We start from the raw sequence: 57,671 nt of genomic DNA, 5'->3' as shown, positions 1-57,671 counted from the left end.
ATGCAGATGTGTTCCAGTCGAACGACCCGTGTTGCCCATAACGCCGATACTCTCGCCTTTTTCAACCACTTGTCCAACCTTAACGCCAATGCTGTTCAAATGCCCATACAGTGTTTCGTATCCGTTACGGTGGTTAATAATGATGACATTACCATAACCGCTTTTCTGTCCTGCAAACGTAATTACACCCTCATCAGACGCTTTCACATCGCGGTTACCTACCAGATCGACACCTTTGTGCTGGCGACCCCAACGTTGTCCAAAGCTGCTGCTCATCGTTGCATTTGATACCGGCCAAGCAAATTCACCTGTGCCCTCACCAACAACTTTTGTTCCGCTAAGGACCACTTCAGTTACAGCTGCTTTAATCACTTCCTGACCAAGCCACTCTTCCTGAACCACTTCACCATTTTCTTTCGTTATACGGTACTGCATGCTTTTTAAGCCACTTTGTCCTGGGCGCACGACTTTAGTTGTACCAGCTTTCAACTCGGCACTTTTGCGCACTTCCACTTGTGGTTTGATCTCAATCTGCTCTACAACCTGCTCAACAGATTTAACAGTTACCGCCGGTTTCGGAACGGTCAGGGTCAGTTCGTCTCCGATTTGAAGCGACGTTTCCTTGATGCCCGGATTATGCTGGCGAATCTCGCTTTGTGTAATTTCATACTTGGCGGCGATTGAAGAGATCGTATCTCCTTCACGAACCACATAAGTTACAGGCGCGTCTTTACCAACGGTTAAAGCTTTAACCGCCTCGGACACATCCCATATTTTGTTTGGATCAGCCTTCACCACATCCGTCGCAACATCTTCCTTGATACCTACCGACTTCAGGGTTGTGCTTGGTCCCTCGTCTTTCTTCGAGGAGTTAGCCGATACCGACTTCGTCTTAAGCGAACTTCGCACAGCCGATGCCGATATGTATTTGCTTTGCACTTGTTCCAGGATTGCATCAGCTGTTGCCTGATCCTTCACAATACCAATGACTTCACCGTCTACCTTGAGCTCCACACCTTTGGCGTAGGCTGTCAGCATGTCACCCAGTTTGTCCAGCGTCTCGTCACTGTTTACTTCAGGTTTGTACGCTCTTACCGTTTCGGTTGTGATGCCATCCGTGTTCAGCACCATCTCTGCATCCGGATATTTATGTTGATATTCCTCAGTTTTGTCTGTAAATAGTTGTTGTAATTGTGCCTCATCTGCAATGGTACCAATCTCGCTACCTTTAACCATTACTTTATAGTACGGTACGGTGTTTGCAGTAACATACTGTTTGCCTGCGAACCCGAGCGATGCTGCGATGAATACACCACATGCTGCTGTAATGATCCATTTGCGCGAGGCCAGAACGCGCTTCTTATTCACACTGAAGGTGGACATGCTCATGTTGTTTTTGTCTTCGGCCGTCCGGTGTTCCCCGGATTGTTCGTGTACCCGGTCTTTGCCCGGTTGGCGTATGCCTCTGAAACCTTTCATGATTCTCTCCTTTTCAGCACTTCTCAGTTCGCATTTCTGTCAAGACATCACCCATCGTGTCTGTCCCATGCTCGTTGATACTTGTATTGGGTGTCCGCAAAATCAGGACTTTAGCTGCGCTCGTAAAAGTGTCAAAATTTTAACCTTTTATCACACCCGTATACTTTAACACAGGTTTTACACTCATTTCAACTCTATACGTCACACCGCAAAGCCACGCCCCGCTTGGTTTCCCTGAATTATCCATAAGATAGTATGGCTGATCCATCACCCATTATGCCTCAACATCCGCTGTACTATGTACTTTTACTTGCAATTTAAGACTAGGTTCTAAGACCCAGTGAAATATGCTTTATTTTTCATAAAAATACAAATAAAAACCCCTCACCAGATCAACTCTGATAAGGGATTACGTAAACAACCTGATTGTGGTTTATCTTAAACTGGATTTCATCCCATGCCATAATAGAAATTAACTTTTATGTCTCTATTCTTTGACTGCAAGAATTACAAATCGCTTCTGCTGTACTTCCCAGAATCCATTTTGCTCCATCTCCGTATGAATATACATTAATGGCTCACGGAACTGTTCTACCTTGAAATCAGGTACTTGCCACGGGATGGTCTTTAGATAATATACCAGTGCCCCTATATCATAGAAACGCTGCGCGGGAGTTGCTTCCCGTTGCTCCAGAATACGGAATCCACACTGTTCCAGCTGAAGAACAGCACGATCCAGCTCCCATCCAGCGTAATCCACGGGCATAGGAATGCCGAGCAGATCATTGATCTCCCTGCAATCTGACCAACCTACCTGTTGAGTCAGAAACAGTCCACCTACCGATAGAATCCGCCTAACTTCCTGCTCATCATACGACTCATGCCGATTAAGAATCAGATCGAATTCCCCGTCTACAAAAGGAAGTTGCGAATCATCAGTCACCGGAAGCACCTTCACACCTAACGGCTGTAATCGTTCCTCTGCAATCGGTATATTCGGAAGATAACCTTCGGTCGCACATGTGTATGGAGGAAGTGGAAGGAGTCTGGACAGCATTTCTCCTCCACCAGTCCCCATGTCGAGCAATCGTTCTGTTTGATTCAACAATCGGCGCGCCATCGTTCCATAGGACCAAGGCAACATTCCGCTCTGAAGTCGTTCACTCCCTGTTACATAGCTAAAATCCCAGCCACTAAACGGCTGCTCCGCCTCTTGCAGGCCTTGCTCGTATCGCTCATTCGTCGCCTCGGTAAACTTTTTTACTGATGGTTCTGAATTAGAATGATATAAGTTCATGTTCAATAAAACCTCCAATTAGTGTATTCATAAACACAAGTCCATCGGATCTCTTGAATGCACACATGAACGGAGGTCCACGAATTGGACTGGAGGTTTCCGCAATATTACCTGAACGTTTTTATATGTTGTGCTCTTTACCTTTATATTTCATACACTGTACCCTCCTACAGGCATTTCCAGTATTTATTTAAATAAATTATATTCAATCACCATCGACAAGTCCATTACATTATGAATCAGGCGATACCCGTCTATGAGTACGCCTGCTTTACCTTCCAATCTTATTCTGTTTGCAGTACTTCCATCAGGTTGTCGTACTCTTCACTGGTCAGGTACTTCGAGATCACCTGTTCAATCTCACGCAGTTCCTGTTCCGTTAGGCCACCTTCCATGGCGCCTGAGATCTGCTGCATTTCTTTCTGCGGCAGCTTGTTCATGAGCAGGCTGAAGATTTTTTCTTTCTCCTCTGCTGGCAGCTTGTCCTTCGCTCCTGTAATGTCATCCGGTGATACAACAATGGCATCATTGCCTGAAGAAGCACCGCCGCTGGCCGCTCCGGTTCCATTACCTGAAGCTGAACCACTACCCTGATCTGTTCCTGAGTCATTACCCGTGCCCGTATCCACCCCATTGCCTGCACTTGTGCCTGAGTTTGATCCTACGGTTGTATCTGTACCTGAACCTTCCTCTGTGCCCTCGTTTGAGCCGCTCCCTTGAGACGCATTCTTGCCTGCATCTACGCCAGATTGACCGCCCTCCGTTCCATTCCCCATAACTGAAACAGCATCTTCCGGAACCTGCTCTTCGTCCGCTCCTGTCGGCTGATCTGTCGTCTCATTTCCCGATTTGTTCCCCTCGCTGGTTTTACCGCCCAAGGCACCTTGGAACATGGCAGTTAACCCCATGGGTTGACCTTCCCACTGAATATTGAAACTCGCGAGTAGCGACTTCGCATATGACTGTACAATTAATCCGGTCGTGAGCAGTGTCAGTGAACTGACCAGCAACACGGTTAGCACGATTTTGACAAACCACACAAGCAACTTCATTCCGTTCTCTCCCTCCGATTATCCCACCCGTCTGACATGCGCATGTCGGGGTCTGTGACTCTACTGTTAACCAGTATTGACGGAAATCTCGGGATTATATCCGATAAACATACAAAAAACCTCCAGTCATCGCTATAAAAGCAACAACTGGAGGCTTAACAAGCCTAAGTCTGCAGACAATTCTATTTTATAATTCAAGAAACAATCTCTCTATTTCTTCGATTACTCGTAGATTGGAAGAACTTGATTCGTTTGCTCACGGTTACGACCAACGGAGAAGATGGCAATTGGAATGCCTGTCAGTTCAGAAACACGTTTTACATAATTCTGTGTGTTCACTGGCAGGTCTTCGAGTTTCTTCGCTCCAGTGATATCTTCGCTCCAGCCTGGCATCTCTTCGTATACCGCTTCACATTCTGCCAGCATTTTGAGGCTTGCCGGATAGTGTGTGATGACCTCGCCGCGGAATTTGTATCCTGTGCAGATTTTTACGGTTTCCAGACCTGTCATTACGTCCAAAGAGTTCAAGGATAGACCTGTGATTCCACTGACACGGCGCGCGTGGCGAACAACAACACTATCGAACCAACCTACACGACGTGGACGTCCAGTTACCGTACCGTACTCATGTCCAGTCTCACGGATTTGGTCACCGATTGCATCATGCAATTCCGTAGGGAATGGGCCATCTCCTACACGGGTTGTGTAAGCTTTCGCTACCCCAATGACTTGCTGAATACGAGCCGGGCCTACGCCAGAACCGATACATACGCCACCTGCGGACGGATTGGATGATGTAACAAATGGATAAGTTCCTTGATCAAGGTCCAACATAACGCCTTGTGCGCCTTCAAACAATACTTTTTTGTCCTCATCAATATATTCGTTCAGAACAACCGATGTATCACGTACGTAAGGACGCAGAATTTCAGCATATCCGAGGTAATCTTGCAGAATCTCTTCAACATCAACAGGCTGACCGCCGTAGACTTGCTCGATGACACGGTTCTTTTCTTTGACCAAATGACGCAGTTTCAGTTCGAAATCTTCAGCATCCAGCAGGTCAACCATCCGAATACCAATACGAGCTGATTTGTCCATGTAACATGGGCCAATTCCTTTGCCAGTCGTACCGATTTTGTTCGGACCTTTGCTCTCTTCTTCCAGTGCATCCAATACCATGTGATATGGCAGGATGATATGTGCGCGCTCACTAATGGACAGGTTCTTGGTTGTGAAATCATTGTCATGAATATAGTTAATTTCTTCGATGAGTGCCTTCGGGTTGATAACCATTCCGTTACCAATAACACACGCTTTATCCGTGTAGAAAATCCCTGATGGAATCATCGTCAGTTTATATTTTTTGTTATCAATCAGAATTGTATGACCCGCATTGTTACCACCTTGATAACGAGCCACCACATCAGCGCTCTCCGCCAAATAATCCGTGATTTTACCTTTTCCTTCGTCTCCCCATTGCGTTCCCACTACAACTACCGTTGACATAGTTAACATTCCTCCGTGGGTGCCTTGCGCACCTTTGTATTGGTCTGTCCGTCCTCTATCCCGGCAGGCATGTTACGCAATAAACCGACTGAGAAGCGTGCTAACGGACAGTAAAAATGTCCTTCCGTTACATTCAAGGGAAGGTTTGCGCTGCTTTAACGCAGCAGTATTAGTGTACCAGTACCCTTTTTCAAAGTCAAATCAAATGGCGAACAATTAGATATAGTACAACTGTAATGTTCGGGATTTACCCACTATTTCAACATAAAAAACCGGAGACTACAGTCCAAGCTTGCTTGACTGCTATCACCGGTTCAAGGATACCCATTTCAATGTGAATCTATATCTGGTATTTATAAGACATGTTTGAGTTTAGTGGCTCTAATGGTTGATCTTCGGGACAGACGATTTTGCTTCATGACCAAAGCCGTCAGCACCTGCCCGTTACATCGCGAAGGCGTCATTGTGCGCCCTCTCGTAATTGACGAATTTATTAAAGTTTTTCAGGAAGACCAGTTCCACCGTACCTACCGGACCGTTACGCTGTTTAGCGATAATGATCTCGATAATATTTTTCTTCTCGGTCTCCTGGTTATAGTAGTCATCCCGGTACAGGAACGCTACGATGTCGGCATCTTGCTCGATCGAACCCGATTCCCGCAAGTCACTCATCATCGGACGTTTGTCCTGACGTTGCTCTACACCCCGGCTCAGCTGGGACAAGGCAATAACCGGAACTTCCAGTTCCCGGCCAATCTGTTTCAGTGTACGTGAAATCTCGGATACCTCTTGTTGACGGTTCTCCCCTGCTTTACCACGTCCACTAATCAGTTGAAGATAGTCGATCAGGATCATGCCAAGGCCTTTCTCTTTCTTCAGGCGACGGCATTTGGCACGAATATCCGCTACGGTAATCCCTGGCGTATCATCTATGAAGATGTTGGCTTCTGACAAAGCTGCAATACCCATCGTCAGCTTCTGCCAGTCTTCATCACCCTTGAAATCACCCATACGCATCACGCTGGCATCCAGGTTGGCTTCCGCACAGATCATACGTTGTACCAGCTGGGCAGCTGACATCTCCAGACTGAAGATGGCTACCGTCTCCTGTGCTCGAATGGCAACGTTCTGAGCGATATTCAGGGCAAAGGCCGTCTTACCTACGGAAGGACGGGCCGCTACAATGATCAAGTCACTGCGCTGGAATCCGGCAGTCATCTTGTCCAGATCAATAAATCCGGACGGAATACCTGTCGTTGTACCCTTATTCTGATGAAGTGTTTCCACACGATCGAATACTTCCATCAGTACGTCCTGAATGGCTATAAAACCACTACTGGAGCGACGGTTGGAGATCTCCAGAATGCGACGTTCAGCTTCTCCGAGCATCGCTGCAACATCTTCGCCGCCTGTATATCCTTCACTCACGATCTGTGTTGCCGTACGAATCAGGCGACGCAGCATCGATTTCTCTTCGATAATCTGAGCGTAATAGTCTACGTTCGCGGCTGTAGGTACACCATGGGCTAGCTTAGCCAGATAACTAACGCCCCCGATGTCCTCCAGCTCACCTTTATCCTTCAGAAGCGAAGTCAGTGTCACGAGGTCAATCGGTTGATTTCCCTCACCAAGCTGGATCATCGCTTCAAAGATTAATTGATGAGGCTTATCATAGAAATCCTCGGTTTGCACCCGTTCCATCGCTGTAATCAGGGCCTCGCCCTGCAACAGGATTGCACCCAGCACGGCCTGTTCGGCTTCCAGGTTCTGCGGGGGAATCCGGTCGAATAACATTTCTCCGCCCATCTTACTCTTCCGTTACCTGTACCTTCAAGGTTGCCTTCACTTCAGGGTGAACCTTGACAGTTACTTGTGTTACGCCGAGTGTACGAATAGGCTCGTCCAGCTCAATTTTACGTTTGTCTACTTTCAGACCCTTTTTAGACAAAGCTTCTGCGATCTGTTTGCTGGTAATGGCGCCAAACAGACGACCGCCTTCGCCGGACTTCGCTTTCAGTTCAGTCACTTCTGCTTCCAGCTTTTTCGCAAGTGCTTCCGCTTCCGCTTTCTCTTCCTGTTTGAGTCTTTCCTCAGCCGCCTTCTGGTTGTCCAGTGTCTTCATGTTGCCGTCCGTTGCCAGACGTGCGATTCCCCGTGGCAATAGGAAGTTCTGTGCGTAACCCTCAGATACTTCTTTCACTTGCCCTTTCTTGCCTTGACCCTTCATATCTTTTATAAAAATGACTTTCATTCGAACAGCCCCTCTTCCTTTTCGATTTCAGCCAGTACGTTCGTCAGCCGTTTTTCTGCCTCTCCAAGCGTTCCTTCAAGCTGCACGGCAGCATTCGTCAAATGTCCGCCACCGCCCAGTCGTTCCATGACAACCTGAACATTCATGCGCCCCAGCGATCTCGCGCTGATGCCAATCAGTCCATCCGGACGCTCACTAATCACAAATGAAGCGACCACGTCAGTCATGTTCAGCAATGTGTCCGCCACCTGGGCGATCATCATCTGTGAAATCTTGCTGCCAGGGTCTGTGACCGCCAGCGCAATGTTTCCATATACCATTTTAGCATGCTTTATGATTTCTGCCTTAGCAATATATTCTGACAGATCCTCTTTCATCAACCGCTGGATCATAATGGTGTCCGCACCGCTACGGCGCAAGAAGCCTGCCGCTTCGAACGTTCTGGACCCCGTGTGCAGTGCAAAATGCTTCGTATCCACCGTAATCCCGGCAAGTAGAGCCGTAGCTTCTAGCGGAGTGAATTGTACCTTGTCATGAATGTATTGCAAGAGTTCGGTTACCAATTCGGCAGCAGAAGACGCATAAGGTTCCAGATAGATCAACACTGCGTCATTGATGAACTCTTCGCCCCGGCGATGGTGATCCACAACTACGACACGGGTAGCAGACTGTACCAGTTTCGGTTCCATGGTCATGGAGGCCTTATGGGTATCCACTACCACCAGCAACGTGTGCTCGGTCATCATCTGGGTTGCCTGTTCCGGTGATACAAATGCTTTGGACAACTTCTCATCCTTGTTCACTTGCTCCATCATGCGTTCAATCGATGGATTAATTCCATCCAAAACAATCCGTGCTTCCACATTGTACAGACTGGCCGCTTTCCACACTCCGATGGATGCGCCGATCGCGTCCATATCCGGAATTTTGTGCCCCATGATGAGCACCCGATCGCTCTCCTGCATGAGATCACGCAGCGCGTGCGCAATAACGCGGGCTCTTACCCGTGTCCGTTTCTCCACTGCGTTAGACTTACCGCCATAGAAAGACAGGCGTTGTCCGGACTTCACGGCAGCCTGATCACCACCACGTCCAAGCGCCATGTCCAGACTGGACTGTGCCAGTTCTCCCATCTCGCTGATGCTATCCGATCCAAACGCCAGTCCGACACTGAGTGTCATTGGCACTTTGAGGTCAGCAGTCATCTCCCGAACTTCATCCAAAATGACAAATCGGCTCTGCTCCAGTTCCTGCAAAGACTTATGATTCAGCATCAACAGATAACGATCAGAAGACAGACGGCGCAGGTACACTTCGTACCGCTTGGCCCATGACGTAATCTCGCTAGTCACACGGGCAATCAGCGCTGTACGCTGTTGATCGTCCATGCCTTGGGCAGCCTCGTCCAGATTATCAAGAACGAGAATTCCCAATGCAAGGCGTTCATTTTCATATTTATCACGAAGAATGGCTAGCTCTGTAATCTCGTATACATATACATACCGCTCCTGCGGGTTATGAATAACTCCATAATGCCGATCATCCAACTGGAATTCGTCATGCAACTCCTTGGATGAATGTTCCTTCGTCCCATCCTTCTTCTCTTTAGGCTGAGGAAGTTTGGGAAACAAATTAAGTAGCGGATTACCCACCATTGTCTTCTCCTGGAACATCTCCGCGACAAAGCGGTTATGCCACTCTACCGTACGATCTTCGCTGTACAGCACAATTCCGAATGGAAGCATGCTGACCGCTTCCCCCTCCATCCGTTTGATCCGAATAGATAGGCCATTAATGTAGTCGTTAAGCTCACGGCGGAACGCGAGCTCCGCCTTAATCATGACGATTCCCAGCGCCGAAGCCAGTATCAGACTAATCAAACCAAGCGTCCAGTTATAAATGGTAACGAACATAACGAGCAACAGCAGCAGTATGAACGCCCATACGGTATAGTAGCCGTGCCAGCGTTTCTTCAGAAATTTAGGCATGACTCATCACCCTATCGTTTTGATTTCGATATTGCCTCACGAAGCGGGAACGCCAGATCGATAATTCCGATAATCCGAAGCGGACCAATGAAGAAGACCGCAGCCGCCAGGAAATATGGTATAACCGGATTCCATTTCTTTGTATGTGAGAGAAAGAAGAAGAAACCGATCGCTTGAATCATGAAGCCCAGATTAATTAACGGGGACAGATTCATAGCAATCATAGTCCAGTATGTTCCATCACTTTGTCTGGAGATCACTTCAATCAACAGTGCGAGGAAATAATACCAGATCAACGCACGCGGCATACGCCATTCTCTCGCTGGTGGAAGTTTCGATACCACCACACCCATCACGTTCAGAATCGGACGAGCAATGGCGTGTGTAATAAAGGCCATTACCATCGATGTAACAACGAGAGCAAACGGAATCATAAGCTGTGTTTGTTTGGCAACATCCTCGGTCATCTCAGGTGTCCATGCAAACCCGTTGATCATCTGATTCGATGTATTGGTTAACGGTTCAATGGTCAATTTGACCACATCTTCAATATAACTGGACAGGTCGAATTGGAAAATGACACTGCCGACCAAGAGCAACAACAAGTATTCTGCCAACATCATTCCACTTCCCGCCATCAGGGCGAACAGGGCCGATTTGCGTGTTTTATACGCGTGACCCATAACGATCGCAGGCAGGGTAAAGATGAGTAATAGTAACAGATAGATAGGGTGGAATACGACCAAAATAACGGCTACGGGCACGAGATGCCATATAAATGATTTTAAAGATAATGAAGCATACAAAATAACTCCCGGAATCATCATAAAAAATATGGCAAGTACCGATAAAGGAGTTAACAGCGAAAGTAGCAAGAGCAGATAAACTGCGCTCCAAACAGCTGATTTAAAGCTAAATTTCAACAAATTCACCTCTTACGCATATGATCTTCTAGCGAGGAAATATCCTGGTACCAGTCTTCAAGCTGGTGACCTTCCTGTTTATGCTTTTTCAACTTCTCAACTAGCAGTGCATCCAGATCCTTGAAAGGAATACCGAGCCTGCGGCCCAATATGTAACTACTCATAATCAAACTGGCAAGACTGTCCCCGATTCGAGTTGTACTGCCTTCCCATAACGCCTTGAATAATCGGGATACCTGATCAAGCACTTCGGTTTTCAGCCATTCAATCACTTTAGCGCGTTTGGCTACATCCAGTTCTTTAGGCATTTGGCGAAAGTCACTCTCCCCCGAAAAAGCTTTATTCTCGATTATAGCATAAAAAGAGGGCCCGCAAAATTACCCCAAAAAGCGGAGAAGTTCTCCGAAACTGATGTCAGGTACTTATGCGGAGTCCTCCGTACATCCTATCGACCTATATAAATGTAAAAAACTTCGAATGCGCCCTTGGTTCAGGACTTCTTAAGTTTAACATGATACCGGACGGCTGTGATTATCCCTAATGACACAATAATGTTTAAATTCGTAACATCCTTACTTAGCCTTGATCGATTCTTTGGCTACAATGCCCTCGCAGTACTCAATAATCTGACTCCGTCTGACAATACCAATGAACCGATCCATATCATCGACCACAGGAACAAAGTTCTGAACTTTAGCCAGATTAATCAGGTCCTCCATGTTGGCATCAATGGATACGGGTTTAATATCCAAGCGAAGGGGAACGTCCTTGAGCAAGAACTTTGAAGCGTTTTCAAATGAAATCTTTCCCTCGGCATTCTTCATATACCATAGTAAGTCGCCTTCGGTAACCGTACCAATATATTTGCCCTCTTTATTCAAAATGGGTACCGCTGTAAAACGATGATATTCCATCCGTTCCAACGTTTGCCGCAGCGTAGAATCCGACGTCACGCACGTAACCTCTTGTTTGGGTAGCAAAAAAAATGCGATGTTCATACCCTTGTGTATCCTCCTTGTGAATTTCTTCGTTCAACTTATCTCGCTCAACTTATATTATACGGATCAGAACGCAGGATGTTCCAAAAGGATAATAGTTCTCACTACAAAGAAAAAAAACAGCAGCCCGCGAATAAACGTACTGCTGATTGTGGTCTACAACACATCATTGGTATGGAATTGGTTATTCAATCTTTTGCCGGTCAGGGATCATTACTTCACCGGCTGGGGTCGATTGATCCATCCAGTTGTTAATCAGCTCTTTGGCATATTGGACATCTTTCTCGTCAGCCTGACCATAATAGATACCGTCTTTTTTCATCCCCTCACCCAGAATGGTGAAGCTTGAAATCTGCGGTTTCTCCTGAGTAAGCACTTGTTTAGCTAGATCAATAATGAAAGAAGCTCGCATATCCGTCTGGAAGCTGTCTCCCATGATCTGAATCAATTCCGGGATTTTGGCGATTTGATTCAAATTCAGCATCTCATTCGCCATCGCGTTCAAGAAAATCTGCTGCCGCTTGGTACGATTAAAATCGCTATCCTCACGATATCTTACATAATACAGTGCTTCCTGCCCGTCATAGATCGGCTTACCGCCTTCAATCGTGAATTGCACATGATCCGGGTTCTTGTTTACAATGTCCTCATCAATTGGCAGTTTTACACCACCAAGCGCATCAACCACTTTTTTGATTCCGTCGAAGTTGATCGTTGCATAGTAACCCACATCAGCATCAAGAAATTTCTCCACGGTATTGATGGACATATTCTCCCCACCAAAAGCATAGGCATGCGCCAGCTTATCATAATCATCTACGCCGTCCTTGTTAGCATCCCGTCCCACAATCTGCACATACGTATCACGTGGAATGGATACCAGAAGCACGCGGGATTCCTTGGGACGTACTACAGCATAGATAACCGTATCCGAACGTCCGCGCGTCTTCTCATAGGCTCGTTTGTCCGAACCCAGCAGTAACACGGAGAAAGGTTCCTTACGATATACCGTTGGATCAGGCGTATTGTTGCCTTCTTGCGGTACATAAGAACGGGATAACTGATCTTCTACCGAACCGGCGAGAAACAGATCAAATGCCGCTACAGCCAGTTGCTGACGGAACAAATAACCTCCGATTAACAAAACAACAAGTGAAACGAGCGTTATATATAGGCCTTTTCTTCTTTTCTTCTTCTTATCTTTAGTTCTGCTTTTCATCCATTGATTCCTTCTTCACTGTCAAAATGATACTGCCTACTATATAAGTTTCATCTAATATTTACACTAATAACGGAGAGGTCAGAAAAAACCTGAAGAAGCGTAGCGCTCGCCTTTATCACCGGATTTTTACCTTTGGAAAGGAAATCAAAAAATCTGGGGATAACAGCGATCGGAAGGTTATTCTGAACTCGCAGTGATGAAGTGTAACGATTCGTTCAACTTATATAATACCAATTAAACGTCTGGGATGCCTTGTGACTCGGTGTTCACTGAAGTTTTCTCTCTCTGGAATCAAGACACCGCTTACGCTCGTTCTATTGTAATCATTGCAGGAGCAAGAAAAGTTACAATCCGGTTAAATTGAAAAGAACAGCGACTCCTTTTTAGTTTCAAAAGGTACACTGTTCTCTTCATTTTCACATGCGATCCTATCCGTTCGTGGACACACTTTCCACATGTTGGCTCTTCTCTTTTTGACGCAGACGTCCCGTTATAAGCGCAGCTACCAGCGTAAGCACACTGAATACCACCGCAGACCAGAAAAGGCCATTATAACCCTGCCCTGTCGTTTGATGCACTGCCTGGAGCAACACATCACGGATACCTTCATCAGGAATCTGGGACAGGCCCTCTGTCAGACTGGAGACATCACTCCCTGAAGCTCCACCTGACGCATATTGCTCCAGCATCTCGGGCGGCACCTGAATTCCTTTGTCAGCGAATCCTGCCTGAATGTTGGACCCCAGATTAATGAAAGAACGTGCCAGGAATCCGGCAAAAATGGTAGGTGCAATAGCCATCGCCATCTGGCGGAATAACGAGCTGGTCGCTACCGCGATGCCTTTGTTGTTCTCCCCCGCCTGTTCTGTGACAAGTACGTTAACTGGCGCACCAAGCATCATACCGAATCCAATACCTACGAGTGTACTCGCGATGACAAATTGCCAGATATGCTCCACCCATAGCGGAAACAGCAGGAATCCAATGGCAGATAGCAGTCCCGCAACCGATAACGTCCAGATCGGCCCTTTGCGGTCAACCAGGTATCCACCTCCACCTGCCCCGATGCCGGATGCCAGTGCCAGTGGAGTAAACCAGTACCCGGAAGCTGTATTGGATACGCCGAGATATTGCTCAACAAATCCGGGAATAAAGATCACCGAGGCCAGAATGGCTCCGGAGAAAAAGGCAATCAACAGCGTCCAGCGAAAGGACGCAATGCCCAGAAGCTGTGTCGATACAACAGGTTCACGTTCAGATCCTTCCAGCCTTTTTTCCATGAAGTAAAAGAGCACCAGAATGATTACACCTGCCAAGAAAAAGCCGTAGAACATCGGTGACCCCAGGCTTTGAAGCATGTTCACACCGTCCAGATTGCTGAAGCTATACATTAAACTGAGTACACCCAACGTTAGGACAGCAATGCCGCTCCAGTCCACTGCTGCACGATTCAGTTCCTGCTCTTCCTGAATAAATCGAATACCTGCAAGGAATAGCAGAATGGCGATAGGTACATTGATCAGGAATAACCAATGCCAATTGCCAGTCAGATCCAGTATAAAAGCACCAACATTGGGACCCAAAATAGCGGCAACACCATTCATCCCTCCGAGCAGACCCAAGGCTGTACCTTGTCGCTCCGCCGGGAACTTGCTTAATACGTATGAGCTGGCAATGATAAAAATCCCACCACCGCCCAAAGCTTGAATGACACGAGCAATCAGGAAAAAGGTAAACGATGTGCTCAGCGCGACGAGCAGGGACCCGATCCCAAACAACGCCACTTCAATCAAAAATAGTTTCTTGCGTCCATAACGGTCCGACAGTTTGCCCGCAATAGGTACACTCACCGCAAGCCCAAGCGTGTAAAGCGTAATCGTCCAAGCTCCCCATGTTGGCGACACACCAAATGATGCATTTAAGGTGGTCAGTGAAGAAGTGATGATCCCGTTATCCAGCGCAGCCATAAATACCCCTATGGCAAACAGGATTAGCGGCCATTTCATTTGTTTTTGCATCACATGTTACCTCCCGATCAGATCGTAAATTCAGTATCGTACAGTTGGTTTGGTACATATATATTAAACCGAGTTGAATAATAATGACTCACTGGTCATTTTAAAACAAAAGAAAACCATATGTCAATTTAATAATATGGTTATATGGATCAATTTACCTCTGATTCGATAAAATAGAGTTGCCACATGTTCAATCGCACCTGCGGACAGCCCTCATATCTTATCTAATGTACTAACGCTTGCGTAATGCTTCAATAATCTGGTCTGACTCGGTTTGTTTGACAGTTGGATCATTGGCGTCCTGAAGGTCTCTTTGATGATGCCTATGTACGCCCTCTCATTTTGAGCCCGAAAACCCATAGTTGAACAACTTCCGAGTCTCCACAAAACGCCCTTCACGAGTATCTGTTCCAAATACAACTGATATCAGTCTTTTGCCATCACGTTCAGCTGTCCCCACAAAATGATATCCGGAATCTTCATCATACCCGGTCTTCAATCCGTCATTCCCATCGTAAGCATATGGCCCACCAATGGAGGACAACATCCAGTTCGTGTTGCTCATGTACATCCCTTTTTGGTGCATTGATACTTGCATTTGACTGGAAATTCTTAAAATCTCGGGATGGTTATTCAGCAGATATCGCGCAAGCTTGCATGCATCTATAGCCGTCATTAAGGTCTGCCCTTGTATATCCATCGGACGGTTAGGACCAAGCAGCTTTTCACTGAGGCCCGTTGAATTCGTGAATTGTGTATCCTCAGACAGCCCAATCTGAGTTGCTTTCTGATTCATCTGTTGCACAAACTTCTGCTCTGTACCACTGATATGTTCAGCCAGAGCAACTGTTGCATCATTGGCTGAATAGACAGCTACGATCTCGAACAACTCCTGAACTGTGAATTGCTCTCCCTGTTTCAGGGTCAATTGACTGCCCCCAACGGAGCTAGCATATAGACTCACATTCACAAGATCATTCCAGCTTATATCACCATTGATCACGGCCTCCATCACTAACAGTTCTGTCATCAACTTACTGACGCCTGCCGGAGCAATTTCTTCGGAGCCGTTAAAATCCATTAAGATCTGTTCAGAGTTCATATCCATTAATACTGCAGATTCAGCTTTAATTCCCGGTTTGCCTACCAGCATGTCCGGTTTCACACCCAAATATATAATGAGCAGCAGAGCCAGCAGCATACCTGCCCGTTTCCACCATTTTTTCATAAAATGATCACCTCTTACCTATATAGACGAAGTGAAGAGGCATTTTGTCTGCACTTTTTTGAAAAAAAGTTAAATTTTTTTTATTTTTTGGTTACAAAAAAAACATGAACTCCGTACACCCATGCCAGAGTGTACAGAATCCATGTTTTGAAAGACACTTTAGTTCAATCTCCCAGGAGAAATCTTCATTATAATCTAGCAACCGACTTCTTAAAGGACCCCAATCCTTACAGCTGCTAATTTAAGAATGTGTTACTCAGCTACAACCGCTTTGTCTGCATTAACTTGCAGGTCGCTCAGGTAAACGCCTGTTCCATCACCAATCGCATAGTTCATTACACGTTTGTTAACTGGTGCTACAACTGCACGATACAGTGTAGGGAATACAGGAACTTCATCTACCATGTATTGCTGCCATTGATTGTAGATTTCTTTACGCTTGTCTACATCAAATGCTTCAGCAGAGATACCTTGTGCCAGCAATTTGTCATTCTCTTCGCTGGAGAATCTGGAGAAGTTGTAGAGTGCATCACGGCCATACAGACCAGATGGATCTACGTCAATACCAACGCCCCATGCGGCTTGATACACATCAATGTTTGGATCGTCTTTACCTGTGTTACCTACACGGTCATAGAAGTTGTTGAATTCAACCATTTCCAGGTTTACTTTCAAACCAATAGCTGCCCATGATTGAACGTAATAACGTGCCAATGGTTCAGCTGTGTCGCCACCAGTCATGGATACAAAGTTGATTTCGAGTGGTGTTCCATCCGGATTGGTACGGAATTCACCATCCAGTTTGTAACCAGCTTCGTCGAGCAATGCTTTCGCTGCTTCTGGATCATACGTTACACCCGGATTGCTGGCATCATGGAATTCTGGATGAGACGGTGGAATCAGGGTTGTTGCGTTCCAACGCAGACCATTATAGAAACGTTTACCCACTTGATCGTTATCTACAGCCATCCACATTGCTTTACGCAAGTTTTTATCTCCCATTTTTGCTTCAGCATTGCTTTTAACTTTTCCGTTCTCTTCATCCCACGTACCCAGTTTGAAACCGATGTACGTATAAGCACGATCGATTGCACCAAGGAATTCTACGTTAGACAGGTTAGCATTGTCTTTATATTGATCTGTCGGGAATGCATCCACGAGATCTACCCCGCCAGATTTCAGTTCTTGAACAACCGTTGTCGGGTTGATAACTTTCAGAGTTACACCATCCAGTTTTGGAGCCCCACGCCAGTAGTCATCGTTTTTAACAAAAGTTACAGACTCACCTGGAGTGATAACATCCACTTTAAATGGACCAAAACCAATTGGTTTTTCACGTACTTCTTTGGAAGAAGACATTTTTGCTACATCCATATCTCCGAAGATATGTTTAGCCAGTGGATACGTCCATACGCCACCTGTCAGCAGGGACGGAGTAGATTCTTTATACGTAATGCTGATTTGTTTGTCGCTCAGCACTTTAATACCAGAGATTGTTTTTGCTTTTCCAGCATGATACTCGTCCATACCTACTACACTAGTGAAGTTGGAGTCGTAACGTGGACCATCATACGCTTTGTTACCAATAACTTCATAAGCAAACTGCAGATCTTCAGCCGTTACCGGCTTGCCATCATGCCAGTTTACATTGTCACGAATGGTCAGTGTGAACGTTTTGCCATCTTCGGAAGTCTCATATGTTGCAGCACCATCATTGGTGTATACATAGTCTTTATCCCAAGTCAGCAAGCCTTCATCGAACCATTGAAGAACCTGAGCATCCGGGTTACCGGAATAGAAGTTAAAGTTCAGTGTACCTTCAAAAGCAGTATCCGATACAAGTCCGAATGTAATCGATCCACCCTCGATCGCAGTACCCTCATTCGTTTTGACATTGTTGAAGTCTTCAATGGAGTAAACGCCCTCTTCATTAGCAGGTTTTTCCTCCGTTTTTCCCTCTTCTGTGTTGGAAGCTGGAGCTGGAGTGGCTGCTTCTTTCTCAGAGCACGCTGCGAGCACCAATACAAAGACCAACATCATCGTGAAAAATAGTCCCCGTGAAAATAATCCCTTTTTCATGAACCTTTCCTCCCTTTTTTTAACCTCTTCTTTGTCTTGCATCAGTCGCACGCTTTAGGGCTTGACCGACATTATTTATACTCAACATCAATACCAGAATCAGTACCGATGCGGGTAGCCATATCCACCATCTGGATTCCAGGGTTTGCGGATTACGTGCATAACTTACGAGTGTTCCAAGACTGGGTGTACTTTCCGGAAAACCAAATCCCAGAAAAGACAACCCGGATTCAAGGCCGATATTGGAAGCGAGATTCAATGTCATCGTTACGATAATGATTGAACTCAAGTTCGGAAGAACCTGCGAGACAACAATTTTAAAGTGGGAAGAACCGAGTGTTTTGGACGCTTTGACATACTCGAGTTCACTCTCTTGCAATGCCTTTGAGCGAATCAATCTGGCTATTCCCATCCATAAGAAGGCTGTCATGATCAATGAAAATGAAACAATGTTGTACTTAGGTACGGCTGTGACAAATGCGATAACCATCATCAGGAACGGAAGAATCATGAAAAAGTCTACGATCCGCATAAACAGGTTATCAATCATTCCACCGAAATAACCAGACAGAACCCCAACAAGGATACCGATAATTCCCGTCATAACAGTTACTAGGATACCAATGCTTAACGAGTTACGTGTCCCAATGACAAGTTGGCCAAATACATCCCGGCCACCGTAATCCGTGCCTAGCCAGTATTGTGCAGAAGGTGGTTCATATAAGGCAAACAAGTCTACCTTAACGATTTCATCCTGATCCAAGATTATGGAAGTTCCATATACAAGGAGGATAACAAGCCCCAAGAATATGAGGGAAACCAAGGCAACCTTGTCTCTAACCAGCTCTCTCCACAATATATTCAAGCTAGAGGGGCTTTTATCAACCTTCTGTGAAGTTACAACAACATCATTGGTCTTGCTCATCTTGTTTTCACCCCGAAATCTTCAAGTTCTTACTTAATGCGAATACGCGGATCGACTAATCCTAGAATAATATCAGACAGCAATGATCCCAGAATGGTAGCTATCCCGTATAAGAGTACAAGTGCGGTAACCACACTGAAATCCCTTAAAGAGATGGAATTCAGGAACAACTGACCCATACCCGGATAGCTGAATATACTCTCAATAAATATAGTACCGCCGATCAATCCGGTAATCTCATATCCGAAAAATGCAGCGATTGGCAACAAGGAGTTCCTAAGGATATGTCTGTTGTATATGCGGGACTCCGAAGCGCCTTTGGCTCTCGCGGTAAGAACGAATTCTTTATGCTTGATGTCGATAATCTCGCTACGCAGGTACTGTACCGTCGAAACGGTGGAAATCAACGCCATTGATAGTGCTGGCAGTAGCAAATGGTGTATCTTGCTTACGACATAATCGAATGTTCCAGGAGTAAGACCCGGTGCCACGCTTCCTCCTGTTGGGAACCATCCAAAATGGAATCCGAAGACCCAAACCATCACCAGTGCGAATATGAACAGCGGTGCTGCAAATCCCAAGTACGTGTATCCTGTAATCAGTCGGTCAGACCAAGTGTCGTTGTAACGACCACTGATAATTCCGAGTGGGATAGCAATGAGATACGTTAAGACGAGTGTGGCCAAAGCGAGCCAGAATGTATTGGCAATCCGCTGGCCAATCAGATCCGTAACCGGCATTTTGAAGCGGAAAGATTGTCCAAAATCTCCGACAGCTGCATTCCTAATCCAGTCCCAATATTGCACATACCATGGATTGTTTAGTCCGAGTCGCTCACGTTGTTCATCCAGTGCTTTCGGATCGATACTTGGATCAAGCAGTCCGGTAAGTGCATCCCCCGGCATAGCCTTGGCCATCAGAAAGACCAAGAGACTGAGCAAAAAAACCTGAGGAATCATTATGATAATTCTGCGTACTATTGTTTTCCACATATGACCTTCAACCTTTCTGAGGTAGAGCTACTCGGTGAGTATTGGAAATGGATTGGAGCGAGTAAGCAAGTCCTTCCTCATCAAAGAAATTACGGTATGAATGTTCATACTCGGACTTAATCTGCTGACGGAAAGCTATCATTTCCTCACGCTTGGTTGGGTCCATATCCGGTATGGCTGCAATAAGACGTTTGGTATAGATGTGTTGTGGATTTTCAAAAATATCATTCGTAGTGCCCTGTTCCACATATCGACCTTTATACATAATTCCAATCTCATCACACATATGGCGGATGATGCCCAGATCGTGACTGATGAACAGATACGTCAGATTCAGTTCTTTTTGAATTTCCTGCATGAAGTTGAGTACCTGGGCCTGTACGGATACATCCAGTGCAGATACAGGTTCATCAGCGATAATTAGCTTCGGCTTCAGTGCAATAGCCCGTGCAATGCCAATCCGTTGACGCTGCCCGCCTGAGAATTCATGCGGATATTTGTAGATGGATTCCGGACTCAGGCCAACCTTTTCCAGTAATTCTCTTACTTGTCTTTTCTCCTCGGTAGCTGTCAGACGCTCATAGTTACGGAACGGCTCAGCGATGATATCGATAACACGCTTCTTTGGATTCAGTGATGAGTATGGGTCTTGAAAAATCATTTGTACATCCCGCTGAAGCTGCCTGTTCTTACGTCGCTCCGTAGCCAGATTTTTGCCGTTAAACAGAATCTTTCCGTCAGTGACATGGTTTAGCCCAATAATGGCTCTGCCTGTTGTTGTTTTGCCTGACCCTGATTCGCCAACGAGACCATAGGTCTGTCCTTGTTCAATGGAGAAGCTAACATCATCAACAGCCTTTACACTGCCAATTTCCCGTTTAAGCAATCCACCGCGAATCGGAAAGTGTATCTTGAGCCCTTCTACTTCGAGTAATGCCATTATGTTATTCCTCCTCAGCTTTGGTCAGGGAAATGAAAGTGCTGGTAACAGGTACACCGTACAAAGTGACCTGGTGCAATTTCATGCATCTGTGGGTTCTCTTCATGAGCCGATTCACTAATCCATGGAATTCGGGCTTTGAATCTGCACCCTTTGCGAGGAAGATTTTTGAGTGATGGTACGATACCTTGTATTACATGTAATTTGGATCTTTCTTCAGACAGGGTGGGAATAGAGTTCAACAGTGAGCGGGTATATGGATGCTTCGCATCGTTCATCAATGTGAAGATATCTGCGATTTCAACAATTTCGCCTGCATACATAACTGCAACGCGATCAGCCATCTCAGCTACGACACCCAAATCATGTGTAATCAGAATAATACCTGCGTTAATTTCATTCTTCAGATCACGGATCAGTTCCAGAATCTGTAGTTGAATCGTAACGTCAAGAGCCGTCGTTGGTTCATCGGCTATGAGTAGTTCTGGTTTGTTGGCAATCGCAATGGCGATGACAATTCTCTGTCTCATACCACCAGATAATTCGTGGGGATACTGCTTATATATTTGTTCGGGACGTGGAATCCCTACCTGATTCAATAAGTGAATGACCTTCTCTCTCTTCTCTCTGGAAGACAGCTTAGACTGATGAAGTGTGAGGATCTCTTCAATCTGTTCACCAATAATCATTAGAGGATTTAACGCGGACAATGGATCCTGAAAAATCATGCCCATTTCTTTACCGCGTAGCTTGTTTAACTTGTTTGGGGAGATGTTGGCAATATCTTGTCCTTTATAGAGAATCTGGCCTTCGATTTTTGCTTTGTTATGCAAACCCATAAGAGAGAATGCAAAAGCACTTTTACCTGACCCGGATTCACCTACAATCGCCAACACTTCATTTTTCTTCACCTTAAGGTTAACGTGATCCACTGCTGCATAATAGTCATCTTCAATTCTGAATGATGTTGTTAGATTTCTGACTTCCAATAGCTCTGTATTCAAATCAATCACCCTAACCCCATAATTTCCGTAGATTGTATTCGTGTGTAGAGGAATGCATCCACTGTATATTTCCAAGTTCTTGAAGATAACGAACAATAGCTTATACAAAATACCAAATTGTTAGGAGAAACAAGTTTAAGAGACTTATATTTAGACCATTGGTCAATTAATGTTGATAATTCCTAGCGGAATTATACATCAAAATAATTAATGTAATCATACGTGTAATTTTAGCTAACGTCAATGCTTATTTTGAGATTTTTGGTATAAATGTTTTTTATACTACAGATTTGGATATTAGTAATACTATAAAGGCATATAGCAGGGATTTTGAGAGGTGTTATCTTGTTTTTAGCTGTGAGGTGTACATAGGCAATTAGTCAAAATAACATATACATAACATAGTAGTTACATCTAATGTATGTGTATGCTTTAATTTAAGTAGACATTCTTAATTTTGCGTGAGGTAAATGTTACATATATGAGTGGTGATTATATCTCGATCCATAGCTGAATTTTATTGAACCAGAGCCGTTATGCTTAACAATTGAAATAATATGTGCGATCAGAGTAAAAAATCTAGTTAATCTAGTATAGTTTTATTTATTTGCTAATGTAAAGACCAAATTGTCATCTTTTATCATTTATTTTACAAAAGAAAGAAAAAAGCCCTGCAAAATGCAGAGCTTATCTAATATTTATTCATTTAAATGTATATAAAGTACCCTTTACTGAGAATCAGGAGGTCTTTTACCACGTTTTAACTCATTGATACTCAAGCCAAAATCCATCTGCAAGTGAGGATAGTCCGGGAAGTTTGCCCAGTCTCCACCCCAAGTGAAACCTAACTCTTTGGCGAGATCCACAACTTCCATCCAGTCTGCCTTACCATTCCCGTTATCATCACGTTCCATATCCCACACCACATCACCCTCAGGCGTCCTCAATGCAAAATCAATTGCTAATCCGTAGTTATGATATGACTCACCACCACGCGCATTAGTAACGATATTGCCTGCACTTGAGCGTCCTTGGTTAAATAGTGCATCTTGCTCCTCGGAACTTCGGTAGCCGTGGGTGATAACAATCTCTATTCCACGTCTCGCTGCCTTACGTACCAATAATTTCTCATTCTCTGCTACCACAGGATGAAGGCCGGTGATTGGCAGAGCTTCTTGGATTGTTGTCCCGGGCCACATATTATCTATATCACCTTTTTGCTGTAACCATACATATATAATGGAAAGTAAAAGAGTAGCTATAATCCAGGTTTTCAGACTGCTCTTTTTTCTCTGTTTGCCTTTACGTTTTGATGTATTCATATCCACTCCTGGTGTTTATTCTGAAATAAACAGCTATTCCTGCTGCATGAACCTTTTCAGTAGGTTAGACTCTATTATAATTCATTTGAGCCTTGAATGCTTCTATCACCATCGTATTGAATTCTTCCATTTGTTAGAGTGGATCTGTTACTTCTATTGATATATACAAAAAAGCAGCCGGCTATAAGCCGACTGCTTCGTATGCAAGCTGAGTAAAAACTACTCAGTTGTGTATGGCAATAATGCGATTTGACGGGAGCGTTTGATTGCAATCGTCAGCATGCGTTGATATTTAGCGCTAGTACCTGTTACACGGCGTGGCAAAATTTTTCCACGTTCGCTGATAAATTTACGAAGCAAGTCCGTATCTTTATAATCGATGTGAGTAATTTTGTTAGCTGTGAAGAAGCACACTTTACGACGTTTATTACGGCCGCCACGACGTGCCGGTCTTTTATCGTTGTCTCCGCCTTCTCTTTGCTTGAAGCCCATGCTTTTCAGTCCTTTCCTATCATGTAACCCATATCTCCTAAGAGTATCAGCTCATGTTAAAATGGCAAATCATCATCCGATATATCAATCGGTTTTCCGTCATCGGAAAAAGGATCCTGATTGTTGCTACGCGAATTATTGTTATTGTTCGCGCGTCCGCCGCCTCCATAAGAAGGCTCTTCACGCATTGGTTGCCCACCGCCGCCACCGCTATTATCACGGTTAGCTGACTCCAAGAAACGGACATTATCGGCAATAACTTCGGTCACGTATACACGTTTTCCTTCGTTATTCTCGTAGTTCCGTACTTGAATGCGTCCTTCGACTGCAGCCAGGCGTCCTTTGCGCAAGTAGTTTGCACAGGTCTCGGCAAGCTGTCTCCAGGTTACGACCGGAATGAAATCGGCTTCCTTTTCTCCCCCTTGGCTTGTAAACGGTCTGTCCACTGCCAAAGTAAATTGCGTAACTGCTACTCCTGCTGGAGTGTAACGCAACTCAGGATCCCGGGTTAACCGTCCGATCAGAATGACACGGTTCAACAATGTAATCCCCTCCTTCAGAGCGTATTGGTGCGTTAATCACGAGTTGTCTTAAGCAGACTTAACGTCGTTGGTAATGAGATAACGAATTACTTCGTCAGAAATCTTCATGAGACGCTCAAGTTCAGTTACAACTGCTGGTTCAGCAGTGAAATGTACCAGAACATAAAAACCATCACGGAATTTCTTGATCTCATACGCAAGACGGCGTTTACCCATAACGTCGTGAGCTGTAACTTCACCACCGCCGTTGGAGATGATGCCTTGGAATTTATCGACTGTAGCTTGAACAACTTCTTGCTCAATGTCAGGACGAATAATGTACATCACTTCATATTTGCGCATAATTTTCACCTCCTTATGGACTCTGGCCCTCAATCTAGGTTGAGAGCAAGGAACGAGCACAAACTCGAACTATATTAATATAACAAATACCGAGTCAAAGTGCAAGCAAACGTTCCCTGTACATATTGGCACATGATCAGCCCGGCTATGGAGCACACTACAGAAGCAACAAAGTAACATAATCTGCAGAGGAGGTTTTATCATGGGTGAAAAAACCGAGTTTGAACCAGGAGACAAAGCCCCAAACGATGGAGAGTACACGGAAGTTGGGGAAAAAAGCTTTGTCACGGAAATTCAGAACCCAAAGCGGGTAACGCTGCAAAAAGGTGAAGCTTTTCCCGAAACAAGTAATCATAATCGTAAGTGGAAGAAGCTGACCAAAGCCCGCGTCCATTAATCGCAATTCTTTTTTACGATCCATGTATATAAAACGGAATAAAGCACATAATACAATCAGGCGGTGCACGAGAGAGGTGTGGTTCCGTTGGACAACGAAGCCGATCATTCGCTGTTGGAGATTCATCACGTAATTTAAGAAGCAAGTGGTTATGTGTAATAAGGCCCTTCGTCTGAAGCACGCGTATTGCTATGTGCAGTACACCAAGTGTCTGATTGTTACGACCGATTGTTTCCTAACAAACAAATGCACCGCCGGATAAAGAGCCCTTCGGGGCTCTTTATTTTTCGTTTTAGTCATTAATGATGCATCTGATATGGATACGTGTTCAATACATTTTCAATAAAACGTTATACAAAAAAAGACTTTCCTAATGGAAAGTCTTCTTATCGATCTTTTTATTAAACTCAATGTGTATTGAGTAAATTACAATTGAAGTGGCGGAAAGGGTGGGATTCGAACCCACGCACGCTGTGACACGCCTAACTGATTTCGAGTCAGCCCCCTTGGGCCTCTTGGGTACCTTTCCGCAGCAATATTGATTATAGCATGATCATTTGCAGAACGCAACACTCCTACGGAGCCTAAATGTAAACGTTATTACGCGTACTGCATCCCGAATCACTGCATGATCATGATTCAGTGGAATCTTCGGCTGAACGCAATACTTTCTTCATGTTTTTCTCGAATTTTGCTCTAGGAATCAATACACTATGCTTACATCCGACACACTTGATCCGAATATCCATACCCATTCGAATGATCTCCATCTCATTGCTGCCACAGGGATGCTGCTTCTTCATCTGCACGATATCCCCAAGCTGGAAACTTTTACGCTCCACCTGTGCCATCCCCCTCATCTTTCTCCAAAGCTGCTGCCTGTTCCAATGCTGCTTGATGACTCATCTCATGATACTCCAGCGTTTTTTTCACATCGCCCTGAATCTGACGTTCCACCGAAGCACGAGAGTTAGGCATACATTCAGCCACAATTCGCACCACATACTCAGATGTAGACATCGACTGAATACCGAGCACATCCGGCACCTTCACAATATTTAGGTCACGCTCTTCAATCCCAACCAAAGACTTCTTCACCAGATGTACCGACTCATCGAGACTTAAGTCTGCCTTCATCGGAATATCCACTACAGCCAGCGAATTCGACATGGAGTAGTTCGTTACACTTGCAATCGCCCCGTTTGGGATAATGTGCACCTCACCCTGCCAGCTGACCAGTTTGGTAGTTCTAAGTCCGATCACTTCAACCGTTCCCTTGTAGGTTCCCGTCTGAATAACATCCCCCACAGCGAACTGGTCCTCCAATATAATGAAGAAACCGGTAATAACATCCTTGACCAGACCCTGTGCACCAAAACCAATGGCAAGCCCAAGCACACCTGCACTCGCGAGTAGCGGTCCAACTTGGATATTGATCTCAGATAACAGTAGCAGAATCATAATAAAATTACATGTTATGGAGGTCGCATTTTTCAACAGTTCCCCTACGGTTACGAATCTGCGCGGATTCACGCGAATCTTGCCTTCCTGCTTGCGTTCCATGGAACGATCTATAATTCGATATACCACCTTAATGACAATACGGGTGATGATAAAAATAATGATGATCCGGATTGAGCTGAACATAATGTTAAGCCACATATCGGGATCTGCAATTTTGTTCCAGACTTTATCCGTCCAACGCAAGGCTTCACCGACGGCGGTTGCGGTACCATTAGCTATATTCCCTTGAGCAAATTGAAATGACAACATTCATCATGCCTCCTCTACATCGGTATGTTATCATAGCTGTCTTCTGTTTTGAAATAGAGGCCTCGGATCTCTACAAACTCGTTACGAATGATCTTTTGCACTCGCTCCAGATCCTCTTTTGGAAACTGGATACATAGCGCACACCCTGCTGTAATTTCTTTTGGCGTTGGGAACAAATCAATCTCTATCTCGGCAAACTCCAGCAGCATTTCAGCACGCAGTGCCTGCTGGGTTGAATCAAATGCAATCAGCATCCAATCGTTAATCCATTCGTCCATGTTCGGCTCCTTTCGCCATAAGTCCAACCCTAGAGAAAAAGCTTGTCCTCGTGAAGTATAAAACGCTCTACCTTTCCATATACTGTTACTACTATTCCAAGGGAAAGGATAGATCCTATGAATCCTACTTCGCGTTCCTTTTCATCACAAGACATGACCAGTTTGAAAATCCCCCATACCGATCCAGGTATTCACTCGGCCATTACCCATCGTTTAATGTTCCATCTCTATAAAGCCCATTCTCTGCAAAATGTAGTGATTGTCTGCATCGGCACAGATCGCTCAACAGGCGACTGCCTTGGTCCTCTGGTCGGATCAGCCCTTTCCAAGTGGGACAGCCCTTTATTCCATCTATATGGTACCTTGGATGAACCAGTCCATGCGATGAACCTGCAAGATACACTCCACAACATACAGAAAACACACCATAACCCTTATGTGATTGGCATTGACGCCTGTCTCGGACAATCATCCAGTGTGGGATGCATTCAAGTTGTGAATGGTCCACTCAAGCCGGGTGCGGGGGTAAATAAAGAATTACCGCCGGTCGGCGATATCCATCTGACAGGTATCGTTAACGTCGGCGGCTTTATGGAATACTTTGTTCTACAGAACACACGGCTCAGTCTTGTTATGCGCATGTCCGAGATTATATCCAATAGTCTGTACTCGGCCATTCGTGAATGGCATACACGTTCTACTCTGCTTGCTGTGCCAGAGTAATAGCTTCCTTTTCCTCTGGGGACAGAGTATACGTGGACTCTCCCCCTTTAAGAGGTTTGGCATATACGTAAGAACCGTCACGGTTATATATCCCCGTAAGGATCATGCCATCCTGGCTATCATTAATCATGGCCATTGAGAAGCTCAGATCACTGCCACGCTCTCCATAAGCATTGTATCTTTTCACGCCAACTTTACCTTGAATGCGGGTCAGCTTTTGCATGACAACTTGCAGCTGATTCGTTTGCAGTTTGTGTTCATCCTCAATGCTGTCCATCTGAATTTTCAGATTAATCAGCAACGATTCCAGGTCCTCTACTCCACTGCCAGCCATCATGGCTTCATATTTACGTTTAAACTTTCGTAACTTTGCCCCTTGAACAATACTCACAATCAGCAAGATCATCGTAAGTAATGCCATTCCGCCAATAATCCATAACAGCTGTTCCAGAATCAGCTCGTTTAATTCAGCCATGTAATTGCAACTACCCCTCTATATTTTTGATCAGATTAACGTCTGTCCTGTAATATTATCATTCATTATAAATCAACCCGATATCCATAAGCTTAATCAAGCAATCCTGTATCAAATGAGTTCATCATTTCAACTCTAATCTAGTCTGCCCCAGTCAATTCCAACACTGCCTTAACGAGTGCTTCCACATGTACTCTAGTTGAATTGTATCCCACACTGGCCCTTACTGCTCCGGTAGCGGTTGTACCAGCAGATTCGTGTGCAAGCGGTGTACAATGAAAACCAGAGCGTACCGCAATCCCATAATTCCGATCTAATCGGAAGGCGAGTTGCGCCGAATCATACCCATCTACAGTAAAAGATACTAATCCGGTACGAGGCTGTCCAATCTCTGGACCAAGCATTCGAATGCCTTTAACGGATGACAGCCCATCCATTATGTGTTGGGTCAGTTCCCACTCATGTTGGTAGATGAACGCGGGTGTCATCTCAAGTACATGTTTCACACCCGCATTCAGCCCTGCGATCCCGACTGTATTCGGCGTCCCCGCTTCATACCGATCAGGACGCACCTTTGGCTGCTCCAGAGCTTCTGACTGACTTCCTGTTCCTCCATGAAGTAAAGGCTCTATATCGAGCTCTGGCGCAATGTACAAGCCCCCTGTACCCTGAGGACCAAGCAGCCCCTTATGCCCTGGAAAAGCCAACATATCTATGCCCAATTGTTGTACATTCACAGGCATAACCCCAGCACTCTGGGCTGCATCTACCAATAAGATCGCCTGATGTTTACGACATAGGAGCGAAATTTCTCCAATAGGAAGAATACTGCCAAGCAGATTCGAACTATGTGTACATACCACCAATCTGGTATTCGAACGAAACATACGTTCCATTTGCATCAGATCAATGGCTCCCGCAGCATTAACAGGTACATAATCAATCTCTACATTTCGGAGTCTTCGCATGTACTCCAGTGGTCGTCTGACTGAGTTATGTTCAGCCATGGTGGCAATCACATGGTCGCCCTCTCTAAGCGAGCCTTGAATAGCTAGATTTAGCGCTTCTGTCGTATTTGATCCGAATGCAATATCATTCGCATTTTTGATTCCAAAAATATCGGATAAGGATTTTCTCGCCTCGAACAATACACGACTTGCCTGAACAGCCATGCGGTGACTTCCTCTGCCAGGATTGGCTCCGGCAATCTCCAATGCACTCAACATCGCATCACCGACAGCAGGTGGTTTGGGCCAAGATGTTGCTGCATGATCTAGATAGATAACTCCCTCCACTTCACAACCACCTCTGTCCCATAAATTAATAATTCGCCTGCACATATCGCACATATAACCCTATAAACAAAGAATGACATATCGTTTCTCCATGGTACAGAGGCGATATGTCATGACATGAGTAAGCCCCGCATGTTGTTAATGAATCATAGACCCGACTGTTATTGTAACAATTCTAATAGCCGTTCCAGATCCTGTTGACTGTAGTAGTTGAGCTCAATTTTACCTTTATCTTTATTGTGCTTGATTTTCACTGTTGTTTTGAAACGTTCACGAAGAGATTCTTCCAATGTATCAATGAATGGATCTTTCTTTTTTAACTTCGATTTGGCTTTAGCCTCACCTGTTTTGGATCGATCCAATTGTTGAACAGCTTCCTCCAACTCACGTACACTCCATTGCTGATCAATGGTTTGTTTTGCAAGTTGCTTTACCATAACCTCGTCCTTCACACCCACGATGGCACGTGCATGTCCCATAGATAATGTTCCACGTGAAACATGGTCTTTAACTTCATCTGGCAATGATAACAGACGCAAGAAGTTAGCAATGTGAGAACGTGATTTACCTACTTTTACAGACAACTCTTCCTGAGTCAACGCGAATTGATCCATTAACCCCTGATAAGCAACTGCAACTTCCATGGCGTTCAGATTCTCCCGCTGCAGGTTCTCAATCAACGCAATCTCCATTACCTGCTGATCACTGAAGTTACGGACTACAGCCGGTACGGTGGCATTACCACAATATTGCGAAGCTCTAAACCGTCGTTCTCCGGCAATAATCTCATAACCTCGTAACACCGGACGAACAATAATGGGTTGTATGACGCCATGCTGACGAATAGACTCAGCCAGTTCATGTATTGCGCCCTCATCAAATACTTTACGTGGTTGATAGGGGTTAGCCCGCAGTTGACTAATCGGGATTTCTACGACTTTATCATCGTCATTAATTGAAAGCGAAGGAATGAGGGCATCAAGACCTTTTCCAAGCCGCTTACTCATAAGAAATCACTTCCTTTGCGAGCTCTAAATACACTTCCGCCCCTCTTGAACGAGGGTCATACGTGATAATGGATTGACCATGAGATGGTGCTTCACTAAGCCGTACATTACGCGGAATAATTGTTTGATATACTTTTTGTTGAAAATACTTTTTCACTTCTTCAATAACCTGAATTCCCAGATTGGTCCGCGCATCAAACATCGTCAGCAATACCCCTTCAATCTGCAGGGATGTATTCAGATGTTTCTGTACCAGACGAACCGTATTAAGCAACTGGCTTAATCCTTCAAGTGCATAATACTCACACTGAATCGGAATGATCACCGAATCGGAAGCAGTCAACGAATTAATCGTTAACATACCAAGGGATGGTGGACAATCGATCAGTATGTAATCATAGTTTTTTTTCACCATGGCGAGTGATTTTTTCAAGCGAACTTCCCGTGATATCGTGGACACCAATTCGATCTCGGCTCCGGCAAGCTGAATCGTTGCAGGTATGATATGAAGGCCTTCAATCTGAGTCTCCACAATCGCTTCTTGAGGAGGAACCTCATTAATAATGACATCATATATACAATTAGCCACATCTGCTTTATTGATTCCGACTCCGCTGGTTGTATTCCCCTGAGGGTCAATATCGACAAGCAATACTCTTTTCCCGAGTGAAGCCAGTCCTGCACCCAAGTTAACAGATGTCGTCGTTTTCCCCACACCGCCCTTTTGATTTGCTACGGCCATAATCTTAGACAATTACTTCACCTCAAATAAAATAGGAGTCTTTTCTTGTAGGTTGTGAGATATTGTTAACAAAAAGCAGGCGGCTATCGTCCACACAAACAACAACTACCGTTCCATCAATATACCGACTGTTCTTTAAAAATGTCAGACCTAACTTGCTTTATAGACATAAAAAGCGGCCCATTGCCGCCATAAGCTTCAATTATTTGCGTTTTGGAATATGGATAACGATCTCATAATGATCCTCATGGTCTGCTTCTTTTGTTTTGATGTCCAGACCTGAGCCAGTTACCATATCAATGGATTGGCGAATCGTATTAAGTGCAAGTCTTACATCCTTGGTAAAGGAAACACGTTTGGATTTTTTGATTTTGGAAGATTCCTTGTAAAAGGCAACACGCGCCTCTGTCTGTTTCACATTCAATTCTTTTTCGATAATCTCACCGAGCAACTTCATCTGCAGTTCTTCCGTATCGAGAGAAAGTAATGCTCTTGCATGCCGTTCAGAAATTTTTCGTTCCATCAATGCGGCCTTAATACCTTCTGGAAGCTGTAACAATCGAATTTTGTTCGCGATGGTTGACTGGCTTTTGCCCAGTCGTTGTGCCAGACTTTCCTGTGTCAATTGATGCAAGTCGATCAGCTTCTGATAAGCGACAGCTTCTTCAATTGAAGTCAATCCTTCACGCTGCAAGTTCTCAATCAGTGCAATGGATGCGGCCTGAGAATCGTTGAATTCACGCACAATAGCCGGAATCGTATCCAAACCCAGTTTTCGAACTGCACGCCAGCGACGTTCCCCGGCAATAATCTCATATGATCCATTTCGCACGCGAACGACAATAGGCTGAATTACGCCATGTGTTTTGATCGTCTGCAACAACTCATCAATTTTATCATCATCAAAAATAGTACGGGGTTGATATGGGCTGCTCACAATTTCATTAACCGGAATCTGTTTGATCTCATCTCCGTTATTGCGCTCCGCCAAACCAAACAACTTCGAAAATTGTTCTTTCATTCCGCAGATTACCACCTAGTTTCGTAATAGCTCCCACAGTCTTTGCAGGTGCTTCTTATTCAATAAGCGACCTTTCACATGCATCGTTCTTGGAATAAGTTTTGCCTTTCATAACGCTTTCTGTCATGCAACATCGAATGCATATCCATCTATCTGTACATATAATCTATGATCGCTGTGACCCAGGATCGGATACTTCTATTCTATCATCTTTTCTATCATAATCCTATGCTTACCTATTCTTTAAACTCTGCTAATTTTCCTGCTTTTTCTTTGTGAATATTGGAAATATGACGACTTGCACACATTCAATTAATGAAATTGTCCATGAGCTACTGTGCGTGAAATTCATCATTACAGGTTCTTTAAGAAATATGTAATACGGAGTATCTGTAATGTTGATCCAGTCCTCCATTTCAGAAAACAAAAAAAAGAGAATGTTTCACGTGAAACATCCTCTTTATCTATGTCTAAAATACTATTTTGTTTTGACTGACTTCAAAACCATCATGCAACTATATCAGTGGAGTTTTCATCGGAGTGCCTGGTTTGCGTGGATACTTATATGGTGTCTTATCAAATTTCTGAATCAGGATGATATGACGCTCTGATTCTTCAACCGGCAGCTGGAAAGGATGAACGGCCTTAACCCGTCCTTTCAGCTGATTGAAGCTGAACTCCGCTTCCTTCATTTCTTCACGCGGGTCTCCGCCCTTCATGGCAGCGAATATTCCACTTTTACGAACAAAAGGAAGACAGAATTCATTCAGCACAGCCAGCTTGGCTACTGCACGCGCCGTAACGAGATCGTAGCTGTCACGATACCCTTCTTTGCGTCCAATCTCTTCAGCACGACCATGAACCAACTCGACATCTGTCAGCCCAAGAATATCTACCACATGCTGTAGAAAGCCAATACGTTTATTTAATGAATCAATGATCGTAAGCTTAATATGCGGGAAACAGATCTTCAGTGGCAATCCCGGAAAACCCGCTCCTGATCCAATGTCAGCAAGCTTATTCACTTTGGTCATGTCAGTATAAAAAGCCAGTGATACCGAATCATAGAAATGTTTTGTATACACTTGCTCCCGATCCGTTATGCCCGTCAGATTCATCTTTTCATTCCAGGATACCAACTCCTGATAATACAGTTCGAATTGCTCCAATTGGAGTTCTCCCAGCTCTAATCCATGTTTCTTTAAGCGCCGCTGCAGTTGCTGTTGAATATCGTCCATTATTGTCCCCTTGCTGCGGTTACACGGTTATAATGCTCCAAGTAGACCAGCAGAATGGAGATGTCGGCAGGAGTAACTCCAGCAATACGAGAAGCCTGACCAATCGAGATTGGACGAATCGTAGCGAGCTTCTGTTTGGCTTCCATAGCCAGACCATGAATCTCATCATATACGATGGTGTCCGGAATTTTCTTTTTCTCCATCTTTTGCAAACGTTCCACGTGGATCAATTGTTTCTCAATATAACCCGCATATTTAATTTGTATTTCCACTTGTTCTTTCATATCTGCTGTCAGTTCTACCTCAGATGGTGAAAGCTGTTCAATCAGTTCATACCCCAGCTCCGGGCGACGTAGCAAGGTAAGCAACGTACTGCCATCCTGAATAGGTGTAGATCCGTACTCTTCCAGCTTGGCATTCACTTCAACCGGGCGAGCTTTAGCCACTTTCAGACGTGCAACTTCCTGCTCGACTTTCGCCTTTTTATCCAGGAATTTCGCATAACGCTCTTCAGGGATCAGGCCAATGTCATGTCCGATTTCCGTCAAACGCATATCTGCATTATCATGGCGAAGCAACAGACGATATTCAGCGCGTGAAGTCAACAGACGATACGGTTCATTTGTACCCTTCGTTACCAGATCATCAATCAGCACGCCAATATAACCTTGGGAACGATCAAGCACAATCGGCTCTTTGTCTTGTACTTTACGTGCTGCATTAATGCCGGCCATAACGCCTTGTCCAGCCGCTTCTTCATAACCAGAAGTACCATTAATCTGACCTGCTGTGAACAGACCTGGTAGACGTTTGGTTTCAAGTGATGGCCACAATTGTGTAGGCACCATCGCATCGTATTCAATCGCATAACCATTACGCATCATTTCCACTTTTTCCATACCTGGAATGGAGCGCAGAACCGCAAGTTGAACATCTTCTGGCAGACTTGTAGATAGTCCCTGCACATAATACTCGGATGTATTTTTGCCTTCCGGCTCCAGGAAAATCTGATGTTTCGGTTTGTCGCTAAACCGGACAATTTTATCCTCAATGGATGGACAATAACGCGGTCCAGTCCCTTCAATTACACCGGAAAACATCGGTGCACGATGCAGATTATCATTAATAATCTGATGTGTTTCCACGGATGTATACGTCAACCAGCAAGGCAGCTGCTCATTATCAGAAGATTCTGTTTCATAGGAAAAGAACTTCGGCTCATCATCGCCAGGCTGAATTTCAGTTTTGCTAAAATCAATCGTATCCTTGTGCACACGTGGTGGTGTACCTGTTTTGAAACGAACCAGATCAAAGCCAAGTTCACGCAGATGCTCTGACAATTTAAGAGATGGTTGTTGATTGTTTGGTCCACTCTCATACATCAACTCACCCATGATCACTTTACCGCGCAAGTATGTGCCTGTTGTCAGAACAACCGCTTTGGCCCGATACTCTGTTCCGGTCTGAGTCACAACGCCTACACATTTTCCGTCTTCAACGATCAGGCGATCAACCATACCCTGACGCATCGTCAGATTACGTTCATTCTCCATCGTTTCCTTCATTTTGTGCTGGTAGGAGAATTTATCTGCCTGAGCACGAAGCGCGTGAACAGCAGGGCCTTTACCTGTGTTGAGCATCCGCATCTGAATAAAGGTTTTATCGATATTCCGTCCCATTTCTCCACCAAGAGCATCAATCTCACGAACAACATGTCCTTTGGCCGGTCCCCCAATAGATGGGTTACAAGGCATAAAGGCCACCATATCCAGATTGATCGTAATCATTAGTGTTTTGGACCCCATACGAGCTGCGGCCAGCGCCGATTCCACACCAGCATGTCCTGCACCAACGACGATTACATCATAACTGCCGCCATCAAAAGCCATTCCCGTTTACCTCCTTATTCCGCTGCATTTGGTGTAACTCACACAGACGGATCATGTTCTACAATAATGAAACTACTTCTAACCGTTCATCGGAACTTGCATTCCTATCTATATGAAACCAACACGTAATGGCTACAACATCATTCCATCCTTTGACAACAGGCAGAAATTGTACCTTTCCATCATACACTACGATTCAAGTCAATCCGCAGTATATTTTTTTTACTTTCCTAGACAGAACTGGGAGAAAATCTGATCAATTAATGCATCATGTGCCGTATCTCCAACAATTTCGCCCAAATGCTCCCACGCCAAACGAACATCAATCTGAATCATATCGATCGGAATGAACTGCTCTGCTGCTTCATAGGCATCCACGAGGGACTGCTTCGCTTTTTTGAGCAAAGCAATATGACGCACATTGCTGACATAGGTCAGATCTGCGGACTCCAGTTTACCACTGAAGAATAGCGTAGAGATGGCATCTTCCAGTCGATCCACACCCAGATCATCTTTCACCGACATCGGTACAAGTCGTTCTTCCGGAATGTAACGAAGCAGCACGTCACGTTCTACCTGTGGCGTTAAGTCCATTTTATTCATAATGATTATTGATTGTCTACCGCGGATTTGTTCCAATAATTCAATCTCATCGGGATGAAGTGGCTCCGCAGCATTCACAACCATTAAGATCAGATCGGCTTCACTTACCGCAGAGCGAGAGCGTTCTACCCCGATCTTCTCTACAACGTCCATTGTTTCCCGGATTCCTGCCGTATCCAGCAATTTCAGCGGGATATTATTGATCGTAATGAACTCCTCAATCACATCACGAGTTGTTCCTGGAATGTCCGTGACGATGGCCCGGTTGTCTTGCGCAAGTGTATTCATCAATGAGGATTTGCCTACGTTAGGTCGTCCAACAATAGCCGTCGTGATACCTTCTCGCAGGATCTTACCTTGCTCTGCTGTAGTCAGCAATTTATCAATTTCAGTCATAACCTGACTGGACTTTTCTTTAATAAAATCAGACGTTAACGACTCCACATCATGCTCCGGGTAATCGATATTTACTTCAATATGAGCCAGTGTTTCCACCAGTGTATATCGTAGATCACGCAATTTGGAGGACAGCTTGCCTTCAACCTGTTTCAATGCAACCGAGAAAGCTCTGTCCGATTTGGAACGAATAAGATCCATGACACCTTCAGCCTGAGACAGGTCAATCCGCCCATTAAGGAAAGCACGCTTCGTGAATTCACCGGGTTCAGCTAGACGAATATCAAGCTGTAACAGCAGGTCCATGACCCGTTTTACAGACACCACACCGCCGTGCGCACTGATCTCCACGACATCTTCTGTTGTGAACGAGCGTGGTGCTCGCATTACCGTAACCAGTACTTCCTCAATCTTTTCCCCATTAACGGGATCTACGATATGACCATAATGAACCGTGTGAGATGCTGCCTGAGTTAAAGGGGTTTTACTGCGAAAAATCTTTTCCGTCTCCGACACTGCATCCGGGCCGCTGACCCGGATCACGGCGATACCCGCCTCTCCGACAGCCGTTGATATCGCTGTGATCGTATCACTGATCATGGTTATCTCTCCTTGCTCTATTTTAAAATTGCCGCCCCTCAGGGGGACGCCATATCCATTTTCAAATCTATTAATGATATAACATATGACATGCCACTTATCGTATTAAGTTCACTCTTTATTTGTTCTACGCACCTTATCAAATTGCTTCTGTACGAAAAAAGCAATGGCTTCTGCACCGGGCAGGAAGCCATTGCGTCTTCAATTTCGTGTTATTTCGTCGTAATAACCACACGCCGATTAGGCTCTTCACCCTTACTTAACGTCTTAATCTGCGGGTGGTTTTGCAGTTTTGCATGAATGACTTTTCGTTCGAGCGGAGGCATTGGTTCCAGTACAACTTCCTTGCCGGTACGGATTGCTTGTCCAGCCAACCTTTCAGCCAAGTCCTCCAGCGTCTTCCGCCGACGTTGACGGAAATTCTCCGCGTCGAGCACAATTCGAACGAAGCTTTCCGAATATCGGTTCGCTACAATGTTCGTTAGATACTGAAGCGCATCCAGCGTCTGTCCACGTCTGCCAATAATCATGCCCAGATCTTCGCCGGCAATATTGAAGATATGTCCATCCCGCTGTTTTTTGATATGCACTTCAACATCCAGTCCCATACCTGCTGCGACCTCTTTCAAGAAAGCAGCCGCTTCTTCATAGGGATTTTTAGCTGCAACATCCTCAAGTAATGCATCTACTTCAGGTTTGTATGCAGCTGGCTTGATCGGCTGTGGAACAACTTCCGGCACAGGCAATAATTTCACTTCAACTTTGGCCGCCCTCACCCCGAACAAACCCAGGAATCCTTTTGACGGCTGCTCTAACACTTGTATCTCGACCTTGTCCCGACTTACGCCAAGCTCGGTCAATCCTTGGTTTACAGCATCTTCAACGGTTTTTCCTGACGTAATGACTTTGGTCATTTCGATTTTTTGGCCCCTTTCGACCCTTTTCCAGAGACGGTCGCTTTGCCACCGTTTTTGCGTTTAGCTCCATTTTTGGAAGAGCTATTCTGCTTCACGTTGACCTCAGCCACGATTTTATCATTATTCCGGTAAAGGAAATAGTTTTGCACGATCGTGTAGATGTTACTGTAGAACCAGTACAGCGGAAGTGCTGACGGGAACTGGTAAGACATCACAAAGATCAAAATTGGGTATACCCACAGCATAAACTGCATCGGACCAACTTGCTGTGCAGGATTCATACGCATCATCATCCATGTTTGAATGAATGTTGTGATGGCAGCCAGCACTGGCAAAATAAACAGGTGATCCGGTTCCCCGAGCTGAAGCCACAAGAAATCATGTGTTCTCAGACTGGAGTTTCCGTAAATTGAGTTATAAAGTGCGATGTAAATCGGCATCTGAATCAGAAGTGGCAGACAACCCGCCATCGGATTAACTTTGTTCTCCTGAAACAACTTCATTGTTTCTTGCTGAACTTTCTCAGGTGTATCTTTAAACTTGGCTTGAATCTCCTTCAGCTGCGGCTGAATGGCCTGCATAGCTTTGGAGCTACGGACTTGTTTCATTGTTAATGGTAAAATCAATGTCCGTACAATAAGCACCATCACGAGGACGGCCAGTCCATATTCACCTTTGAACCAGTTGGCGAATGTATCCAGCGCCAGTGAGAACCAGTACACAACATTGGCTTGCCAAAAAGAATCACTATTCTTTAGATCTTCCGTAGTAACCCCGGCTCCTTGTGGAGTACATCCGGCGAGTACAGTGACCATTGCAATGACTGCAATGAGGAGAATCCACTTCCCCTTTGATGTCTTCAATCGCGACACTTCATAACCCCTCTCTTAACCATTCCATTCCACCGTAAATCATACCATAATTAGGAGGACAAATAAACCGAAGCTTACCGCTTGCTCGACTTCAAAAGAGAGCCCTTTCGCATCGCATGTAGCAGGCTTTTTTCCATTTCCTTATAGGGCATGTCCAGTGCACCTTTTCTGACGATAAAAATCAGATCCATCTGCGTGACGATCTCATGCTCATGATGACGAACAATTTCCTTGATCATGCGTCTCATCCGGTTGCGTACGACAGCGTTTCCGATTTTCTTGCTGCATGATACGCCGACCCGAAATTGTTCCGTATCTTTACGGCGACAGCCATACACCACGAATTGATGATTGGCAAACGATTTCCCATACCGGTATACGCGGCTAAAGTCCGCCCGGTTTCGTAGACGCAGTCTTTTATACACGGCGCTTCTCCTTGCTGTTCTCCATCATTGTTATTGACGGAGGCCTCATTACTGATTTAGTATAGGCTTTCTTGAATGACGGTAAACCGTCTTGGCGACAACTTCATTTGGGATGATTGTTAACCAGCTACTTGAACTGATCAGCATTCATCCGGGATGATTGTTGATTGGCCATTTAACCAAGCAAACATTCATCATTATATAAGGTAAGTTTTCGAAAAATGGAAAACTCACTCAACATACTTCCTCAACATACTTCGTGTGTGTTCAGCACTTTTTCGCAGACCATTCAGACCTGATCTGTAGCAGCATCCAGTCTGATTTGAGCTAATTAAGAAAAAAAAGACCACCTCGGTGGTCTTCAATGCATTAAGCACTCAGGTTTTTACGGCCTTTAAGGCGACGTGCGGCCAAAATTTTACGGCCGTTGCTCGTGCTCATTCTTTTCCGGAAACCATGAACTTTTTTACGTTTGCTAACGTTCGGTTTGAATGTAGGTCTCAATGTATTGCACCTCCTCACAAGGAAATACTTATGTGATGAATCACTTTCATCTTCACAGAAAACACCTTTATATATTTAACCATGATCACCTGGAAAAGTCAACTGCAAGGCGCAAGGCTTCTCCCTCTTTTATATACACTCTCCATCCCACTCAAAGTAATGACCACAGTCCGTTAACTTTAATACCATTACCAAGCCCCGAAGAGAGTTCTGAAAGTTATCCCCAGACCCTGATCAGATCGCCATATTTCAGCATTTATAGTTATCCACAACCTCCAATGCCTGTTATCTCCTTCATTACATCCTGTTTAAAGTTATTCACATGTGGATAATGATTATAGGCTATAAATATCGTCGAATTCTAATCAGGTTGTATCCGCTTCAATTAAGGTTTACAAGCTTTTGAGAAAGGTGTAGGATAAAAATCACATCTTGTATACAAGTATATGGATGAAGCTGATTTACTTACCCGCCTTTAGTAGTCCTTTGAAAAAAACATTAGCCGTTAGCTTGTAGCTACAGACTATGGATTGAACTGAATGTCCAGTCCGCAAAATAGTTATGCTATGATCAGTAATGAACTGATTACTTATTAATAGGAGCGTTAGCCATATGTTATTTCCTTCTTCCTGGCTTCAAGGGGCTTCTCGTGGTGAAGCCATTGCCTGCGAATTAAGGCTGCGGATCATCAGCGGTACCCTTCGACCTGGAGAGATTTTGTCGGAAAATCGAATTGCGGCTGATTTTGACAGCAGTCGTTCACCTGTCCGTGAAGCGTTACGAACTTTGTCCAATGAAGGACTTATTCGACTTGAACGTATGGGTGTCGTTGTCATTGGACTACGAATCAAGGATGTCGAGGAATTGTATGATGTCCGTTTCCTGATTGAAAGTTTTGTGCAGCAGCGACTCGCTGGTGATGTCCCAGAATCATTAATCACCCAGCTGCGTAACGTGATCGACAAAATGCAACTTGCTGGACGGCATCAGGACGCCGTCGAATTCGCCTATCAGGATCTCGTTTTCCACGAGACCATCATTGAAGCTGCTCAGCATTCCCGTATTTCACATCTATGGAAGAGTATTCGATATGTTGTGATGACCGTTATGCTGCTCACAACGCGCAGAGTATTCGTTCAAGGCGTGCAGAAAGTAAGCGCTGTAATTGAGAAACACCGTTTGCTTGTTGAAGCACTGGAGTCTGGTGACAAAATGCTCATTCAGGCTGGAGTCCGCACGTATTTTCAAGATTCTGGTAAAACCCTGCACGAAAGCTTTGATTCCTAAAAGGAGCAAGGCGTTTGCAATCATATCCGCTGTGAGTGATTGCCGCTCAACTTGTCGACAAGTATACAAAACGCGATTTTGTTTTCATTTTGGGCATGATAAAACTATATTTCTCGCCAACACCTTTTCTATTTGGTACCGGCACGAAAAATTGTTGACGATAATTTCACTTGTAAGCGTTCTATATCAGAAATAAAGGAGCACATCACATCATGAGCACTCTTTTTGGACTATCCCACAACGCAACATTATTGGTTTGGACGTTAATTGCGATCGTTTTTCTGATCGTCTTGATTTCCAAGTATAAATGGAATCCCTTCATCACCCTGCTGTTGTCCGCATTAATGCTCGGTTTGCTTACAGGCATGAAACCTGCCGATGTAATCTCTTCCATTACCGGGGGACTTGGCGGCACACTTGGAACCATTGCAATTGTTATTGCTCTCGGTACGATGCTTGGTAAGATGATGGCCGAATCTGGCGGTGCCGAGCGCATTGCAACTACATTGGTTGATCGGTTTGGTGTGAAACGTGTGCACTGGGCCATGATGATTGTTGGATTTATCGTTGGTATTCCCGTTTTCTTCGAAGTCGGCGTGATTTTGATGATTCCCATCATTTTCACCGTTGCACGTAAAACCAATATGTCTCTGCTGCAGATTGGTATTCCCATTTTGGCAGGTCTGTCGACTGTACACGGTTTGGTTCCACCCCACCCAGCGCCAATGATAGCGATTGAAGCCTACAGCGCGGATTTGGGTAAAACCATTTTGTACTCCCTTATTGTTGGTATTCCTACAGCGATTATTGCAGGTCCTTTGTTTGGTAAATTTATTGGAAAAAGAATACACACCGAACCGCCAGCTGAACTGGCTGAACAATTCGCAACCAAAACAAACAGCAACATGCCTGGGTTTGGTATTACCCTGTTTACCATATTGCTGCCGGTAATTCTGATGTTGATTGGTTCCATAGCAAGCATCATTGACCCAAATGCAACAAGCGGCTTCACCGTTTTCAGTGAATTTATCGGTCATGAGATCATTGCTCTGCTGATTTCAGTTGTATTTGCCCTCTTTTCACTCGGCTTTGCACGTGGATTCACCAAACACGATATTTCTCGCTTCACCAGTGAATGTCTGGCGCCTACGGCGACCATCATTCTCATTATTGGCGGAGGCGGTGCCTTCAAACAGGTATTGATCAATAGTGGTGTGGGCAACGCCATTGCTGATGTCGCTACCCACGCTAACATCAACGTGATCCTGTTTGCCTGGCTTGTCGCTGCGCTCATTCGTGTAGCTACCGGTTCAGCAACCGTAGCTATGACAACTGCTGCCGGCATTGTCGCTCCAGTGCTTGCACTCACACCAGGTGTCAATATTGAGCTGGTTGTACTCGCCACAGGTGCAGGGTCACTCATCTTGTCCCATGTGAACGATGCAGGATTCTGGATGATCAAAGAATTCTTTAATATGAGCGTTTCCCAGACATTGAAAACGTGGACCGTTATGGAAACACTATTATCCGTGGTGGGACTGATCTTTATTTTGCTCCTGAGCACAGTGGTATAAATGGACTCTATATAGTAGAAAGAAATTAAAATCTCATCGCTTTCTGGAGAAAGAAGGATTAAATATATGAACAACTACATGATTGGGATCGATATTGGTACCACCAGTACCAAATCCGTATTATTTACCGAGCAAGGCTCCGTCGTCAGTACCTCAACGCAGGAATACCCTTTGTATACCCCTGCACCCGATGTTGCCGAGCAGGACCCTGAAGAGATTGTGCAAGCAGCCCTCCGCTCTGTCCGAGGAGTCATGGATCAGAGCGGCGTTGCTACCGAGCAGATCCTGTTTGTATCCTGCAGCTCAGCTATGCATAGTGTCATTGCCATGGGACAGGATAACACACCCTTAACCCGTTGCATCACCTGGGCGGATAATCGTAGTGCGGCTTTTTCTGCCCAGTTGCAAGAGAATGGATTGGGCCATCGCATCTATCTGCGCACAGGTACACCGATCCATCCCATGTCACCGCTGACCAAATTAATGTGGCTGCGCCACGATGAACCTAAACTTTTTGAGCGTACCGCCAAATTTATTTCGATTAAAGAATATCTGTTCTTCCGTCTATTCGGACAATATGTCGTCGACCATTCCATCGCTTCCTGCACGGGCTTGCTCAATCTGGAACAACTGGACTGGGACGCAGAAGCCCTTGAGATTGCAGGCATTACACCCGACCATCTCTCGAAGCTCGTACCTACAACACATATATTAGAAGGAATGAATCACGAATCGGCTGAAAAAATGGCTCTCTCCCCCTCTACGCCCTTTGTTATTGGCGCAAGTGACGGGGTTTTATCCAATCTCGGCGTAAACGCCATTGAACCTGGTGTTGTCGCAGCAACCATCGGAACCAGCGGGGCCATTCGTACAGTCGTGGACCGTCCGGTTACCGATCCCAAAGGTCGTACGTTCTGTTACGCCCTTACAGAGAATCTTTGGGTTATTGGTGGGCCTGTGAATAACGGTGGCATGCTGTTTCGCTGGGTGCGGGATGAATTCGCCGCGTCTGAAGTCGAGACAGCGAAACGACTTGGCATCAATTCCTATGATGTTCTAACCAAAATTGCCGAACGTGTCCGCCCGGGATCGGAAGGACTTCTGTTTCATCCGTACCTTTCGGGCGAACGTGCCCCATTGTGGAATCCGGATGCCCGTGGTTCCTTTTTTGGCTTAACACTCCATCACCAGAAAGAGCATATGATCCGAGCTGTTCTGGAAGGGGTTATTTTCAACCTATATACGGTACTGCTCGCCATGGAAGAACAGATTGGGCAACCTACCTCCATTCAAGCCACAGGTGGGTTTGCGCGATCTCCTCTCTGGCGCCAGATGATGTCCGATATCTTCAATCAGGAAGTGGTTGTACCCGAGAGCTTCGAAAGTTCCTGTCTGGGTGCCGTCGTGCTTGGTTTGTACGCTACAGGGCGAATCCAATCGCTTCATGCCGTTTCTTCCATGGTGGGTACAACGCATCGGCATACCCCTGTCAAAGAGAATGCTGTTCTCTACCAAGAGCTGCTGCCCATCTTTATTCGGATCTCTCGCAAACTGGAAGAGGAATACGCAGATATCGCTGAATTCCAGCGTAAAATGTCCCTTCCCCGTCTCTAAATCATAATAGTTCGTCTCTGCACCAAAAAAAGAGGGTGTCGCCCAAAACCAGAAATCGGTTTTGGGCGCCACCCTCTTTTGCTATACACGCATAATCTATCCTTTGAATTCATATTATAAAATCATATACTTCAACCTCCATATTTGATTATCACCTTACCTCTTAATTCCGGATAATTCACATTACATATGTCTTAAAATGAAGTCCTCTTGGTCCATTATTCTTATACATTGCCATCACAGAATTACCATCTGCCCAGAAAATACACCACTGATCTTGTTCAATTAAAGGCATGAGTTTACTCCCCTCTCCGTCTCTCATCCTGACACTGAATTTGTCGCTTTCATCATCGCCCCATTGGCAAGAAAAACACGAGAGTGAGAGGTCGCTCTTTTTCCGATCTTGATCATGCTCTATTTTCACTTCACGGTTATCCACAGACAGGTTATTCACAAACGAAGAATACTTTTACACACAATTTGGCATCATTTGACGGATAACCTGTGTATAAAACATTTTTGCTTTTTGGGTCATTCTGTCGAAAATTAAACAGTTTATAAACAATATATTGTGTTGTGACTAAAAATTATACACAAGTTATTGAATTTGTGGATAAAATCACGCGATACGTTGAAATGCGGGGTTTCTTTTGCTATGATTGTATTACTTTTGGATGTGAATATGTGATCTGACCCATAATATTATCAACAGCCTGTGGATAAAGTTGTGAACAATTTTCCGTTGTTCATACTTTTTTTGTTTTCGACCTGCGGGGGTTTGGGGATAAATTCAACAATATATCTCGTATTTCGACACTGCATCATGGCTTAAGCCACACTTGGAACATGTAAAAGGAGTGACAGTCTGTGGACAGCCATACTTCTGATTTATGGCAGCAAATTTTATCAATCATACAAAACAAACTCAGCAAACCCAGCTTTGACACCTGGTTCAAAGCAACCAAAGCCACCAAGCTAAATGACCGTTCAATCGTCATTTCCGCACCAACCACGTTTGCCGTCGAATGGCTGGAGAGCCGTTACACCAAATTGGTTGGCTCGACGGTATACGAGCTGCTTGGCAAGCAAGTCGATGTGAAATTTGTCATTGAAGAGAACAAGCCTGCTGAACCGGACCCGCAATTGCCGGCACCAACGCCTACAGTTGTACAGGAAGAAGCAGTACTCAGCATGCTGAATCCGAAATATACGTTCGATACATTTGTCATCGGGCCGGGCAACCGTTTTGCCCATGCCGCATCGCTGGCGGTCGCTGAAGCGCCCGCCAAAGCTTACAACCCGCTCTTTCTGTATGGAGGGGTAGGTCTCGGTAAAACTCACTTGATGCATGCGATCGGACATTATGTTCTGGAGCATGATCCGGGCAGCAAAGTCGTTTATTTGTCGTCTGAGAAATTCACGAACGAATTCATTAACTCGATCCGTGACAACCGCGGGGAGAGCTTCCGTAACAAATACCGGAGCGTCGACATTTTGCTCATTGATGATATTCAGTTCTTGGCGGGAAAAGAATCAACACAAGAGGAATTTTTCCATACGTTTAATGCGCTGCATGAGGAACGGAAGCAGATCATCATCTCCAGCGACAGACCACCGAAGGAAATTCCGACACTGGAAGAACGACTTCGTTCTCGTTTTGAATGGGGGTTAATCACGGATATCCAGCCTCCAGATTTGGAGACAAGGATCGCAATTTTGCGGAAAAAGGCACGTGCGGAAAACTTGGATATTCCGAATGAAGCGATGATGTACATTGCCAACCAGATTGACACCAACATACGTGAACTGGAGGGCGCCCTGATTCGGGTCGTTGCTTATTCTTCACTGACTAATCAAGATGTAACCACTCATCTGGCAGCTGAAGCACTCAAGGATATTATTCCTTCCAGTCGTCCCAAAATGATCACTATTCATGACATCCAACAAAAGGTCGGCGAGTATTATAGCCTTAAGCTTGAAGATTTCAAAGCACGGAAACGGACCAAGGCAGTTGCTTTCCCAAGACAGATTGCCATGTATCTCTCTCGTGAACTGACAGACTTTTCTCTGCCCAAAATCGGGGAAGCATTCGGAGGACGAGATCACACCACTGTCATACATGCTCACGAAAAAATCTCCCAAGCGATTAAAAACGATCAGGATCTCTATAAAGTTATCAACAACTTAACCGAAAAAATTAAGAATCCAACCTGAACAAGTCCCAAGCCTATGCACAACGTATACACATGTGGATAGGCTTGGGTGTACGGGTTTATACCCACTTATCCACATATTCAGTGCCCCTATTACTATTATTACTAAAAAGATCTTAAAGATATCATCTCCAAAATAGCCATTTCGGAGCTTAGCCTTCGGCCTTTGAAAAACACCTTTTAACACCCCAACACCCAAAAAATCAGCTAGGAGTGAAACCATGAAAATCAGCATAATGAAAAACTACTTAAACGATTCCATACAGCAAGTATCCAAAGCGATCTCGAGCCGTACAACAATTCCGATTCTGAGCGGTATCAAATTCGACGTGAATCATCAAGGTGTAACATTGACAGCAAGTGACACCGATATATCCATTCAATCCTTCATCCCGCTTGAAGATGGAGATAAAAGCGTAGTTCAGGTAGATCAACCCGGCAGTGTAGTTTTGCCAGCCAAGTTTTTTGTGGAGATCATCAAGAAGCTGCCTTCACAGGAAGTGCACATGGAAGTCAAAGAGAATTTCAACACCTTTATCTCCGCAGGTGCTACCGAAATTCAACTGGTAGGTCTTGATCCGGAAGAATTCCCGGTACTGCCAAGCATCGAAGAAAACCAAACCGTCTCCATTCCAGGAGATTTGCTGAAAAATATGATCAAACAAACTGTCTTCTCCATTTCCACACATGAGACTACTCCAATCCTGACAGGTGTACTCTGGAGTTTGGGTGACAACGAATTGAAATTTGTGGCAACAGACCGTCACCGTCTTGCTACTCGATCAGCAATGCTGGATAATGCAGAAGGTATCCGCTTCAACAACGTGGTTATTTCCGGTAAAACGCTGAACGAGCTCAGCAAAATTGTTCCGGATCAAAATACCCTTGTGGATATCGTTGTTGCAGATAACCAGGTCCTGTTCAAAATCGACCGTGTATTGTTCTACTCCCGTATTTTGGACGGAACATATCCGGATACTTCTAGAATTATTCCAACGTCATACAAAACAGAACTTGTTTTAGATACAAAAAAATTAAGTGAATCCATTGACCGGGCTTATTTGCTGTCGCGTGAAGAGAAAACAAACATCGTGCGTATGCAAACGATGGATTCGGGATCCGTTGAAATTTCTTCAAGCTCTTCCGAGCTAGGTAAAGTAAGAGAAGAAATCGAACCTGCCGAGTTTACAGGAGATCCGTTAAAAATCTCGTTCAACTCCAAATACATGCTGGATGTGCTGAAAGTTGTTGAAAGTGAACAGCTGATGATCGCTTTTACAGGAGTCATGAGTCCAATCATCTTGAAACCGCTGGATGACAGTCACAGCCTTTACGTCATATTGCCATACCGGACGACCAACTAACGAAAGGAAGATCACCGTGAACCAAGTTACGATTCGAACGGAATATATCAAGCTTGATCAATTTTTGAAACTGGCGGATTGCATCCCAACCGGAGGTATGGCCAAAGCTTTGCTTCAGGAAGGGCTTGTACGTGTGAATAAAGAGCCTGAGGAACGCCGGGGACGTAAGTTATACCCTGGAGATATCGTTGAAGTGGACGGAGAAGGCACATTCGAAGTTGCTGCAGAATAACAAGACCAGTTCGATCCTGCTGCCTCCTGACGGACGGGATAAAAGGGAGGTTACCGCGTGTTTGTGAACAGCATTGATCTGCAGAATTTCCGCAATTATGAACATCTCAGACTGGACTCTTTTGGTCCCGTAAACTTGTTGATCGGGCAAAATGCCCAAGGCAAGACAAATCTTGCAGAGGCGATTTTTGTACTTGCACTCACCAAGAGCCACCGTACATCCCGTGACAAGGAGTTAATCCGTTTCGGTGAGGAACGTGCCAGACTTGCAGCAGAGGTCGACAAAAAGTACGGGGCTGTCAAGCTTGAACTATCTTTGTCGCAACAAGGCAAAAAAGCAAAGATTAATGGCCTGGAGCAGCGCAAGTTAAGTGATTTTGTCGGAGCGCTCAATGTTGTGATGTTTGCACCGGAGGATCTGGAGATTGTAAAAGGCACACCGGGGGTCCGCCGCCGGTTTCTTGACATGGAGATCGGACAGGTTGCACCAGGTTACCTGTATCACCTGCAGCAATACCAGAAAGTGCTCGTCCAACGAAACAATTTGCTTAAGCAGTTATGGGGACAAGGGGCATCAGCCCAGACCATGCTTGAGGTGTGGAACGAACAACTGGTTGAGCATGGTGTTAAAATCGTCAAAAAAAGGAAACAATTCATAAAGAAACTGCAAAAGTGGGCAGAAACGATTCATCAGGGGATCACCGGAGGAGGAGAAGTCTTGCGGCTGGCCTACCTTCCTTCCTTCAGCGAAGCCGCTGAGGAAGATGAAGCTGTCTTAATGGACCAATTTATGATAAAATTATCACAAATGAAAGAGCAGGAGATTCGCCGAGGCACAACCCTTAGTGGGCCGCATCGGGATGACCTGTCCTTTTTCATTAACGATCGGGAAGTACAAACATATGGCTCGCAGGGGCAGCAGCGCACAACGGCGTTGTCCCTTAAACTTGCGGAAATTGAACTGATTCATGAAGAAATCGGAGAATATCCAGTTCTGTTGCTGGATGATGTTCTGTCCGAGCTGGACCCTTTTCGCCAGACGCAGCTGATCGAAACGTTCCAGAGCAAGGTGCAAACCTTTATTACGGCTACGGGGATTGAGAGCCTGAACGTTGACAAGCTCAAAGATGCCAGTATTTATCACGTTCATGCCGGACAGGTTGAACGCTAAGGAGTGAGGGCTTATGTACATTCATCTGGGCGGTGAGAAGATCATCCGTTCTTCCGAATTGGTCGCTATTTTTGATATATCGATTGAAAAATCCTCAAAGATCTCCAAGCAGTATGTCACGCATGCCGAGCAGGAAAAAACAGTGGAACACATCGGCGAAGAGGAAGCCAAGTCCATTGTGGTGACCAAAAACATTGTGTACTACTCGCCTATTTCCTCAGCCACGCTGAAGAAGCGGGCTCACATTTTTCCGGATCTCTAGCGTTGTGTGGCATAAAAGATGTATCTTTTGCTGCTTGTCTTTAAATTTGGATAGCTGGCTGAAATGAAGGACTTTGCCTATTTCAGCAAACATTATTAGTTAACGCATATTTACGATATTGAATCTATAGAAGTAGGTGAAAGGCATGTCTATGAATCAACCGTCATATGATGCGAATGAAATTCAGGTCCTTGAAGGATTGGAAGCCGTACGGAAGCGTCCGGGGATGTATATCGGTTCCACCAGTTCCAAGGGCCTGCATCATCTGGTCTGGGAAGTAGTGGACAACAGTATTGACGAAGCGCTTGCAGGTTACTGCGACCACATTGAGGTCAGTATCCATGAAGACAATAGCGTGACTGTAGTCGATAACGGACGGGGTATTCCTGTCGGCGAACATACCAAAATGAAACGTCCTGCACTTGAGGTAGTTATGACTGTCCTCCATGCAGGGGGAAAATTTGGTGGCGGCGGATATAAAGTATCCGGTGGTTTGCATGGTGTTGGTGTATCCGTTGTGAATGCACTCTCTGAAAAAGTGGTTGTAACGGTTAAACGTGAGGGACATATCTATCAACAGGAATATCGCCGTGGAGCTCCACAGTATGACCTGAAAGTAATCGGTACAACCGACGAAACAGGAACAACGGTTAGATTCCATCCGGACCCTGAAATTTTCACGGAAACAAGAGTTTATGAATATGACATCTTGCTGGCCCGTATTCGTGAGCTGGCGTTCTTGAACAAGGGTATTGGTCTTACACTGACGGATGAGCGTACAGGTGCAACCAACTCATTCCTGTATGAAGGCGGCATTATCGAATACGTCTCCTTCCTAAACCAGAAGCGTGAAGTATTGCATGAGAATCCAATTTACGTTGAAGGTTCCAGAGATAACATCCAGGTGGAAGTTGCCCTGCAATACAATGACAACTACACCGAGAATATCTATTCCTTCGCGAACAATATCAACACGCATGAGGGCGGAACGCATGAATCAGGTTTCAAGAGTGCCCTTACGCGGATTATCAATGACTACGCCCGTAAGGCGGGGGTAATCAAGGACAGCACGGGTAACCTTTCCGGGGATGACGTGCGTGAAGGCTTGACAGCTATTATTTCGGTCAAGATTCCGGAACCGCAATTTGAAGGACAGACAAAGACCAAGCTGGGCAACAGCGAAGTGCGTGGGATTGTCGAATCCTTGTTTGCCGAGAAGCTGCAGGAGTTCCTGGAAGAGAATCCTTCCGTATCCCGTCGCATTTTGGAAAAAGGTCTGCAAGCAGCACGTGCGCGTGAAGCTGCCCGTAAAGCCCGTGAACTGACACGTCGTAAAGGTGCACTCGAAGTAAGCTCACTTCCAGGTAAACTGGCAGACTGTTCATCCAAGGATGCTTCAATCAGTGAATTGTACATCGTCGAAGGTGACTCTGCAGGCGGTTCAGCGAAGCAAGGCCGGGATCGTCATTTCCAAGCGATTTTGCCGTTGCGTGGTAAGATTCTGAACGTGGAAAAAGCTCGTCTCGACCGGATCTTGGGTAATGCGGAGATTAGAGCAATTATTACGGCAATGGGTACAGGTATTGGTGATGACTTCGATATTGCTAAAGCCCGCTATCACAAAATCATTTTGATGACCGATGCCGACGTCGATGGTGCTCATATCCGAACACTATTGCTGACATTCCTGTATCGGTACATGCGCAAAATCATTGAGGCAGGTTATGTATATATTGCACAACCGCCATTGTTCAAGATTGAGCGTAACAAAGTGATTCGTTATGCCGGTTCCGAGAAAGAGCGTGATGAAATTATTGCAACGCTCGGCGAAAATGCAAAATTCAACGTTCAGCGTTACAAAGGTCTTGGCGAGATGAATGCCGGACAATTGTGGGAAACAACGATGGATCCGGAGAGTCGGACCATGATGCAAGTATCGATTAATGATGCCATCCTTGCTGATGCAATGTTTGACACCCTGATGGGGGATAACGTTGAGCCGCGTCGTGACTTTATCCAGGAAAATGCAAAATACGTGAAAAACCTCGACATTTAACACATTCGAAGAGGCGCCTGAGAGGGCGCCTTTTTTATATTAGGGAAAGTATGAACAGGGAAGGCGAATACTTAGACTTCCTTATCCCTTTGTTATCTGCGTACACGTTTTTTGGCAGACGAGGCTTGTGCTTTAGGGGATGTACGAGAGCTTTTACCCTTTTTGGAGGGCAAACGACCGTATGCAATCGCATAACGTTTGATCTTCCGGTATGCCTCCTTGTCCGGTAATAAACCAAAGGCATAAATGCCTGGCAGTGTGTTGACTTCAAGAATCCAGGGACGCCCTGCTTCGTCTAGCGCAATATCAATACCAATCTCTTTGAGCCTTGGAAATGATGTTTGCAATTGCACAGCGGTATGAATACCTAAGCGGTACAGTTCAGTGCGAAGTTTTTTGAAGCCATCCTGGTGAAGATGGGGGAGTACAAGTTCTTCAAACGTGGCCAATCGTCCACCACCATGAATGTTGGTGATGATTTTGCCCGGCGCAGCAACACGTCCCAGAATACCTGTTGTTTCCCAGTTGTGTTGCAGATTTTTCTGAGTTAACACACGCAAGTCAAAAGGCAAATCTTCATGCTTCATCAGCGAGATTCCTTGTTGAATGATATAATCACGTTCCTGAATGCGATCATTCAGTGCTCGTTCGAGTTCGTCCAGGGAATGAAATGATCTCTCCTCTGTACCGTATTGGAGTTGATATGTTGTAGTGAGATAGGTATCTCTGAAGATAACAGCACTTGCTTCGGGTTCATCATCAGGTACGTTCCGCTCATTGGTTTCTTCCGGAACCTCCGCATCTGTGGTGGAATCTTCGGAATTAACGACAGGTTCGTATAAACGGGTTGTTTTTACTCGCATAACGCCATTACCGTAAGTACCACGGTCTGGTTTGATATAGTTTGACTCAAATAATTCAGTCATTCGTTCGAGAGTTTGACGGCTATATTTTCGGGTCACTGGGATATATTCATTCACAATGCGACTGCGTTGTAACACAGCTGTTTTGGCCCATTTGCTGGAGACGCGTTGGATACCCAATATTCATCAGTCCTTTCATGTTTTGCTCAGTTCTAAAGAGGGACAGACACGGAGAAATCAAAGGACAAGAGACGATTTCAGTGGTATAATAGAGAAATATGACGTTTTGTGCGATGAGCTGCACAATTTGCAGTTTGATCGTAGGACGGGAATGGCTTTAGCCTCGGTAGGCACAGTACATATGCCGTTTTTCTAGCATTGTATGTGCAATTGGGGAGGAAGGCAGGGCGTATCCCCAGACACGCAGAAGTTCCCGGAAGAAAGGCTATTGCCCAGCGGACGTTTAATTGTGTAACTTTTGTGAAAGTAATATAATAAAGAGTAGCGTTCTTGCGCGGTTTTAGCCTTGTTAGGCTTTTCACATATAATCAATTTTTTTGTATGACGGAATGGAACGTTTGTTGAAGGACAAGAAGGAGGTCCAGCATGGCGGAAGAAATGAACTCTCAGATTACAGATCGGGATATAGGCGTCGAGATGCGTGAATCGTTTATGGATTATGCGATGAGCATCATCGTTAGCCGTGCCTTACCTGACGTGCGTGATGGATTGAAGCCGGTTCACCGGCGTATTCTGTACGCGATGTCAGAGCTCGGCATGACACCTGATAAACCACATAAAAAATCAGCCAGAATCGTCGGTGAAGTTATCGGTAAGTATCACCCACACGGTGACTCTGCTGTTTACGAGACGATGGTCCGGATGGCACAGGATTTCTCCCTGCGTTATATGCATGTAGATGGACATGGTAACTTTGGATCGGTCGATGGCGATATGGCAGCAGCCATGCGTTACACCGAAGCACGTTTGTCCAAGATTGCTATGGAAATGCTTAGAGATATCAACAAGGATACGATTGATTTCCAACCGAACTATGACGGCGAGGAACATGAGCCAATCGTTCTACCTGCTCGTTTTCCTAACTTGCTTGTCAATGGGGTCGGCGGGATCGCGGTAGGTATGGCCACCAATATTCCTCCTCATAATCTGGGCGAGGTCATTGATGGTGTACAGGCCATGATTCAAAATCCGGATATTACATCCATGGAACTCATGGATTACATTCAAGGACCAGACTTCCCTACGTCCGGCTACATTTTGGGCCGCTCAGGCATTCGCCAGGCGTATCAGACCGGACGTGGTTCAGTAACGATGCGGGCCAAAACCAACATCGAAGAGAACAACAACAAGGCGCGTATTATCGTTACAGAGCTGCCTTATCAGGTGAACAAGGCGAGACTCGTTGAGAAAATCGCCGAGTTGGTACGTGATAAAAAGATTGATGGTATTACTGACCTTCGTGATGAGTCTGACCGTAATGGTATGCGGGTTGTAATTGAGCTTCGCAGAGACGTGAATCCGGGGGTTGTCCTGAACAACCTTTACAAACATACATCGATGCAATCCACTTTTGGGATTAACATGCTCGCGATTGTTAATAAAGAACCTAAAATTCTGAACTTGCGTGAAGTGTTGTATCACTACCTGCAGCATCAGATTGAGGTTATTCGCAGACGTACGCAGTTTGAACTGAAAAAGGCTGAAGCTCGTGCACACATTTTAGAGGGCTTGCGTATTGCGCTGGATCATATCGACGAGATTATTACGTTGATTCGTTCATCCAGTAATGCGGATGCAGCAAGAGAAGGTTTGATTGAGCGTTTCTCACTCAGTCATGATCAGGCTCAAGCTATTCTCGATATGCGTTTGCAACGCCTCACAGGTCTGGAACGCGAACGTATTGAAAATGAATATAACGAACTGATGGTCAAAATCAGAGAGTATCGCGAGATTCTGGCCAATGAGCATCTGGTGCTTGAGATTATCAGTACGGAGTTGCAAGAGATCCGTGACCGCTTCAGCGATGATCGTCGTACAGAGATCACTGTAGGTGAAGAGAGTATTCTGGATGAGGACCTGATTCCACGTGAAGAGGTTATCATTACGATTACCCATACAGGATACGTGAAACGTCTGCCGGTATCCACATACCGCAGCCAGAAACGTGGCGGACGTGGGGTCGTGGGTATGGATACGAAAGATACCGACTTTGTTGAGCATCTGTTCGTGACCAACTCTCACAATTACCTCATGTTCTTCACTGACAAAGGTAAAGTGTATCGTCTCAAAGCTTACGAGATTCCAGAGCTTGGACGTACCGCACGGGGAACGCCGATTATCAACCTGATCCAGATCGAGCAGGGCGAATCGGTCAATGCCGTAATTCCGGTTCAGGAATTCGAAAGTGACAGATACTTGTTCTTTGCTACCCGCCAAGGGGTTGTGAAGAAGACGCCACTTGAGGATTACACCAATATTCGCAAAGGCGGCTTGATCGGTATTTCCTTACGTGATGATGACGTTCTGATCGATGTTAAGCTGACCGATGGACAGCAAGAGATCATCATGGGTACAGCTCACGGAATGTCTATTCGCTTCTCCGAAGGTAACGTACGTTCCATGGGACGTAGCGCAACCGGGGTCAAAGGGATTACATTGGATGAACAGGATGCTGTTATCGGCATGGATGTAGTTGATAAAGAGCTTGATGTTCTGATCGTTACAGCAAAAGGTTACGGTAAACGTACACCTGTCAGTGATTATCGGATGCAGACTCGTGGCGGTAAAGGGATCAAGACTATTAATGTCACAGAGAAGAACGGCGCAGTAGTCAGCCTCAAAATGGTTAAAACCGAAGAGGATCTGATGATTATCACGTCTAGCGGTACGTTGATCCGGATGAGCATGGAAGGCATATCCACTATGGGTCGATACACGCAGGGTGTGAAGCTGATTCATATTCGTGACGAGGATTCAGTAGCTACAGTCAGCCGAATTGACAAAAATGAAGAGGAACCAGACGATGAGTCGCTTGAAGGCTTGGAAGGCGAGGAGTCCCAAGCTCCGGTAGTAAGCTTGGAAGAAGGCACCGTTTCTGATGCTGACGTTAATGAAGTTGAGGGCGACGACGATTCCGGTTCGGAAGCATAAAATAGAATTCTATAAAGACTGATCTCTTGGAGATTGGAAGAAGATTGCGAGGGCTCCCACAGGGAGCCCTTTTGTTTGTATAAAGGAAACTCTCCTTTTATTCTTCCGAATCTGGGATGTACAGCCTGATTCCTGAGTAATATAATGGGAAATATCATGAAAAACCGGGACTATGGTCTTGTTTGTATTAACATAGAAGAACGATGAGTGAGGGGAATACACATGGGATTAATCACCCTGTCAGAAGTCAAACCAGGACTCAAACTTGGGAGTGATGTGCAAACACTTCGCGGCAACGTTCTGCTTCAGAAGGGAAAAGTCATTTTACCCAAGGATATGGAAGTGCTCAGAGCCTTTATGATTCAACAGGTAGATATTGAACAGGAAAGGATGGTGTCGAGTAGTTCAGGAACCAAAGGTGCATCCGTGTCCGCAGGAAGTTCTGCCAATGACAAGAATGGTGAACGGGCGGGGAAGACAGGGAACGTCACCACAGCTCCTGTAGTAACGTCTTTGCAAGATGAGTATGAGAAGATGGTCGGACTAACGAAAAATGCGTTCCTGTCCTCTCTGGCGGCTGAATTGCCTGTCTATGAGTTACGTACACAGTTGGAGGCTGTGTTTGCACATCTCAAACAATATAATGTGCTTACCTTCAGTCCACGAGTAATGCAAGAACATGATTATGTATATCACCATGCCGTACTGAGTGCGATCACATCCTATCAACTGGCTCAGTGGATCGATCTCCCCTCCAAGGATTGGATGCAAGTTGCTTTTGCAGGCTTGTTCCATGATATTGGTAACAACAAGGTAGATCCGCAGATTCTCCATAAACCATCCACGTTGACGGCTGCAGAGCAGGAAGAGATTCGCCAGCATACGAAATATGGTTATCAGATCCTAAAACAGGCAAAGGCCATTAATGAGGGAGCCAGACTTGCAGCTTTGCAGCATCATGAAAAGGTTGATGGATCAGGCTACCCGTTGCAGCTTAGTGGGACGCAGATTCATATTTATGCCAAGATTGTAGCTATCTCTGATATTTTCCATGCCATGACGCTGGAGAAGATCTACCGTAAGGCACAATCACCGTATCTAGTCCTAGAACAGATCCAAAGTGAGGCATTTGGGAAATTGGATCCTGCAATTGTGAGAGTATTTGTTCAACGGTCGACCCAGATCCATAATGGCATTCGAGTAAAACTCAGCAATAACCAAATTGGAGAGATCGTATTCTCTGATCGAGATCATCCTACACGGCCTATGGTGTCAGTAGAAGGAACCATCATTAACCTGATGCAGCAACGGCAGCTTCACATCCAAGAGGTTATCGGATAAGAATAGATATTAAAGTAACTTGATGAGAGGGCCTTTCTTTTATAGAGAGGCCTTTTAAGTGAGATAAATGTGGGAATGTAGAAAAAACAGAAAGATTATAGATATATATATCAATACTCAAAAAAAGACTTGCATTCAAGATCTGTACATGGTATATTCTAATTCCGGCCAAGAAAACACGGTTTACACGGTGCGGCAAGCAAACGAAATAAGCTTCGAAAGAAACTTAAAAAAAAGAGCTTGCAAAGTTGGTTCGGATGTGATAAGATATAAAAGTTGCTGAAGAGAACGATATTCGGTAACAAAACAAGTTTGATCTTTGAAAACTGAACAACGAGTGAGTAAACATTCTGCTTGCAGAATGAACGCGAAAGTTGGAAACAAGCCTTGGCTTGGATCCACTGGAGCACAAATGAGATTTTTAATCTCGTCAGATTCAAAATGAGCTTATCGCTCTTTTCAATACTTTATTGGAGAGTTTGATCCTGGCTCAGGACGAACGCTGGCGGCATGCCTAATACATGCAAGTCGAGCGGAGTTGATAGGAAGCTTGCTTCCTTGATACTTAGCGGCGGACGGGTGAGTAACACGTAGGCAACCTGCCCTCAAGTTTGGGACAACTACCGGAAACGGTAGCTAATACCGAATAGTTGTTTTCTTCGCCTGAAGGAAACTGGAAAGACGGAGCAATCTGTCACTTGGGGATGGGCCTGCGGCGCATTAGCTAGTTGGTGGGGTAACGGCTCACCAAGGCGACGATGCGTAG

The 57,671-nt window shown here is 45.1% G+C and carries 51 protein-coding genes, 1 tRNA gene and 1 rRNA gene (1 of these 53 running past the window's edge); 14 read left to right on the top strand and 39 right to left on the bottom strand.

The genetic code is table 11. The annotated features are described in order from the left end of the window. From BLS69_RS19635 to rpsF, 22 genes are all read right to left on the bottom strand, one after another. Positions 1-1,479, bottom strand: partial view of a peptidoglycan DD-metalloendopeptidase family protein gene (locus tag BLS69_RS19635; RefSeq protein WP_091035266.1) — the 5' portion only. Its footprint begins 54 nt before the window's first position; 1,479 of the gene's 1,533 nt are visible here — the first part of the coding sequence; its start codon is at positions 1,477-1,479; the stop codon falls past the left edge of the window. 487 nt (positions 1,480-1,966) lie between these two features. Further along, complete coding sequence (locus BLS69_RS19630; protein ID WP_256332360.1) at positions 1,967-2,776, bottom strand: class I SAM-dependent methyltransferase; 810 nt, start codon at positions 2,774-2,776, stop codon at positions 1,967-1,969. A 284-nt stretch (positions 2,777-3,060) separates the two neighbouring features. Continuing rightward, positions 3,061-3,828 carry a hypothetical protein gene (locus tag BLS69_RS19625; RefSeq protein ID WP_091035264.1) on the bottom strand — a complete coding sequence of 256 codons (768 nt, stop codon included), beginning with the start codon at positions 3,826-3,828 and terminating at the stop codon, positions 3,061-3,063. 222 nt (positions 3,829-4,050) lie between these two features. After that, the gene (locus BLS69_RS19620; RefSeq protein WP_036671866.1) at positions 4,051-5,337 is read right to left on the bottom strand and encodes an adenylosuccinate synthase; all 1,287 of its coding nucleotides are present in this window, start codon (positions 5,335-5,337) and stop codon (positions 4,051-4,053) included. 444 nt (positions 5,338-5,781) lie between these two features. Beyond that, positions 5,782-7,143 (bottom strand): replicative DNA helicase, encoded by a 1,362-nt coding sequence (gene dnaB / locus BLS69_RS19615; protein WP_036611922.1) that lies wholly within the window; start codon positions 7,141-7,143, stop codon positions 5,782-5,784. Between the two features lies 1 nt (position 7,144). After that, positions 7,145-7,588: a 50S ribosomal protein L9 gene (gene rplI, locus BLS69_RS19610; RefSeq protein ID WP_036611925.1), complete on the bottom strand. Its 444-nt coding sequence runs from the start codon at positions 7,586-7,588 to the stop codon at positions 7,145-7,147. Continuing rightward, positions 7,585-9,576, bottom strand: coding sequence for a DHH family phosphoesterase (locus BLS69_RS19605; protein WP_076252179.1), 1,992 nt, complete (start codon positions 9,574-9,576; stop codon positions 7,585-7,587). The genes rplI and BLS69_RS19605 overlap by 4 nt, the downstream gene beginning before the upstream one ends. An 11-nt stretch (positions 9,577-9,587) precedes the next feature. Beyond that, positions 9,588-10,508: a DUF2232 domain-containing protein gene (locus BLS69_RS19600; RefSeq protein ID WP_243391271.1), complete on the bottom strand. Its 921-nt coding sequence runs from the start codon at positions 10,506-10,508 to the stop codon at positions 9,588-9,590. Further along, positions 10,505-10,807 (bottom strand): MazG-like family protein, encoded by a 303-nt coding sequence (locus BLS69_RS19595; RefSeq protein WP_036611930.1) that lies wholly within the window; start codon positions 10,805-10,807, stop codon positions 10,505-10,507. Before BLS69_RS19595 ends, BLS69_RS19600 begins: the two co-directional genes overlap by 4 nt. A 264-nt stretch (positions 10,808-11,071) precedes the next feature. Further along, positions 11,072-11,497 (bottom strand): CBS domain-containing protein, encoded by a 426-nt coding sequence (locus BLS69_RS19590; RefSeq protein ID WP_091035263.1) that lies wholly within the window; start codon positions 11,495-11,497, stop codon positions 11,072-11,074. 184 nt (positions 11,498-11,681) lie between these two features. Then, positions 11,682-12,716 (bottom strand): LCP family protein, encoded by a 1,035-nt coding sequence (locus BLS69_RS19585; RefSeq protein ID WP_091035261.1) that lies wholly within the window; start codon positions 12,714-12,716, stop codon positions 11,682-11,684. A 431-nt stretch (positions 12,717-13,147) separates the two neighbouring features. Further along, positions 13,148-14,737 carry an MFS transporter gene (locus BLS69_RS19580; protein ID WP_091035259.1) on the bottom strand — a complete coding sequence of 530 codons (1,590 nt, stop codon included), beginning with the start codon at positions 14,735-14,737 and terminating at the stop codon, positions 13,148-13,150. A 337-nt stretch (positions 14,738-15,074) separates the two neighbouring features. After that, entirely contained in the window at positions 15,075-15,965 is an 891-nt protein-coding gene (locus BLS69_RS19575) for a D-alanyl-D-alanine carboxypeptidase family protein (RefSeq protein WP_091035257.1), read from the bottom strand. 252 nt (positions 15,966-16,217) lie between these two features. Further along, complete coding sequence (locus tag BLS69_RS19570) at positions 16,218-18,044, bottom strand: oligopeptide ABC transporter substrate-binding protein (protein ID WP_091035255.1); 1,827 nt, start codon at positions 18,042-18,044, stop codon at positions 16,218-16,220. Positions 18,045-18,063: 19 nt separating this feature from the next. Beyond that, positions 18,064-18,969, bottom strand: a complete 906-nt coding sequence (locus BLS69_RS19565) for an ABC transporter permease (protein ID WP_091035253.1) — start codon at positions 18,967-18,969, stop codon at positions 18,064-18,066. A gap of 29 nt (positions 18,970-18,998) precedes the next feature. Continuing rightward, complete coding sequence (gene opp4B, locus BLS69_RS19560; protein WP_091035248.1) at positions 18,999-19,961, bottom strand: oligopeptide ABC transporter permease; 963 nt, start codon at positions 19,959-19,961, stop codon at positions 18,999-19,001. 7 nt (positions 19,962-19,968) lie between these two features. Beyond that, complete coding sequence (locus tag BLS69_RS19555) at positions 19,969-20,901, bottom strand: ABC transporter ATP-binding protein (protein WP_091035246.1); 933 nt, start codon at positions 20,899-20,901, stop codon at positions 19,969-19,971. 14 nt (positions 20,902-20,915) lie between these two features. Beyond that, positions 20,916-21,905 (bottom strand): ABC transporter ATP-binding protein, encoded by a 990-nt coding sequence (locus BLS69_RS19550; RefSeq protein ID WP_091036480.1) that lies wholly within the window; start codon positions 21,903-21,905, stop codon positions 20,916-20,918. A gap of 728 nt (positions 21,906-22,633) precedes the next feature. Beyond that, positions 22,634-23,227 carry a M15 family metallopeptidase gene (locus BLS69_RS19545; protein WP_091035243.1) on the bottom strand — a complete coding sequence of 198 codons (594 nt, stop codon included), beginning with the start codon at positions 23,225-23,227 and terminating at the stop codon, positions 22,634-22,636. A gap of 219 nt (positions 23,228-23,446) precedes the next feature. Beyond that, the gene (gene rpsR, locus BLS69_RS19540; RefSeq protein WP_017691433.1) at positions 23,447-23,719 is read right to left on the bottom strand and encodes a 30S ribosomal protein S18; all 273 of its coding nucleotides are present in this window, start codon (positions 23,717-23,719) and stop codon (positions 23,447-23,449) included. A gap of 56 nt (positions 23,720-23,775) precedes the next feature. Next, positions 23,776-24,261, bottom strand: a complete 486-nt coding sequence (gene ssb / locus BLS69_RS19535) for a single-stranded DNA-binding protein (protein WP_017691432.1) — start codon at positions 24,259-24,261, stop codon at positions 23,776-23,778. A gap of 48 nt (positions 24,262-24,309) precedes the next feature. Then, positions 24,310-24,603 (bottom strand): 30S ribosomal protein S6, encoded by a 294-nt coding sequence (rpsF, locus tag BLS69_RS19530; protein ID WP_036611944.1) that lies wholly within the window; start codon positions 24,601-24,603, stop codon positions 24,310-24,312. A 202-nt stretch (positions 24,604-24,805) separates the two neighbouring features. On the opposite strand from rpsF, the gene BLS69_RS19525 reads away from it, so the two are divergent. Next, positions 24,806-25,000: a YjzC family protein gene (locus tag BLS69_RS19525; protein WP_036671877.1), complete on the top strand. Its 195-nt coding sequence runs from the start codon at positions 24,806-24,808 to the stop codon at positions 24,998-25,000. 438 nt (positions 25,001-25,438) lie between these two features. On the opposite strand, the gene BLS69_RS19520 is transcribed toward BLS69_RS19525, so the two are convergent. The 4 genes from BLS69_RS19520 to BLS69_RS19505 all read right to left on the bottom strand — a co-directional run bounded on the left by BLS69_RS19520 (position 25,439) and on the right by BLS69_RS19505 (position 27,051). Then, positions 25,439-25,529 (bottom strand) — tRNA-Ser (locus tag BLS69_RS19520). 103 nt (positions 25,530-25,632) lie between these two features. Then, entirely contained in the window at positions 25,633-25,842 is a 210-nt protein-coding gene (locus BLS69_RS19515) for a DUF951 domain-containing protein (RefSeq protein WP_036611950.1), read from the bottom strand. Further along, on the bottom strand, positions 25,832-26,773 hold the full coding sequence (locus BLS69_RS19510) for a mechanosensitive ion channel family protein (RefSeq protein WP_091035241.1): 942 nt from the start codon (positions 26,771-26,773) through the stop codon (positions 25,832-25,834). Before BLS69_RS19510 ends, BLS69_RS19515 begins: the two co-directional genes overlap by 11 nt. A 14-nt stretch (positions 26,774-26,787) precedes the next feature. Beyond that, positions 26,788-27,051, bottom strand: coding sequence for a putative Se/S carrier protein (locus BLS69_RS19505; RefSeq protein ID WP_017691427.1), 264 nt, complete (start codon positions 27,049-27,051; stop codon positions 26,788-26,790). Between the two features lie 117 nt (positions 27,052-27,168). On the opposite strand from BLS69_RS19505, the gene yyaC reads away from it, so the two are divergent. Then, complete coding sequence (gene yyaC, locus BLS69_RS19500) at positions 27,169-27,774, top strand: spore protease YyaC (protein ID WP_091035238.1); 606 nt, start codon at positions 27,169-27,171, stop codon at positions 27,772-27,774. On the opposite strand, the gene BLS69_RS19495 is transcribed toward yyaC, so the two are convergent. The 12 genes from BLS69_RS19495 to rpmH all read right to left on the bottom strand — a co-directional run bounded on the left by BLS69_RS19495 (position 27,749) and on the right by rpmH (position 39,758). Beyond that, complete coding sequence (locus tag BLS69_RS19495) at positions 27,749-28,249, bottom strand: DUF4446 family protein (protein WP_091035235.1); 501 nt, start codon at positions 28,247-28,249, stop codon at positions 27,749-27,751. The two genes, yyaC and BLS69_RS19495, sit on opposite strands and share 26 nt — an antisense overlap. 140 nt (positions 28,250-28,389) lie before the next feature. After that, the gene (locus BLS69_RS19490; RefSeq protein WP_091035233.1) at positions 28,390-29,544 is read right to left on the bottom strand and encodes an aminotransferase class V-fold PLP-dependent enzyme; all 1,155 of its coding nucleotides are present in this window, start codon (positions 29,542-29,544) and stop codon (positions 28,390-28,392) included. A 161-nt stretch (positions 29,545-29,705) separates the two neighbouring features. Next, positions 29,706-30,551: a ParB/RepB/Spo0J family partition protein gene (locus tag BLS69_RS19485; RefSeq protein WP_091035230.1), complete on the bottom strand. Its 846-nt coding sequence runs from the start codon at positions 30,549-30,551 to the stop codon at positions 29,706-29,708. Next, positions 30,544-31,305, bottom strand: a complete 762-nt coding sequence (locus BLS69_RS19480; RefSeq protein ID WP_024629525.1) for a ParA family protein — start codon at positions 31,303-31,305, stop codon at positions 30,544-30,546. The genes BLS69_RS19485 and BLS69_RS19480 overlap by 8 nt, the downstream gene beginning before the upstream one ends. Positions 31,306-31,495: 190 nt before the next feature. Next, complete coding sequence (gene noc, locus BLS69_RS19475) at positions 31,496-32,314, bottom strand: nucleoid occlusion protein (protein ID WP_062836524.1); 819 nt, start codon at positions 32,312-32,314, stop codon at positions 31,496-31,498. 515 nt (positions 32,315-32,829) lie between these two features. Then, on the bottom strand, positions 32,830-33,552 hold the full coding sequence (gene rsmG / locus BLS69_RS19470; RefSeq protein ID WP_036611970.1) for a 16S rRNA (guanine(527)-N(7))-methyltransferase RsmG: 723 nt from the start codon (positions 33,550-33,552) through the stop codon (positions 32,830-32,832). Then, entirely contained in the window at positions 33,552-35,441 is a 1,890-nt protein-coding gene (gene mnmG / locus BLS69_RS19465) for a tRNA uridine-5-carboxymethylaminomethyl(34) synthesis enzyme MnmG (RefSeq protein ID WP_091035227.1), read from the bottom strand. Before mnmG ends, rsmG begins: the two co-directional genes overlap by 1 nt. Before the next feature lie 222 nt (positions 35,442-35,663). Then, positions 35,664-37,040 carry a tRNA uridine-5-carboxymethylaminomethyl(34) synthesis GTPase MnmE gene (mnmE, locus tag BLS69_RS19460; RefSeq protein WP_091035224.1) on the bottom strand — a complete coding sequence of 459 codons (1,377 nt, stop codon included), beginning with the start codon at positions 37,038-37,040 and terminating at the stop codon, positions 35,664-35,666. A gap of 212 nt (positions 37,041-37,252) precedes the next feature. Continuing rightward, complete coding sequence (gene jag / locus BLS69_RS19455; protein ID WP_017691417.1) at positions 37,253-37,954, bottom strand: RNA-binding cell elongation regulator Jag/EloR; 702 nt, start codon at positions 37,952-37,954, stop codon at positions 37,253-37,255. Further along, positions 37,951-38,829, bottom strand: a complete 879-nt coding sequence (locus BLS69_RS19450) for a YidC/Oxa1 family membrane protein insertase (RefSeq protein ID WP_062836519.1) — start codon at positions 38,827-38,829, stop codon at positions 37,951-37,953. The genes jag and BLS69_RS19450 overlap by 4 nt, the downstream gene beginning before the upstream one ends. A gap of 74 nt (positions 38,830-38,903) precedes the next feature. Next, positions 38,904-39,254 (bottom strand): ribonuclease P protein component, encoded by a 351-nt coding sequence (gene rnpA / locus BLS69_RS19445; RefSeq protein WP_036611981.1) that lies wholly within the window; start codon positions 39,252-39,254, stop codon positions 38,904-38,906. Between the two features lie 369 nt (positions 39,255-39,623). Next, a complete protein-coding gene (gene rpmH / locus BLS69_RS19440) occupies positions 39,624-39,758 on the bottom strand; it encodes a 50S ribosomal protein L34 (protein ID WP_017691413.1) in 135 nt (44 codons plus the stop codon). A 612-nt stretch (positions 39,759-40,370) separates the two neighbouring features. Here rpmH and BLS69_RS19435 point away from each other — a divergent pair. The 9 genes from BLS69_RS19435 to gyrB all read left to right on the top strand — a co-directional run bounded on the left by BLS69_RS19435 (position 40,371) and on the right by gyrB (position 51,530). Further along, positions 40,371-41,045, top strand: a complete 675-nt coding sequence (locus BLS69_RS19435) for a GntR family transcriptional regulator (protein ID WP_091035222.1) — start codon at positions 40,371-40,373, stop codon at positions 41,043-41,045. A gap of 212 nt (positions 41,046-41,257) precedes the next feature. Further along, complete coding sequence (locus BLS69_RS19430) at positions 41,258-42,619, top strand: GntT/GntP/DsdX family permease (protein WP_091035219.1); 1,362 nt, start codon at positions 41,258-41,260, stop codon at positions 42,617-42,619. Positions 42,620-42,685: 66 nt separating this feature from the next. Beyond that, complete coding sequence (gene gntK, locus BLS69_RS19425; protein WP_091035217.1) at positions 42,686-44,233, top strand: gluconokinase; 1,548 nt, start codon at positions 42,686-42,688, stop codon at positions 44,231-44,233. A gap of 867 nt (positions 44,234-45,100) precedes the next feature. Further along, a complete protein-coding gene (dnaA, locus tag BLS69_RS19415) occupies positions 45,101-46,447 on the top strand; it encodes a chromosomal replication initiator protein DnaA (protein WP_036611990.1) in 1,347 nt (448 codons plus the stop codon). Positions 46,448-46,667: 220 nt separating this feature from the next. Next, positions 46,668-47,810: a DNA polymerase III subunit beta gene (dnaN, locus tag BLS69_RS19410; protein ID WP_017691408.1), complete on the top strand. Its 1,143-nt coding sequence runs from the start codon at positions 46,668-46,670 to the stop codon at positions 47,808-47,810. Between the two features lie 16 nt (positions 47,811-47,826). Then, positions 47,827-48,042, top strand: coding sequence for a S4 domain-containing protein YaaA (gene yaaA / locus BLS69_RS19405; RefSeq protein WP_036611994.1), 216 nt, complete (start codon positions 47,827-47,829; stop codon positions 48,040-48,042). 57 nt (positions 48,043-48,099) lie between these two features. Continuing rightward, positions 48,100-49,212, top strand: coding sequence for a DNA replication/repair protein RecF (gene recF / locus BLS69_RS19400; RefSeq protein ID WP_062836513.1), 1,113 nt, complete (start codon positions 48,100-48,102; stop codon positions 49,210-49,212). A 13-nt stretch (positions 49,213-49,225) separates the two neighbouring features. Next, positions 49,226-49,474 carry an extracellular matrix regulator RemB gene (gene remB, locus BLS69_RS19395; RefSeq protein ID WP_017691405.1) on the top strand — a complete coding sequence of 83 codons (249 nt, stop codon included), beginning with the start codon at positions 49,226-49,228 and terminating at the stop codon, positions 49,472-49,474. A gap of 145 nt (positions 49,475-49,619) precedes the next feature. Next, entirely contained in the window at positions 49,620-51,530 is a 1,911-nt protein-coding gene (gene gyrB / locus BLS69_RS19390; protein ID WP_091035212.1) for a DNA topoisomerase (ATP-hydrolyzing) subunit B, read from the top strand. Positions 51,531-51,622: 92 nt separating this feature from the next. Here gyrB and BLS69_RS19385 read toward each other — a convergent pair whose 3' ends face one another. Beyond that, on the bottom strand, positions 51,623-52,573 hold the full coding sequence (locus tag BLS69_RS19385) for a YheC/YheD family protein (RefSeq protein WP_176872880.1): 951 nt from the start codon (positions 52,571-52,573) through the stop codon (positions 51,623-51,625). A 426-nt stretch (positions 52,574-52,999) separates the two neighbouring features. Here BLS69_RS19385 and gyrA point away from each other — a divergent pair, with 426 nt between their 5' ends. From gyrA to BLS69_RS19370, 3 genes are all read left to right on the top strand, one after another. Then, complete coding sequence (gyrA, locus tag BLS69_RS19380; RefSeq protein ID WP_091035207.1) at positions 53,000-55,564, top strand: DNA gyrase subunit A; 2,565 nt, start codon at positions 53,000-53,002, stop codon at positions 55,562-55,564. 222 nt (positions 55,565-55,786) lie between these two features. Next, positions 55,787-56,905, top strand: a complete 1,119-nt coding sequence (locus tag BLS69_RS19375; protein ID WP_091035204.1) for an HD-GYP domain-containing protein — start codon at positions 55,787-55,789, stop codon at positions 56,903-56,905. Positions 56,906-57,372: 467 nt separating this feature from the next. Further along, a 16S ribosomal RNA gene (locus BLS69_RS19370) occupies positions 57,373-57,671 on the top strand; the annotation flags it as partial.

Source organism: Paenibacillus sp. CF095, from assembly GCF_900101225.1.
GTDB lineage: Bacteria > Bacillota > Bacilli > Paenibacillales > Paenibacillaceae > Paenibacillus.
The sequence above is the reverse complement of the archived record's forward strand: the minus strand, read 5'-3'. Positions and strand labels throughout refer to the sequence as shown.

What these genes read in the sequence shown, in the direction of transcription:
- BLS69_RS19630 (WP_256332360.1), bottom strand. Translation starts at nt 2,776, where the DNA reads ATGAACTTATATCATTCTAATTCAGAACCATCAGTAAAAAAGTTTACC.
- BLS69_RS19625 (WP_091035264.1), bottom strand. Translation starts at nt 3,828, where the DNA reads ATGAAGTTGCTTGTGTGGTTTGTCAAAATCGTGCTAACCGTGTTGCTG.
- BLS69_RS19620 (WP_036671866.1), bottom strand. Translation starts at nt 5,337, where the DNA reads ATGTCAACGGTAGTTGTAGTGGGAACGCAATGGGGAGACGAAGGAAAA.
- dnaB (WP_036611922.1), bottom strand. Translation starts at nt 7,143, where the DNA reads ATGGGCGGAGAAATGTTATTCGACCGGATTCCCCCGCAGAACCTGGAA.
- rplI (WP_036611925.1), bottom strand. Translation starts at nt 7,588, where the DNA reads ATGAAAGTCATTTTTATAAAAGATATGAAGGGTCAAGGCAAGAAAGGG.
- BLS69_RS19605 (WP_076252179.1), bottom strand. Translation starts at nt 9,576, where the DNA reads ATGCCTAAATTTCTGAAGAAACGCTGGCACGGCTACTATACCGTATGG.
- BLS69_RS19595 (WP_036611930.1), bottom strand. Translation starts at nt 10,807, where the DNA reads ATGCCTAAAGAACTGGATGTAGCCAAACGCGCTAAAGTGATTGAATGG.
- BLS69_RS19590 (WP_091035263.1), bottom strand. Translation starts at nt 11,497, where the DNA reads ATGAACATCGCATTTTTTTTGCTACCCAAACAAGAGGTTACGTGCGTG.
- BLS69_RS19585 (WP_091035261.1), bottom strand. Translation starts at nt 12,716, where the DNA reads ATGAAAAGCAGAACTAAAGATAAGAAGAAGAAAAGAAGAAAAGGCCTA.
- BLS69_RS19580 (WP_091035259.1), bottom strand. Translation starts at nt 14,737, where the DNA reads ATGCAAAAACAAATGAAATGGCCGCTAATCCTGTTTGCCATAGGGGTA.
- BLS69_RS19575 (WP_091035257.1), bottom strand. Translation starts at nt 15,965, where the DNA reads ATGAAAAAATGGTGGAAACGGGCAGGTATGCTGCTGGCTCTGCTGCTC.
- BLS69_RS19570 (WP_091035255.1), bottom strand. Translation starts at nt 18,044, where the DNA reads ATGAAAAAGGGATTATTTTCACGGGGACTATTTTTCACGATGATGTTG.
- BLS69_RS19565 (WP_091035253.1), bottom strand. Translation starts at nt 18,969, where the DNA reads ATGAGCAAGACCAATGATGTTGTTGTAACTTCACAGAAGGTTGATAAA.
- opp4B (WP_091035248.1), bottom strand. Translation starts at nt 19,961, where the DNA reads ATGTGGAAAACAATAGTACGCAGAATTATCATAATGATTCCTCAGGTT.
- BLS69_RS19555 (WP_091035246.1), bottom strand. Translation starts at nt 20,901, where the DNA reads ATGGCATTACTCGAAGTAGAAGGGCTCAAGATACACTTTCCGATTCGC.
- BLS69_RS19545 (WP_091035243.1), bottom strand. Translation starts at nt 23,227, where the DNA reads ATGAATACATCAAAACGTAAAGGCAAACAGAGAAAAAAGAGCAGTCTG.
- rpsR (WP_017691433.1), bottom strand. Translation starts at nt 23,719, where the DNA reads ATGGGCTTCAAGCAAAGAGAAGGCGGAGACAACGATAAAAGACCGGCA.
- rpsF (WP_036611944.1), bottom strand. Translation starts at nt 24,603, where the DNA reads ATGCGCAAATATGAAGTGATGTACATTATTCGTCCTGACATTGAGCAA.
- BLS69_RS19525 (WP_036671877.1), top strand. Translation starts at nt 24,806, where the DNA reads ATGGGTGAAAAAACCGAGTTTGAACCAGGAGACAAAGCCCCAAACGAT.
- BLS69_RS19510 (WP_091035241.1), bottom strand. Translation starts at nt 26,773, where the DNA reads ATGTTGTCATTTCAATTTGCTCAAGGGAATATAGCTAATGGTACCGCA.
- BLS69_RS19505 (WP_017691427.1), bottom strand. Translation starts at nt 27,051, where the DNA reads ATGGACGAATGGATTAACGATTGGATGCTGATTGCATTTGATTCAACC.
- yyaC (WP_091035238.1), top strand. Translation starts at nt 27,169, where the DNA reads ATGAATCCTACTTCGCGTTCCTTTTCATCACAAGACATGACCAGTTTG.
- BLS69_RS19495 (WP_091035235.1), bottom strand. Translation starts at nt 28,249, where the DNA reads ATGGCTGAATTAAACGAGCTGATTCTGGAACAGCTGTTATGGATTATT.
- BLS69_RS19485 (WP_091035230.1), bottom strand. Translation starts at nt 30,551, where the DNA reads ATGAGTAAGCGGCTTGGAAAAGGTCTTGATGCCCTCATTCCTTCGCTT.
- noc (WP_062836524.1), bottom strand. Translation starts at nt 32,314, where the DNA reads ATGAAAGAACAATTTTCGAAGTTGTTTGGTTTGGCGGAGCGCAATAAC.
- rsmG (WP_036611970.1), bottom strand. Translation starts at nt 33,552, where the DNA reads ATGGACGATATTCAACAGCAACTGCAGCGGCGCTTAAAGAAACATGGA.
- mnmG (WP_091035227.1), bottom strand. Translation starts at nt 35,441, where the DNA reads ATGGCTTTTGATGGCGGCAGTTATGATGTAATCGTCGTTGGTGCAGGA.
- mnmE (WP_091035224.1), bottom strand. Translation starts at nt 37,040, where the DNA reads ATGATCAGTGATACGATCACAGCGATATCAACGGCTGTCGGAGAGGCG.
- jag (WP_017691417.1), bottom strand. Translation starts at nt 37,954, where the DNA reads ATGACCAAAGTCATTACGTCAGGAAAAACCGTTGAAGATGCTGTAAAC.
- BLS69_RS19435 (WP_091035222.1), top strand. Translation starts at nt 40,371, where the DNA reads ATGTTATTTCCTTCTTCCTGGCTTCAAGGGGCTTCTCGTGGTGAAGCC.
- BLS69_RS19430 (WP_091035219.1), top strand. Translation starts at nt 41,258, where the DNA reads ATGAGCACTCTTTTTGGACTATCCCACAACGCAACATTATTGGTTTGG.
- gntK (WP_091035217.1), top strand. Translation starts at nt 42,686, where the DNA reads ATGAACAACTACATGATTGGGATCGATATTGGTACCACCAGTACCAAA.
- dnaN (WP_017691408.1), top strand. Translation starts at nt 46,668, where the DNA reads ATGAAAATCAGCATAATGAAAAACTACTTAAACGATTCCATACAGCAA.
- remB (WP_017691405.1), top strand. Translation starts at nt 49,226, where the DNA reads ATGTACATTCATCTGGGCGGTGAGAAGATCATCCGTTCTTCCGAATTG.
- gyrB (WP_091035212.1), top strand. Translation starts at nt 49,620, where the DNA reads ATGTCTATGAATCAACCGTCATATGATGCGAATGAAATTCAGGTCCTT.
- gyrA (WP_091035207.1), top strand. Translation starts at nt 53,000, where the DNA reads ATGGCGGAAGAAATGAACTCTCAGATTACAGATCGGGATATAGGCGTC.
- BLS69_RS19375 (WP_091035204.1), top strand. Translation starts at nt 55,787, where the DNA reads ATGGGATTAATCACCCTGTCAGAAGTCAAACCAGGACTCAAACTTGGG.